This window comes from Pseudomonas sp. H3_D04 (assembly GCF_054669175.1).
Genome location: NZ_CP162801.1, coordinates 4967791 through 5025461, shown reverse-complemented (window position 1 = coordinate 5025461; position 57671 = coordinate 4967791). Strand labels below are relative to the sequence as shown.

47 protein-coding genes and 2 pseudogenes (2 of these 49 only partly in view) are annotated in these 57671 nt (G+C 60.2%); 32 read left to right on the top strand and 17 right to left on the bottom strand.

Annotation, left to right across the window (positions count from 1 at the left end):
* From recB to AB4N91_RS23260, 5 genes are all read left to right on the top strand, one after another.
* A protein-coding gene (recB, locus tag AB4N91_RS23280; RefSeq protein WP_154914026.1) for an exodeoxyribonuclease V subunit beta crosses the window boundary here: on the top strand, positions 1-2291 show its 3' portion. Its footprint begins 1399 nt before the window's first position; only the last 2291 of its 3690 coding nucleotides appear in the window; the start codon falls outside the window, past its left edge; its stop codon occupies positions 2289-2291.
* Complete coding sequence (gene recD, locus AB4N91_RS23275) at positions 2288-4399, top strand: exodeoxyribonuclease V subunit alpha (protein ID WP_154914024.1); 2112 nt, start codon at positions 2288-2290, stop codon at positions 4397-4399. The genes recB and recD overlap by 4 nt, the downstream gene beginning before the upstream one ends.
* A gap of 113 nt (positions 4400-4512) precedes the next feature.
* On the top strand, positions 4513-5088 hold the full coding sequence (locus AB4N91_RS23270) for a YfiR family protein (RefSeq protein WP_154502959.1): 576 nt from the start codon (positions 4513-4515) through the stop codon (positions 5086-5088).
* Complete coding sequence (locus AB4N91_RS23265) at positions 5085-6353, top strand: diguanylate cyclase domain-containing protein (protein WP_102595235.1); 1269 nt, start codon at positions 5085-5087, stop codon at positions 6351-6353. The genes AB4N91_RS23270 and AB4N91_RS23265 overlap by 4 nt, the downstream gene beginning before the upstream one ends.
* Before the next feature lie 6 nt (positions 6354-6359).
* Complete coding sequence (locus tag AB4N91_RS23260; RefSeq protein WP_010463740.1) at positions 6360-6863, top strand: OmpA family protein; 504 nt, start codon at positions 6360-6362, stop codon at positions 6861-6863.
* On the opposite strand, the gene AB4N91_RS23255 is transcribed toward AB4N91_RS23260, so the two are convergent.
* Positions 6860-7807, bottom strand: a complete 948-nt coding sequence (locus AB4N91_RS23255; protein WP_010463739.1) for a LysR family transcriptional regulator — start codon at positions 7805-7807, stop codon at positions 6860-6862. The genes AB4N91_RS23260 and AB4N91_RS23255 overlap by 4 nt on opposite strands.
* Positions 7808-7970: 163 nt before the next feature.
* Between AB4N91_RS23255 and AB4N91_RS23250 the strand changes: the two genes are divergently transcribed.
* Both AB4N91_RS23250 and mmsB read left to right on the top strand, forming a co-directional pair.
* Positions 7971-9497 carry a CoA-acylating methylmalonate-semialdehyde dehydrogenase gene (locus AB4N91_RS23250; RefSeq protein WP_010463738.1) on the top strand — a complete coding sequence of 509 codons (1527 nt, stop codon included), beginning with the start codon at positions 7971-7973 and terminating at the stop codon, positions 9495-9497.
* A 10-nt stretch (positions 9498-9507) separates the two neighbouring features.
* Positions 9508-10395: a 3-hydroxyisobutyrate dehydrogenase gene (mmsB, locus tag AB4N91_RS23245; protein ID WP_010463737.1), complete on the top strand. Its 888-nt coding sequence runs from the start codon at positions 9508-9510 to the stop codon at positions 10393-10395.
* Positions 10396-10613: 218 nt separating this feature from the next.
* Here the strand turns inward: mmsB and AB4N91_RS23240 are convergent, their stop codons facing one another.
* The gene (locus tag AB4N91_RS23240; RefSeq protein ID WP_007946320.1) at positions 10614-10958 is read right to left on the bottom strand and encodes a cupin domain-containing protein; all 345 of its coding nucleotides are present in this window, start codon (positions 10956-10958) and stop codon (positions 10614-10616) included.
* Positions 10959-11477: 519 nt separating this feature from the next.
* Here AB4N91_RS23240 and AB4N91_RS23235 point away from each other — a divergent pair.
* From AB4N91_RS23235 to AB4N91_RS23185, 11 genes are all read left to right on the top strand, one after another.
* On the top strand, positions 11478-12047 hold the full coding sequence (locus AB4N91_RS23235; RefSeq protein WP_010463734.1) for an acyl carrier protein: 570 nt from the start codon (positions 11478-11480) through the stop codon (positions 12045-12047).
* Positions 12048-12055: 8 nt separating this feature from the next.
* A complete protein-coding gene (locus tag AB4N91_RS23230) occupies positions 12056-13330 on the top strand; it encodes a beta-ketoacyl-[acyl-carrier-protein] synthase family protein (RefSeq protein ID WP_010463731.1) in 1275 nt (424 codons plus the stop codon).
* Position 13331: 1 nt separating this feature from the next.
* Complete coding sequence (locus tag AB4N91_RS23225) at positions 13332-14390, top strand: beta-ketoacyl-[acyl-carrier-protein] synthase family protein (protein WP_154914022.1); 1059 nt, start codon at positions 13332-13334, stop codon at positions 14388-14390.
* The gene (locus tag AB4N91_RS23220; protein WP_083375108.1) at positions 14387-15682 is read left to right on the top strand and encodes a beta-ketoacyl-[acyl-carrier-protein] synthase family protein; all 1296 of its coding nucleotides are present in this window, start codon (positions 14387-14389) and stop codon (positions 15680-15682) included. Before AB4N91_RS23225 ends, AB4N91_RS23220 begins: the two co-directional genes overlap by 4 nt.
* Positions 15679-16896: a beta-ketoacyl synthase N-terminal-like domain-containing protein gene (locus AB4N91_RS23215; protein ID WP_083375107.1), complete on the top strand. Its 1218-nt coding sequence runs from the start codon at positions 15679-15681 to the stop codon at positions 16894-16896. The genes AB4N91_RS23220 and AB4N91_RS23215 overlap by 4 nt, the downstream gene beginning before the upstream one ends.
* A 45-nt stretch (positions 16897-16941) precedes the next feature.
* Positions 16942-19812 (top strand): aminotransferase class III-fold pyridoxal phosphate-dependent enzyme, encoded by a 2871-nt coding sequence (locus tag AB4N91_RS23210; RefSeq protein WP_083375106.1) that lies wholly within the window; start codon positions 16942-16944, stop codon positions 19810-19812.
* Positions 19813-19821: 9 nt separating this feature from the next.
* Positions 19822-20559, top strand: a complete 738-nt coding sequence (locus tag AB4N91_RS23205) for a 3-oxoacyl-ACP reductase family protein (RefSeq protein ID WP_010463726.1) — start codon at positions 19822-19824, stop codon at positions 20557-20559.
* Positions 20556-21320 carry an SDR family NAD(P)-dependent oxidoreductase gene (locus tag AB4N91_RS23200; protein ID WP_010463725.1) on the top strand — a complete coding sequence of 255 codons (765 nt, stop codon included), beginning with the start codon at positions 20556-20558 and terminating at the stop codon, positions 21318-21320. Before AB4N91_RS23205 ends, AB4N91_RS23200 begins: the two co-directional genes overlap by 4 nt.
* Before the next feature lie 2 nt (positions 21321-21322).
* The gene (locus AB4N91_RS23195; protein ID WP_010463724.1) at positions 21323-22621 is read left to right on the top strand and encodes a DUF1302 domain-containing protein; all 1299 of its coding nucleotides are present in this window, start codon (positions 21323-21325) and stop codon (positions 22619-22621) included.
* A 69-nt stretch (positions 22622-22690) separates the two neighbouring features.
* Positions 22691-23527: an outer membrane lipoprotein-sorting protein gene (locus AB4N91_RS23190; protein ID WP_010463723.1), complete on the top strand. Its 837-nt coding sequence runs from the start codon at positions 22691-22693 to the stop codon at positions 23525-23527.
* A gap of 33 nt (positions 23528-23560) precedes the next feature.
* The gene (locus AB4N91_RS23185; RefSeq protein WP_411960406.1) at positions 23561-26176 is read left to right on the top strand and encodes an efflux RND transporter permease subunit; all 2616 of its coding nucleotides are present in this window, start codon (positions 23561-23563) and stop codon (positions 26174-26176) included.
* A gap of 64 nt (positions 26177-26240) precedes the next feature.
* On the opposite strand, the gene AB4N91_RS23180 is transcribed toward AB4N91_RS23185, so the two are convergent.
* The 3 genes from AB4N91_RS23180 to AB4N91_RS23170 form a co-directional block, all read right to left on the bottom strand.
* A complete protein-coding gene (locus tag AB4N91_RS23180; protein ID WP_154914016.1) occupies positions 26241-26651 on the bottom strand; it encodes a MerR family transcriptional regulator in 411 nt (136 codons plus the stop codon).
* Positions 26652-26850: 199 nt separating this feature from the next.
* Entirely contained in the window at positions 26851-27426 is a 576-nt protein-coding gene (locus AB4N91_RS23175) for an NAD(P)H-dependent oxidoreductase (RefSeq protein ID WP_154914014.1), read from the bottom strand.
* A 55-nt stretch (positions 27427-27481) separates the two neighbouring features.
* Positions 27482-28372 (bottom strand): LysR family transcriptional regulator, encoded by an 891-nt coding sequence (locus AB4N91_RS23170; protein ID WP_077747338.1) that lies wholly within the window; start codon positions 28370-28372, stop codon positions 27482-27484.
* 209 nt (positions 28373-28581) lie between these two features.
* Here AB4N91_RS23170 and AB4N91_RS23165 point away from each other — a divergent pair, with 209 nt between their 5' ends.
* On the top strand, positions 28582-29346 hold the full coding sequence (locus tag AB4N91_RS23165) for a sulfite exporter TauE/SafE family protein (protein ID WP_083375100.1): 765 nt from the start codon (positions 28582-28584) through the stop codon (positions 29344-29346).
* Here the strand turns inward: AB4N91_RS23165 and AB4N91_RS23160 are convergent.
* Positions 29336-29650, bottom strand: coding sequence for a putative quinol monooxygenase (locus AB4N91_RS23160; protein ID WP_077747340.1), 315 nt, complete (start codon positions 29648-29650; stop codon positions 29336-29338). The two genes, AB4N91_RS23165 and AB4N91_RS23160, sit on opposite strands and share 11 nt — an antisense overlap.
* A gap of 161 nt (positions 29651-29811) precedes the next feature.
* On the opposite strand from AB4N91_RS23160, the gene AB4N91_RS23155 reads away from it, so the two are divergent.
* The 8 genes from AB4N91_RS23155 (at position 29812) to AB4N91_RS23120 (ending at position 38454) form a co-directional block, all read left to right on the top strand.
* The gene (locus AB4N91_RS23155; RefSeq protein ID WP_102595223.1) at positions 29812-30402 is read left to right on the top strand and encodes an NADPH:quinone oxidoreductase MdaB; all 591 of its coding nucleotides are present in this window, start codon (positions 29812-29814) and stop codon (positions 30400-30402) included.
* A 136-nt stretch (positions 30403-30538) separates the two neighbouring features.
* Positions 30539-31450: a LysR family transcriptional regulator gene (locus AB4N91_RS23150; RefSeq protein WP_077747341.1), complete on the top strand. Its 912-nt coding sequence runs from the start codon at positions 30539-30541 to the stop codon at positions 31448-31450.
* 103 nt (positions 31451-31553) lie between these two features.
* Positions 31554-32447, top strand: a complete 894-nt coding sequence (locus AB4N91_RS23145) for an NAD-dependent epimerase/dehydratase family protein (protein WP_010463710.1) — start codon at positions 31554-31556, stop codon at positions 32445-32447.
* Positions 32448-32652: 205 nt separating this feature from the next.
* On the top strand, positions 32653-34098 hold the full coding sequence (locus AB4N91_RS23140; RefSeq protein ID WP_154914012.1) for a SulP family inorganic anion transporter: 1446 nt from the start codon (positions 32653-32655) through the stop codon (positions 34096-34098).
* Positions 34099-34280: 182 nt separating this feature from the next.
* Positions 34281-35630: a GntT/GntP/DsdX family permease gene (locus AB4N91_RS23135; RefSeq protein WP_154914010.1), complete on the top strand. Its 1350-nt coding sequence runs from the start codon at positions 34281-34283 to the stop codon at positions 35628-35630.
* Between the two features lie 15 nt (positions 35631-35645).
* Complete coding sequence (locus tag AB4N91_RS23130; RefSeq protein ID WP_077747344.1) at positions 35646-36506, top strand: MurR/RpiR family transcriptional regulator; 861 nt, start codon at positions 35646-35648, stop codon at positions 36504-36506.
* Position 36507: 1 nt separating this feature from the next.
* Complete coding sequence (locus AB4N91_RS23125) at positions 36508-37965, top strand: N-acyl-D-amino-acid deacylase family protein (protein ID WP_154914008.1); 1458 nt, start codon at positions 36508-36510, stop codon at positions 37963-37965.
* A 120-nt stretch (positions 37966-38085) separates the two neighbouring features.
* Entirely contained in the window at positions 38086-38454 is a 369-nt protein-coding gene (locus AB4N91_RS23120) for a glyoxalase superfamily protein (RefSeq protein WP_083375095.1), read from the top strand.
* A gap of 117 nt (positions 38455-38571) precedes the next feature.
* Here AB4N91_RS23120 and AB4N91_RS23115 read toward each other — a convergent pair whose 3' ends face one another.
* Both AB4N91_RS23115 and AB4N91_RS23110 read right to left on the bottom strand, forming a co-directional pair.
* Complete coding sequence (locus AB4N91_RS23115) at positions 38572-39276, bottom strand: methyl-accepting chemotaxis protein (RefSeq protein ID WP_420802916.1); 705 nt, start codon at positions 39274-39276, stop codon at positions 38572-38574.
* Positions 39277-39477: 201 nt separating this feature from the next.
* Positions 39478-40356, bottom strand: a pseudogene (locus tag AB4N91_RS23110) (methyl-accepting chemotaxis protein); the annotation flags it as partial.
* 398 nt (positions 40357-40754) lie between these two features.
* Between AB4N91_RS23110 and pmrG the strand changes: the two are divergent.
* Both pmrG and AB4N91_RS23100 read left to right on the top strand, forming a co-directional pair.
* On the top strand, positions 40755-41426 hold the full coding sequence (gene pmrG / locus AB4N91_RS23105; protein ID WP_042932398.1) for a lipopolysaccharide core heptose(II)-phosphate phosphatase PmrG: 672 nt from the start codon (positions 40755-40757) through the stop codon (positions 41424-41426).
* A 26-nt stretch (positions 41427-41452) separates the two neighbouring features.
* On the top strand, positions 41453-42316 hold the full coding sequence (locus tag AB4N91_RS23100) for a phosphatase PAP2 family protein (protein WP_154914004.1): 864 nt from the start codon (positions 41453-41455) through the stop codon (positions 42314-42316).
* Here the strand turns inward: AB4N91_RS23100 and AB4N91_RS23095 are convergent.
* From AB4N91_RS23095 to AB4N91_RS23055, 9 genes and pseudogenes are all read right to left on the bottom strand, one after another.
* Complete coding sequence (locus AB4N91_RS23095) at positions 42267-43706, bottom strand: ArnT family glycosyltransferase (RefSeq protein ID WP_460111805.1); 1440 nt, start codon at positions 43704-43706, stop codon at positions 42267-42269. The genes AB4N91_RS23100 and AB4N91_RS23095 overlap by 50 nt on opposite strands.
* A gap of 84 nt (positions 43707-43790) precedes the next feature.
* Positions 43791-44336, bottom strand: coding sequence for a GNAT family N-acetyltransferase (locus tag AB4N91_RS23090; protein ID WP_460112679.1), 546 nt, complete (start codon positions 44334-44336; stop codon positions 43791-43793).
* A pseudogene (locus tag AB4N91_RS23085) lies at positions 44230-44676 on the bottom strand (RAD55 family ATPase); the annotation flags it as partial. The gene AB4N91_RS23090 and the pseudogene AB4N91_RS23085, both read right to left, overlap by 107 nt.
* 276 nt (positions 44677-44952) lie before the next feature.
* Positions 44953-46359 carry a DUF2252 domain-containing protein gene (locus AB4N91_RS23080; RefSeq protein ID WP_154913998.1) on the bottom strand — a complete coding sequence of 469 codons (1407 nt, stop codon included), beginning with the start codon at positions 46357-46359 and terminating at the stop codon, positions 44953-44955.
* A 96-nt stretch (positions 46360-46455) separates the two neighbouring features.
* Entirely contained in the window at positions 46456-46863 is a 408-nt protein-coding gene (locus AB4N91_RS23075; protein WP_077747352.1) for a PIN-like domain-containing protein, read from the bottom strand.
* Entirely contained in the window at positions 46860-47552 is a 693-nt protein-coding gene (locus tag AB4N91_RS23070; RefSeq protein WP_154503004.1) for a DUF433 domain-containing protein, read from the bottom strand. The genes AB4N91_RS23075 and AB4N91_RS23070 overlap by 4 nt, the downstream gene beginning before the upstream one ends.
* A 308-nt stretch (positions 47553-47860) precedes the next feature.
* The gene (locus AB4N91_RS23065; protein ID WP_077747354.1) at positions 47861-48118 is read right to left on the bottom strand and encodes a hypothetical protein; all 258 of its coding nucleotides are present in this window, start codon (positions 48116-48118) and stop codon (positions 47861-47863) included.
* Between the two features lie 35 nt (positions 48119-48153).
* Positions 48154-48537: a DUF6124 family protein gene (locus AB4N91_RS23060; RefSeq protein ID WP_154503007.1), complete on the bottom strand. Its 384-nt coding sequence runs from the start codon at positions 48535-48537 to the stop codon at positions 48154-48156.
* A 588-nt stretch (positions 48538-49125) separates the two neighbouring features.
* Positions 49126-50049, bottom strand: coding sequence for a hypothetical protein (locus AB4N91_RS23055; RefSeq protein WP_154911910.1), 924 nt, complete (start codon positions 50047-50049; stop codon positions 49126-49128).
* Between the two features lie 417 nt (positions 50050-50466).
* On the opposite strand from AB4N91_RS23055, the gene AB4N91_RS23050 reads away from it, so the two are divergent.
* From AB4N91_RS23050 to AB4N91_RS23040, 3 genes are all read left to right on the top strand, one after another.
* Entirely contained in the window at positions 50467-51399 is a 933-nt protein-coding gene (locus AB4N91_RS23050) for an NAD-dependent epimerase/dehydratase family protein (RefSeq protein WP_010463668.1), read from the top strand.
* Positions 51400-51461: 62 nt separating this feature from the next.
* Complete coding sequence (locus AB4N91_RS23045; RefSeq protein ID WP_460111804.1) at positions 51462-54275, top strand: endo alpha-1,4 polygalactosaminidase; 2814 nt, start codon at positions 51462-51464, stop codon at positions 54273-54275.
* Positions 54253-57671: the 5' portion of a tetratricopeptide repeat protein gene (locus AB4N91_RS23040; RefSeq protein ID WP_460111803.1), read on the top strand. It continues 175 nt past the right edge of the window; the window shows 3419 of its 3594 coding nt (coding positions 1-3419); the start codon lies at positions 54253-54255; its stop codon lies beyond the right edge, outside the window. Before AB4N91_RS23045 ends, AB4N91_RS23040 begins: the two co-directional genes overlap by 23 nt.

Below are 57671 nucleotides of genomic sequence, written 5' to 3'. Positions count from 1 at the left end.
CGGTGAACCATGTGTTCGAGCGCGCGGAGTCTCGTGAGCTGGGGCGCGGCGCGTTTCTGTTTCGTGAAAAGAACGGTGAGAACCCGGTACCGTTCCTGCCCGTCGAGTCCCAAGGGCGCAAAGAAGTTCTGCACATCGATGGCCAGCTCGTGCCGGCTCTGAACATCTGGCACCTGTCCGCCGATCAGCCGCTGTCCGGCGTGGAATACCGACAAAAACTCGCCGCCGCGTGCGCCAGTGAAATCACCGCGTTACTTAATGGTGGCCAGGAAGGTCGTGCAGGTTTCATTGAGAAGGACATGGACTTCCGGAGCCTGCTACCCGCAGACATCGCGATTCTGGTTCGCGACGGCAAAGAGGCCCAGGCCGTGCGGGGCGAACTGTCTGCACGCGGGGTGCGCAGCGTTTATCTGTCGGACAAGGATTCGGTGTTCGCCGCTCAAGAAGCCCACGACCTGCTGACCTGGCTCAAAGCCTGTGCCGAGCCGGATGTCGAGCGACCGCTGCGAGCCGCATTGGCCAGCATCACGCTGAACCTTTCCCTGGCGGAACTGGAGCGGCTGAATCAGGACGAACTGGCCTGGGAAGCGCGGGTCATGCAGTTCCGCGGTTATCGCGAGCTGTGGCGCAAGCAAGGCGTGCTGCCCATGTTGCGGCGCTTGCTGCATGACTTCCAGTTGCCTCGATCGTTGATCGCCCGCAGCGACGGTGAACGGGTACTGACTAACTTGCTGCACCTGTCCGAGTTGTTGCAACAAGCCGCTGCGGAGCTTGATGGCGAGCAAGCGCTGATTCGTCATTTGTCCGAGCATCTGGCGTTGTCCGGTCAGGCCGGCGAAGAACAGATCCTGCGTCTGGAAAGCGACGAGCAACTGGTTAAAGTCGTGACCATTCACAAGTCCAAGGGCCTTGAGTATCCCTTGGTGTTTCTGCCGTTCATTTGCTCGGCAAAACCGGTGGATGGCAGCCGTTTGCCGCTGCATTACCACGATTCAAACGGCAAGGCGCAGGTGACTTTAAAACCGACTGCGGAGTTGATCGCCCTGGCCGATGATGAACGTCTGGCGGAGGATCTGCGTTTGCTCTATGTCGCCCTGACCCGGGCGCAACATGCCTGCTGGCTGGGTGTGACCGATCTCAAGCGCGGCAATAACAACAGCTCGGTGCTGCACCTTTCTGCATTGGGTTACTTGCTCGGCGGTGGTGCCCCTCTGGCCGAGTCCGCAGGTTTGAAACGCTGGCTCGAAGACCTCCAGCAGGACTGCCCGGCGCTTCTGTACGGTGATATGCCGCCAGCGACGGCCGAGCATTATTATCCGCCACGCAATGACGCGACGTTGCTTGCGCCGCTGATACCCAAGCGCAAGGCCAGTGAAAACTGGTGGATTGCTTCGTACAGCGCTTTGCGTATCGGCGACAGTCTGAGCGTGGGCAGTGACGAGGCCCCGGAGAATCCGCAGGCGCAAAAGCTCTTTGACGATGAACGTCTCGATCCGCAGGCGCCACGAGAAGTGGCCGTCGGTGGTGCCGATATCCATCGGTTCCCCCGCGGCCCCAACCCCGGCACCTTTCTCCATGGTTTGCTGGAGTGGGCCGGTGATGAAGGTTTTTCTGCTGCACCACAAGTCGTGGAAGATGCCATTGCCCGCCGCTGCAACCGCCGAGGCTGGGAAGGCTGGATCACCACGCTGAGTGATTGGTTGCAGCACTTGCTCAAGTCTTCGTTGCACCTCGGCGGGGGGCAGCCTCCGGTCGTGTTCGAGCAGCTCACTCAATACCGCGTCGAGATGGAATTCTGGTTCGCCAGCCATAAAGTCGACGTGCTCAAGCTCGATGAACTGGTGCGCCAATACACCCACAACGGCGTCGCCCGGGTCGCCGCTGAACCGGTCTCGCTCAACGGCATGTTCAAGGGTTTCATCGACTTGACGTTCGAACACGACGGCCGATATTACGTTGCCGACTACAAATCCAACTGGCTGGGCCCTGATGACGCGGCGTACACCGAGCAGGCCATGGAGCAGTCGATTCTCGACAATCGTTACGACCTGCAATACGTGTTGTACCTGCTGGCCCTGCATCGCCAGCTCAAGGCGCGGCTTGCCGACTACGATTACGACCGGCATGTCGGTGGCGCTCTGTATTTGTTCTTGCGCGGCACACGGGCATCCACCCAGGGCGTCTATTTCTCCCGTCCGCCCAGAGAGCTGATCGAGCGTCTGGATCGACTCTTCCAGGGCAAGCCAGAACCCAAGGCCGAACCCGCCTGGGAACAGGGAGTATTGTTATGAGCCGCACCTTCGCCGATTTGCTGCCCACGTCATTGGCAGCCGAAACCATGGCGGATCTGGCACCCCTGAGTCGTGCCGATGACTTGTTGCTTTTACTCTCGCGCTGGGTCGAACGCGGCTGGCTGCGGGCGCTGGACAAAGCCTTCGTGGCCTTCCTCCACGAGCTTGCCCCCGACGACGATCCGTTGGTGTTGCTTGCCGCCGCATTGACCAGCCACCAACTGGGTCACGGCCATGTCTGCCTGGACCTGTTCGAGACGCTCAAAGAGCCGGATTTTGCCCTGTCGCTGCCACCCGAAGGCGATCTGCAAAGTGGTGCGATGCTGTTGCCGTCGCAACTGCTTGAGGCGCTGGATGGCGCCCATTGGTGCAAGGTCCTGGCGTCCAGCCGTCTGGTGGCTCTGGCGGTCGATGGTCGTGATGCTGCGCAATCACGGCCCTTGGTGTTGTCGGGCAAGCGCCTGTACCTGCGTCGCTACTGGGTTTACGAAAGACGCATCGACAACGCCCTTCGCCTGCGCCTGGCTGAACACGAAACAACGCCGAATGACTTGCCCCAGCGACTCACTGGTTTATTCGGTCCAGCCAGGCCCGGCGAAGTGATCGATTGGCAGAAACTCGCCTGTGCCCTGGCTACCCGCAGTGCGTTCAGTATCGTCACCGGCGGCCCGGGGACCGGTAAAACCACCACGGTCGTGCGGTTGCTGGCATTGCTCCAGGCGCCAGCGGTGGAGGCCGGCAAACCGTTGCGAATCCGCCTTGCCGCACCCACCGGTAAAGCGGCGGCACGGCTGACAGAATCCATCAGCCAGCAAGTCCGGACGCTGGAAGTCGATGAAAACGTAAGAAACAAGATCCCCTCTGACGTGACTACCGTGCACCGCCTGCTTGGCAGTCGCCCCGGTACCCGGCACTTCCGTCACCATGCCGGTAATCGCTTGCCGCTGGATGTGCTGGTGGTGGACGAAGCCTCGATGATTGACCTGGAGATGATGGCGAACTTGCTCGACGCGATGCCGGCCCATGCCCGGCTGGTGTTGCTCGGTGACAAGGACCAACTGGCATCGGTGGAGGCCGGCGCCGTGCTCGGTGATTTGTGCCGCGACGCCGAGGCCGGTTGGTACAGCCCGCAGACGCGCCAGTGGCTGGAGACGGTCAGTGGTGAAAGCCTGCTGGCCAGCGGTTTGCAGGAAGACACTGACGCGACTCACCCCCTGGCCCAGCAAGTGGTGATGCTGCGTCACTCGCGCCGCTTCGGTGAAGGCAGCGGCATTGGCCAGTTGGCGCGATGGGTCAATCAGCAGCAACCGGAGGAAGCCCGCACGTTGCTGGCTGCTCGAAGTCACGCCGACGTGTTTTCCCTGCCCCTCAAAGGTGAGCACGACCGGGCGCTGGAACACTTGCTGCTCGAAGGCCATGGCGACGGACCGCAAGGTTATCGCCACTACCTGAGTGTGCTTCGCAGCCAGCGGCCACCGCTCGACAGCCTGCTCGAAGACTCCCGCTGGACCGATTGGGCGCGTCAGGTATTGCAAGCTTTCGACGCCTTCCAGTTGTTGTGCGCGGTACGCAAAGGGCCATGGGGCGTGGAGGGATTGAATCAACGTGTAACCGCCGCGCTGCTCAAGGCTCGAGTGATCGACAGCGACCAGCAGTGGTACGAAGGTCGACCGGTATTGATGACGCGTAATGACTATGGCCTGGGGTTGATGAACGGTGATATCGGTATTGCCCTCAAACTGCCGGAACGTGATGGGCCTGAGGCTGGCAAGCACGTACTGCGTGTGGCGTTCCCGCGCAATGATGGCCAGGGTGGCGTGCGATTTGTTCTACCGAGTCGACTCAACGATGTCGAGACGGTTTATGCCATGACCGTACACAAATCCCAGGGCTCGGAGTTTGCCCATACGGCGTTGATTCTGCCGGATGCGCTGAACCCTGTACTGACCAAGGAGTTGATCTACACCGGGATCACCCGGGCCAAGAACTGGTTCACCTTGATCGAGCCACGGGCCGGAGTGTTTGAGGAGGCCGTGCGGCGCAAGGTCAAGCGCTTGAGCGGGTTGATGCTGGAGTTGGACGATGGGGTTGAGCCGAGCCATCGATAGGCTGGCGTGTACGCCGGAAACTGTCCGAAGTGCCGTAGTGCACCGCCTCGCTGGGGGGTAAACGCTATGCTATCGTTGCGACATTATTTCGTAACATCGAAGAGAATCCCCGCATGAAGGTGGCTGTCTGGACGACAGGGCGCGTCGTTAGCCGCAAGCAAGTGCTGCTCGCGGGGCTCCTCTGCTTGCTGACCGGTGTCGTGTTCGCTCAATCGGAAACCCCGGTGAGCATGGCCGACCAACGTGCCAGATCGGTCACTCAGGTTGTCCTCGGGATTCTCAGTTATGCGCGCTGGCCTGTTGAGCCTGCGCAACTGCGGCTGTGCGTGGTCGGCCCCACCGAATACACCGACGACCTGGTCAAGGGCACAACCCAAGCCACCGGCCGGCCCGTCAATGTGCGCCGGCTGTTGGCCGACAATCCGTCGATCGTCGGTGAGTGCGATGCGGTGTACATCGGCAAATTGACCGACGACGAGCGCCGCCAACTCTTTGCTTCGCTGACAGGACGCCCGGTGTTGAGCATCAGCGAGAGCGATGATCAATGCACCGTCGGCAGTCTGTTTTGCCTCAGGGTCACTGATGATCAGGTATCTTTCGAGGTCAACCTCGATTCCGTCGCCCGTAGCGGCGTGCGCATTCACCCCAGTGTGCTGCAATTGTCCCGCCGCAAGCCGGCGGCGCCATGAGTCTATTCAAACCGGGTAGTCGTCCAACGTTGCGCTCGGTCATTGGCCGGGGACATTTGATCGTCGCCCTGGTCGCCGTGGCCATGGCCAGCGTCTCGCTGACACTGCTGGGTGTATTGGCGTTGCGGGTGTATGCCGACCACAACCTGCACCTGATCGCACGCTCGATCAATTACACCGTGGAAGCCGCGGTGGTGTTCAACGACAAAGCCGCTGCCACTGAGGCCCTGGCATTGATCGCCTCCACTGAAGAAGTCGCTGACGCCAGGGTGCTGGATGAAAAAGGCCGGTTACTGGCCCGTTGGCAGCGACCGGAAAGCGGCTTGCTCTCTGATCTGGAATTGCAGATCGCCAAAGCCTTTCTGGAAAAACCCATCGACATGCCGATCGTTCATCAAGGTCGGGAAATCGGCAGCATTCAGCTCACCGGTCACGGTGGCAGCTTGATGCGTTTTCTGCTCAGCGGCCTGATGGGCATTATTCTGTGTACGGCCATCAGCGCCTGGGTCGCACTCTATCTGGCACGCCGACAACTTCGCGGAATCACGGGGCCTCTGCGAAGCCTGGCCGCCGTAGCCCACGCCGCCCGCAGCGATCGAGCCTTCGACCGGCGCGTGCCACCCGCCGATATCGCTGAACTCGACAACCTGGGCAACGACTTCAATGCCTTGCTTGATGAACTCGAGTCCTGGCAGACCCACCTGCAAAGCGAAAACGAAACCCTGGCGCACCAAGCCAGCCACGACAGCCTCACCGGATTGCCAAACCGGGCGTTTTTCGAAGGCCGTCTGATGCGTGCACTGCGCAATGCTCACAAGCTCAATGAGCGCGTGGCCGTGCTGTTTCTCGACAGTGATCGATTCAAGGAAATCAATGACAGCTTCGGTCATGCCGCCGGCGACGCCGTGCTGGTTGCCGTCGCCAACAGGGTTCGGGCGCAGTTGCGTGAAGAGGATCTGGTGGCGCGGCTGGGCGGTGACGAATTTGCGGTGTTGCTGACGCCGCTGCATAAAACCGAAGACGCCGAGCGGATCGCTGACAAGATCCTTGCCAGCATGGAAGAGCCCATCCCGTTACCGGGTCATACCCAGGTTCTGACTTCACTCAGTATCGGTATCGCCGTGTACCCGGATCATGGTGCCACCCCGGGCGCATTGCTCAATGCCGCCGATGCGGCGATGTACCAGGCCAAGCGCCTTTCCCGAGGTGCGCAGCACACGTCCGGGGCGGAGCACCCGGTCGCCCACGTACACACCAGGAGCTAAATTGCCGTGTTCTCAATTACCCAGCGTTCCCCGCGATTTTTCGCAATCACCTTGTTCATGGCCGTCCTGGCATTGACCGGGTGCCAGACCGCACCGCAAAAGGGGCTGACCCCGGCGCAAATCACTGTACTCAAACAGCAAGGCTTCGAGCTGACCGATGAGGGCTGGGCGTTCGGTCTATCCGGCAAAGTGCTGTTTGGCAGTGACGATGACAGCCTGAACGCCGCCAGTACCGGGATCGTCCAACAGATCGGCAAGGCCTTGCTGGGTGTCGGCATCGAGCGAGTGCGGGTCGACGGTCACACGGATGCCTCGGGCAAAGAGTCCTACAACGAACAACTTTCCCTGCGTCGCGCGAAAAGCGTCGGCAAAGTGCTGACCACGGTGGGCATGAAAGAAGAAAACATCCAACTGCGCGGTCTTGGCAGCAGTCAGCCGGTGACGTCGAACGACACCGCCTCTGGCCGCACCGAAAACCGCCGGGTATCGATCGTGGTGAGCGCCGATTAGTCAGCGAACAACATCTCCCGGCTTTCGCCCATCAACAGACTCTGATTCTGCTCGGTGACCGAACGGATGTAATCCCACAACAGGGTGATCCGCTTGAGCTTCCTCAGATCCTCCCGGCAGTACATCCAGAACTGCCGCGTGATGTTGATCTCTTCCGGCAACACCGGAAGCAAGCGCGAGTCCTGCGCCGCGAGGAAGCACGGCAGAATCGCCAATGACCGTCCTTGCTGCGCCGCCACGAATTGTGCGATCACGCTGGTGCTGCGCAAGTTGGCGCTGGCGCCGGGCAACACATTCGCCAGGTACAACAGCTCCGAGCTAAACGCCAGATCGTCGACATAACTGATGAATGAATGCTTGCCCAAATCTGCCGGGCGGCGGATCGGCGGGTGCTTGTCCAGATAATCCTGCGTCGCATAAAGCTGCAGTTTGTAGTCGCAGAGTTTGCAGCAGACGTAAGGGCCATGTTCCGGGCGCTCCAGGGCGATGACGATGTCCGCCTCGCGCTTGGACAGGCTGATGAAGTGCGGCAGCGGCAGGATGTCCACCGAGATCGCCGGGTAGGCGTCGACAAAATGGCTCAGCTGCGGGGTGATGAAAAAACTGCCGAAGCCTTCGGTGCAACCCATGCGCACATGCCCGGACAGCGCCACGCCGGAGCCTGAAACCTGTTCGCAGGCCATGTGCAGCGTGCTTTCAATCGATTCCGCGTAACCGAGCAATCTCTGACCTTCGGTGGTCAGGACAAAACCGCTGGTCCGGGACTTCTCGAACAGCAATGTACCCAATGCCGCTTCCAATGAACTGATGCGCCGCGACACGGTGGTGTAGTCCACCGCCAGGCGCTTGGCCGCCGTGCTGGCCTTGCGGGTGCGGGCGACTTCGAGGAAAAACTTGAGGTCATCCCAGTTCAATGAGCCTAACGACGTGATGTTTTTTTGCATGATGGACCGGCTTTTATGTGCGTTCTTATTAGAAGTTTGCACATCTATACTCCAAAAACAGTCCGACAACCAATTCGCGACACACGCCTCATCTCAAGGCTGCTATCTCGCCTTGGCTCTCAAGATAGTTCTCTAGATAACAACAACGTCCCGGAGACCCAACATGAACGCATCGCTCACGCCAAACGAAACCACTGTGCAAACGGTCAAGCTGTTGATCGACGGCGAGTGGGTCGAGTCCCAGACCACCGAGTGGCACGACATCGTCAACCCGGCCACCCAGCAAGTGCTGGCCAAGGTTCCGTTCGCCACCGCGCAGGAAGTGGACGCCGCGATCAGTGCTGCCCATCGCGCCTTCCAGACCTGGAAGCTGACGCCGATCGGCGCGCGGATGCGCATCATGCTCAAGCTCCAGGCGTTGATTCGCGAACACTCCAAGCGCATCGCCGTGGTGCTCAGCAACGAGCAGGGCAAAACCATCGCCGACGCTGAGGGCGACATCTTCCGCGGTCTGGAAGTGGTCGAACACGCTTGCTCCATCGGCACCCTGCAAATGGGTGAGTTCGCCGAAAACGTCGCCGGCGGCGTCGATACTTACACCCTGCGTCAGCCCATCGGCGTTTGCGCCGGCATCACCCCGTTCAACTTCCCCGCGATGATTCCGCTGTGGATGTTCCCGATGGCCATCGCCTGCGGCAACACCTTCGTGCTCAAGCCGTCCGAACAGGACCCGATGTCGACCATGCTGCTGGTGGAACTGGCGATCGAGGCCGGTGTTCCGGCGGGTGTGCTCAACGTGGTGCATGGCGGCAAGGACGTGGTGGACGCGCTCTGCACCCACAAAGACATCAAGGCTGTTTCCTTCGTCGGTTCGACTGCGGTCGGTACTCACGTCTACGACCTGGCCGGTAAACACGGCAAGCGTGTGCAATCGATGATGGGCGCGAAAAACCACGCCGTGGTTCTGCCGGATGCCAATCGCGTACAAGCACTGAATGCGCTGGTCGGCGCCGGTTTCGGCGCAGCGGGCCAACGTTGCATGGCCACGTCCGTGGTGGTGCTGGTGGGCGCGGCCAAACAATGGTTGCCGGACCTGAAAGCGCTGGCGCAAAAACTCACCGTGAATGCCGGCAGCGAGCCGGGCACTGACGTTGGCCCGGTGATCTCGAAAAAAGCCAAACAGCGGATTCTCGACCTGATCGAGAGCGGCATCAAGGAAGGCGCCAAGCTGGAGCTGGATGGTCGCGACGTCACCGTTCCAGGCTTCGAGAAGGGCAACTTTGTCGGCCCGACCCTGTTCTCCGGCGTGACCCCCGAGATGCAAATCTACACCCAGGAAATCTTCGGCCCGGTGCTGGTGGTCCTGGAAGTCGATACCCTCGATGAGGCCATCGCACTGGTCAACGCCAACCCGTTCGGCAACGGCACCGGCCTGTTCACCCAAAGCGGTGCGGCCGCGCGCAAATTCCAGACCGAAATCGACGTTGGCCAGGTCGGCATCAACATCCCGATTCCAGTGCCGGTCCCGTTCTTCAGCTTCACCGGTTCGCGCGGCTCCAAACTGGGCGACCTCGGTCCGTATGGCAAGCAAGTGGTGCAGTTCTACACTCAGACCAAGACGGTCACCAGTCGCTGGTTCGATGACGACAGCGTCAACGACGGTGTGAACACCACCATCAACTTGCGTTAAGGAGCGGGACATGAAAATCGCTTTTATCGGTCTCGGCAACATGGGCGCGCCGATGGCGCGCAACCTGATCAAGGCCGGCCACGCACTGAGCCTGGTGGACCTGAACAAAACCGTTCTGGCGGAGCTGGAACAACTGGGCGGCAGCATCAGCGCTTCGGCCCGTGAAGCGGCACAAGGCGCGGAACTGGTGATCACCATGCTGCCCGCCGCTGTGCATGTACGCAGTGTCTGGCTGGGTGAGGACGGCGTGCTCGCCGGTATCGGCAAAGGCGTGCCAGCCGTGGATTGCAGCACCATCGATCCGCAGACTGCGCGCGATGTGGCAGCCGCTGCGGCCAAGCATGGCGTGGCCATGGCCGATGCGCCAGTCTCTGGCGGTACGGGCGGTGCGGCGGCCGGGACGCTGACTTTCATGGTCGGCGCCACGCCTGAACTGTTTGCGACCCTGCAACCGGTGCTGGCGCAGATGGGCCGCAACATCGTTCATTGCGGTGAAGTCGGCACCGGGCAAATCGCCAAGATCTGCAACAACCTGCTGCTGGCGATTTCCATGGTCGGCGTCAGTGAAGCCATGGCGCTGGGCGATGCCCTCGGCATCGACACCACCGTGCTGGCGGGAATCATCAACAGTTCCACCGGGCGTTGCTGGAGTTCGGAGATGTACAACCCGTGGCCCGGCATCGTCGAAACGGCACCGGCCTCGCGCGGTTATACCGGTGGTTTCGGTGCCGAACTGATGCTCAAGGATCTGGGGCTGGCCACTGAGGCGGCACGTCAGGCGCACCAACCGGTGGTGCTCGGCGCGGTGGCCCAGCAGTTGTATCAGGCGATGAGCCAGCGTGGGGAGGGTGGCAAGGACTTCTCGGCGATCATCAACAGCTATCGCAAACCCCAGTAAGAAGTTTTCCGGGGAGTGTGATTAAAGGCTTTTGTGGCGAGGGAGCGTGCTCCCGCTGGTTCGCGAAGCAGACCTGATGCCCGTGAACGAGGTGCGTTAGATAAAACGCAGTTGCTGATTTTACGGCTGCTTTGCAACCGAGCGGGAGCAAGCTCCCTCGCCACAAGGAATGCGTATTTACCGGGAGACCACGTCGGGTGGTCTCCCGGTTTTTTGTATCAGGCAAACACGAAATACTTGCGCACGGTTTCAACCACTTCCCACGTGCCTTTCATCCCCGGCTCAATGACGAAAATATCACCAGCACGCAGATGGATCGGCTCTTTGCCTTCCGGGGTGATGATGCAATACCCCTCGCGGAAATCGCAGTATTCCCACTTCACGTATTCCACATACCACTTGCCCGGCGTGCAGATCCAGGTGCCCATGATCTTGCTGCCGTCTTCGCTGGTGTAGGCGTTGAGGTTGACGGTGTGCGGGTCGCCTTCGAGTTTTTCCCATTTGCAGGCGTCGAGCACCGGCAGCGGATGAGTATCGCGAAGAACGGTAATAGGTGCGGTCATGTGGACTCCGGGGCAGTGGATTAGAGAACTGAAGCCGCACCCTATAGCGCCCCGCACTCGGTCAGTTGTCTGTGCTCGACACTCAGTTACCCAGAAGCGCTGTGCCGATTTGCCTGGTCGGCTTCTAAATCCTCAATACGCATATCTAAGGGCTAGGTTGAAAGTTATGAAGTTATAACTGTTTTCTTATCCGGTTTTTATTATTGGTACGTCTGTGCTGTCAGCCAGAAGTTAATACTTTCGAGCCCCTCTCTATTTAGCCGGCGATACAGTGTGCACCCCACCATACGCAGCCTTTGTTAAGTAAATAAGTCGACAGGCATGGGGCTTCGCACCAATCGAGTGCGGTGCGCAGGCCTGTTAGGACGTCTGTCTCAAGTGGTTAAAAAACTTTGAATAGTTCGTTGACTCTCCCCTTAAGGGCAGAGTTTAGATTTCCGCCGCGTCAGAAGTTGCTGTGGGAAAAGTTACTTCTCACATACGGAATTCATGAAGCAATCACGATATAGGGAGATAGAGATGAACAATCCATTGGAGTTGGAAAACGTCATTGTCAGCACCCGCGAGATCCTCGCGCAACTGTTGGTGATGAGCGTCGATGATATCGATGAGAACAGCAGTATCGTCGAGGATCTCAGCGCCGATTCGCTGGACATCGTCGACCTGAGCTTTCAACTGGGCCGTCAGTATGGCTGCACCTTGCCCAAAACCAGCGTGCTCGATCACGCCGTCGCTGTCTGCGGCGACGCCGGCGAGTTCCTGGCCAGCGGTCGCATCACTGAAAACGGCAAGGCCTTGCTTGAACAGAGCCTCAGCGCCTACTCCCCGGATCAACTCCAGTCCGGCATGCAACCGGCGCAGGTATTTGCCGCCACCACCGTGCGCAACTGGGCGCAACAGTGCCGCAACCTCTTCAACTATCTGCCGCAGAACTGCCCCGATTGCGGCGCTCAAAAAGCCGTGCTGAACGAACGTCAGCAAGTGGTCTGTGACGCGTGCAGTGCGCGGCTGGTGCCGGCCGACGGCGACGAGGTTTCACGCCAACTGGTGGAGCAATTTGTGGCCACTCACGTCAAAGAGACGGTGTAGGAGTTCTCATGCGGGCACGAGAAGTCTATGTGACCGGATTCGGTCTGGTGGCGCCCATGGCACTGGACGCCGCCACGTTGTTCGAGCGGATCTGCCAGAAGCAGTCCTGTGTTCGCGAACATCCACGGTTCAAGGCGCTGGGCTTCAACAACAGCGCTGCCGGGTTTATCGATGACGGCCAGTGGCAGCAGATCGCCGCGGGTTTCGGCGGCAATGCTGCGCTGCATCCACGGCAAAGTGTGCTGGCCGAGTTCGTCGCTCGACAAGCCATTCAGCATGCCGGTCTGACCCCGACAGCCTTTGCTCACACCCGCAGCGGATTGTTCCTGGGGGCCAACAAGTACTGCGCGGACAGTCACGATCTGCACCGGGCCAGTCGCTGCATGGATGAGTCCGGGCGTGTCGATCTGGATCAACTGCTGGATAACCCGGCGGCGTCGAGCGCGGTCTTCGGGCGCCGGGTCGATCAGCAGACCCAGCACCTGGCCGAGATGCTCGGTATCCGCGATCACATTTCGACCCACTCCGATGCCTGCGCCGCCGGCACCATGGCGATCGGCAGCGCCTACCGCGCGATCGAGCGCGGTGAAATCGACCTGGCCATTTGCGGTGCCGTCGAACTGATGGCCAACGAGTTGCCGTACTACATGTTCAACAGCCTGGGCGCGCTGTGTCAGGCCGACCTGCCGGCAAGCGAGCAGAGTCGACCGTTCATGCCGGACCGCTGTGGCTTCGTGATCAGCGAGGGCGCGGCCATGATCATTCTCGAATCCGCCGAGCATGCGCAACGTCGCAAAGCCGCGCCGTTGGGGCGCGTGCTGGGTTACGCGAATATGTGCGAGGCACAAAAAATGACCTCCAGCAGCCGGGACGGCAGCAAATACGAGGAATGCATGGAAGCTGCAATCGAAGACGCCGGGCTGCTCAGCAGCGCCGTGCAACACGTCAACACCCATGGCACGTCTACCCAGGCCAACGACAGCTGCGAGGCTTTGGCCTTGCAGCGGGTGTTCGGCGAGTGCCAGGAACATGTGACGTTCACTGCCAACAAATCGGCCATCGGTCATTCCCTGGCGGGCAGCGGCGCGATTGAAGCGGTGCTGTCATTGATCAGCCTGCGGGACGGCGTGCTGTTGCCGACCTTGAACTACGATCACGACCGCGCCGAATACCCCTCTCTGAAGTTTCTCAGCGAGCCGGTGCGTCAGTCGATCAATGTGGTGATGTCCAATTCGTTCGGGTTCGGCGGTGTTAACAGCTCGCTGGTTCTGGGGAGGGCATGACATGAGCATTGCCGTTTTCATCCATTCTGCCGCCGTGCTGAACGCCGCCGGCAGCGAATGTGCCGACCTGCTCGGAACGCCACCTTCGCCGCAACCGCTGGCATTTGACGCGACGCGACGGGCATACCCGCTGCCGACACCGCGTCTGGCCAGCGATCTGTTCGACCGCAAAATCCAGCGTAGCGTCGAACCTCAAGGCCTGCGGCTTTTGCATTGCACGGCGCGCCTGGCGCCCGCGCTGGCGGCCCTGCAACTGCCTCCGGCACGGATTGCCCTGACGGCGGCCATTCCAGAAGTCGACGCGCCAAGCCCTTGCTGGGACGCGGTGCAAGCGATCGGCGAGCAACCGCAAAAGCCACTGGCGCAACTGTTGGCCAATACACCGCCGCTGCATGCCCTGACGCTGCTCAACAGCAGCGTGATGGCCTACGTGGCCGAAGCGTTGCAATGCCACGGGCCGATGGGTGGGTTCTGTTCCCAGGAAAACGCCGGGCTCGATGCCTTGATCGAAGCCTGCCAGCAAATTGTCGAGCAACGTGCCGAAGCGGCGCTGGTGGTCAGCAGCAGTCCGAACCTGACGCCCGCCCTGTATCTGCGTGAACCCTATCAGGCAGACGAGCCGACTTATGGCGAAGGCGCCGCGGCACTGCTGCTCGGCTCGACGCCTTCGCGCACCAACCCGAAGGCCTTGCGCATTGCCGGGTTCGCCCGGGGTTACAGCGCTGATCCGCAACGGGGCGTAGCGGTTGCCCGGCGGGTGATCGACCAGGCACTGAGCCTGGAAAAACTGTGCCTCGGTGACGTCCAGCAAATCGTCGCCAACCCCGAGGATGCGCAACTGATGAGCCTGTTCGCCGACCGACCGCAGGACGTTCGCAGCACTCATGCCATGACCGGCGATCTTGGCGCCAGCGCCTTGCTGACCGAAATCGCGCTGGCCTTGCACCTTACCCACAACGCTTCGGCGACACCGGGCTATACGCTTTTGGTCAGCCATAGCCGCGCCGGTCATTGGGGAGCCTTGCTGCTGGCCAGTGAAACCATGGAGAAGCACACATGAGTGCGACACGGATTGTGATTACCGGCATGGGCGCCGTGACCGGGTTCGGTTTCGAATGGCAGACCCTCTGGGAAAAAATGCTTGGCGCCGAACATTGCGTGCGTCCATGGCAGCCCGACGGGGTGGAAGACGGCACGTTCCCGGTGCGCTACGCCGCGGCCGTGGATATGAGCCTGTTGCCTGAGGCCCTGCAGGACCACCCGGCCTGGACCGTTGCATTGGAAAAACGCAGCCGTTTTGGCTGGGTGGCCGCCACCCAAGCGGTGAAAGACAGCGGACTTGCTCCTGAACAGCTACGTGAAGCCGCCGTGCTCTGCGCTTCGGGCGCGCCCCAACACATGCTGGCCGACATGCTGTTGACCCAGGCACCGGATGGCTGCACCCCGGGCTGGCAACACCTGATGCCCCGCGCCGGGCAGGTCAGTACCGAGGGCTCGCTGCGTCAGAGCAATGATCGACTGGCTCGGGTGATTGCCGACGGTTTGGGTTGCGAAGGCCCGGTGATCAATATCAGTAGCGCCTGCGCCGGAGCCTCCCAGGCCATCGGCAATGCTTTTCAGATGATTCGTCGCGGTGAAGTGAACGTGGCGATTGCCGGCGGCGCCGATTCGGTGCTGAACCTCGACACCATGGCCGCGCTGTACCTGCTCGGCGCGGCATCGAGCGAACAGCGCTGGGGTGTCGATTTGTGCCGGCCATTCGACCGTGATCGCAGTGGCCTGATTGCCGGCGAGGGCGGTGGTTTCTTGGTACTGGAAAGCCTTGAGCATGCGTTGGCACGAGGAGCGACGCCGTATGCCGAAGTGCTCGGTTTCGGCAGCAGCCTGGACGCCTACAAAGTCACCGCCCCGCAACCCGAAGGTCGGGGCGCGGCGCTGGCGATGCAAGCCGCGCTGGACGACGCTGGCCTGCGTGCGCAACAGATCGATCTGATCAACGCCCACGGCACCTCGACGCCGCTCAATGACGTCGCCGAAACCCTGGCGATCAAAAGTGTGTTCGCCGAGCACAAGCACTACCGGTCACTGGCCATCAGCGCCAACAAGTCGCAGTTCGGGCATTTGATTGCCGCTGCTGGCGCACCCGAATGCATGGTCACCGCGCTGGCGTGCCTGAACGATCTGGTCACGCCGACAGTGAACCTGCATGAGGTCGATGAGCAATGCGACCTGGACTATTGCGCCGGACAAGCGGTCAGCCGCCGGGTGGATTTTGCCTTGAGCAACTCCTTCGGTTTTGGCGGCCTCAACACTTCGCTGGCCTTGGGCAAATATCGGGAGCACGGACAATGACGGGCGCTACTGTGCGCGTTGCCATCGCCGGCAGCGGTTGCGTATTACCCAGCGGCTGGGGCGTGCAACGCTTTTGGTCAGCGGCCAGTGAAGCCCGCAGCGGTATCGCTTTGCTGCAGTCGAAACTGTTCCACAGTGAGCGCGTGACGGCGTTCGGGCATGTCAGTGATGAAGACCATCAAACCAGTCGCCAGGACGTGGCCCAGAACCTCCAGCGTTACTGCCCGCCGGCCGTGATCTGGGGCGTCAGCGCGGTGCGTCAGGCGTTGGTCGAAGCCGGGCTTGAACCAGGCAATGACGAGCTGCGCTACGGCCTCTATTGCTGCCAGGGCGGTTATACCCATCCGTCGTTGGCGGCCTATGGCGAGTTGCTCCACGAGTGCCGCGATGAGTCCGGTGCCGACATGCGGCGCCTTGCTCAACGGGTGTTGCGGGAGCGCGCGCTCGACCCGTTCCTGGTGCTCAAGAGCCTGAGCAACGGCTTGCTCGGGGTTGTCAGTCTGGCGCTGAAACTGGAGTGCGAATGCAACGCCTACATGCAAGGCGTGGCCGGCAATCTGGCGGCGTTGCGCGAGGCATGCGCGGCGTTGCAAAGCGGTCGTATCGATGCGGCGATTGTGGTCGGTGCCGGCAGTGAACTCGATCCGTTGGCGCTGGCCGCACTGGCCGAGGCTGGCGTGATCAGCACCGACGGTTCGCAAACCTTGCGTGCATTCGATCGCCAAGGCACGGGTGGGATTGCCGGTGAAGGCGCGGCGGCATTGATTTTGCGCCGGGCCGACGATCTACCGGATGGGCCGCAGACCTGCCTGTCGGGACTCACCGCCCATCCACGACTGGGGGCGTTGAACCTGCCGGACAAACAGGTCGATCTGCTGGTCAGCAGCGCCAGTGGCGATCCGCACAAGGACACCGACCTGGCACGGACGCTGGCCCGCGCCGGTGCCTCGCATATCACCAGTAGCGTGCCGGTGACCGGCATTCTCAGCGGCGCGCCGAGCCTGGTCGACCTGATTCTGTCCCGTCATGCACTGCAGGCCCAGCGTGTGCCGCCGATCATCGGGTTGCAGCAACCGGTGGAACCGCAGCTGCCGTTTGTGCTCGGTGAGGGCCGGGACGCGGTGCTGCGCGACTGCCTGATCATCAACCGTGACGACAACGGTTTCAGCGCCTGTTACCAGCTCGACTATCAGGCGGCCGGTCAGCCGTTTTGAACGTAATGAATCGCTTCTATTTTCTGATCAAGGGATATGACTTTTATGGATTACCGCGATTACGTACGACCTAAATTCGTTGAATTGATGCAGGCCCTGGGCCTGGAATGCCAGTTCCACCGGGCGCTGGGCAGCAAGCTGTTTTACCTCGACAAACAAGGCGCAGAGGTGACCGTCACCGACTTTCTGGGCGGTTATGGTGCGGCGTTGTTTGGCCACAATGATCCGCAGTTCGTCGACCAACTCTGCGGCCTGTTGCGCGCCGATGTGCCGTTCAATGCGCAGATGTCCGTGCGTGGCGCCGCCGGTATGCTGGGCCGCGAACTCAGCGAGGCGTTCAATCGGGAGTTGAACAACAACGAGCGCTACATTTCGACCTTCTCCAACAGTGGCGCCGAGTCGGTGGAAATCGCCGTCAAGCATGCCGAATACCGCCGTCAGAAAACCTTGCAGAAGCAGTTCGACGAACGGGATTTCGCCCTGGCCAACCTGACCGCCAGCGACAAGGCCTATGTCGAACTGGACGTTGATGACCTCGACCTGCCCGTCGGATTGCTGCCGGAAAATCTGTCTTACGTGACCGTGCGCCAAGTGGTGGAAGCGGTGCGTCAACACAACCTCGCGCAGTTGCATGTCGAGCCGGTATTCGTCGCCCTTCGCGGCAGCTTTCACGGCAAACTGGTGAACACCGTCCAGCTGACGTACGGCAAACAGTACCGTCAGCCGTTCGCCCGTTTTGGCCTTAACGTCGAGTTCATCGATCCGCAGCAACCCCAGCAGCTCTTGGATTTGCCGGCCCGCCACACGCGGCATTGGCTCAGCCTTGAGTGGAGCGGCGAGACCTTGCAGGTACGTCGTGACGCTTTCAGCGCGATCACGGCGGTGTTGCTCGAACCGATCCAGGGCGAGGGCGGCATCAACGAGTTCGCCAACGAGTTCTACCTGGGCCTGCGTCGCCTGTGCAACGAGCAGCAATGCCCGCTGATCATCGACGAAGTGCAATCGGGTTTCGGCCGCACCGGCACTTTGCTCGGCGCCAGCCATTTCAACTTGCAGGGCGATTACTACTGCCTGTCCAAAGCGTTGGGCGGTGGCCTGATGAAAATTGCCGCGACGGTCATCCGTGCCAGCCACTACGAAAACGATTTCAGCTACATCCACAGCTCGACCTTCGCCGAAGACGATGCCTCGTGCCATATCGCCCTGTCGGCATTGCGCCGCTTGTTTGCCAACGACAGCGCGATGCTCAAGGAGGTGAACAGGAAAGGCGAATACCTCAAGTCGTCATTGCTCGAACTCAAAGCCGCGTACCCGGACGTGATTGCCGACGTGCGTGGTCGAGGGTTGCTGCTGGGGTTCGAATTGCACGACCTGACCGGCACCAGTTCGCTGGTGCAGGCGTCGGCGCAGTACAACGATGCGCTGGGTTACATCATTGCCGGCTACCTGCTGCAATTCGAATCGCTGCGGGTCGCGCCGTCGGGCAGCAACGCCAACGTGATTCGCCTGGAGCCGCCGGTGTGCATCACCTTCGAGGAAATCGACGGCTTGATCGGCTCGTTGCAAAAGGTCTGCGACATGCTGCGTCGACGCGATGCCTTCCCGCTGGCGGCCGGGGTGTGTGCCGACAGCATCCCCGAAGTACCGGCCCGCGAGGTGAGCTTCAAGGAACCTGAAAACCTCCCAAAGCCTGACGAGAACGTTCGCGTGGTGGCGCGCGTGGCGTTCATCAATCACCTGATCGATTCCGACATGCTCAGTGATGTTGACCCGTCGCTGTCGACCCTCAGCGCCGAACAGAAGCGCGAGTTCATCAAGCGTATGGCCCCGGAGCGGCGTGCTGCGCCAATCGGCCCGGTGCTGATTCGTTCGAAACTCGGCACCGCCGTGGAATTCACCCTGTACCCGTTGTGCATGGACTCCGATGCCATGGCTGCGTACATCGCCAGTGGCGACCTGGACACCATCCGCGACGAAGTCAGTAATCGCATCCGTGATGCCCGGGCGGATGGCTACAGTGTGGCCGGTCTGGGCATGTACACCTCGATCGTCACCAACAACTGTCAGGCGCTGAAAATCCCCGACATGGCGCTGACTTCCGGCAATGCGCTGACCATCGGCATGGGCCTGGAAGCGATCGAGCAAGGTTGCAAGCAGCAAGGCCTGGAACTGAGCCAACAGACGGCGGCGGTGGTCGGTGCGGCGGGCAACATTGCTTCGACTTACGCATCGTTGCTGTCCACCAGTGTCGAACACCTGATCCTCATCGGCAGCGGTCGCGACGGCTCACTGCGGCGCCTGGAGAAGACCGCCCAGCTGATTTACGCCGAGGCCGCCCGCGCGATTCTCAAAGGTGTCGCCGAGCACGACCGCCTCGCCAGCCGCTTGCAGAAACTCGACGGCATCGACGCGTTGTTACAGGCCCACGGTGCTGGCGCCGACCTCGGTTTGCGAGTGCAGCGTCTGGTCGAAGAGCACCTGGGTGCGAATGCGTTCATCACGGTCAGCAATGACCTTGAGGTGCTGAAGCAGGCGCGCATCGTGCTCTGTGCGGCGAATGCCCCTCAACCGTTTCTCGGTGCCGATCACTTCGCCGAAAACAGCGTGATCTGCGACATCGCGGTGCCGCTGAACGTCGATCAGAACCTCTCCGGGCAACGGGCCGACGTGTTGTACATGCACGGCGGGATTGTCCAGACACCGTTGGGCGATGGCCTGATTCGTAACGTGCGCGCCTACCTCAAGGAAGGCCAGTTGTATGCCTGCATGGCGGAGTCGGTGTTGATGGGGTTGTCCGGGATGAAACAGCACTACTCCTACGGCGATATCAGCCGCGAGCAAGTGCAGCAGATTCGTGCCCTGGCCGCGACCCACGGCTTCAGCCTCGCGCAGTTCAAGACTGACAACTCACTCTAAGGAACGGTCATGCCGAATAAAGTAGCAGTGGTGACCGGTGGCAGTCGTGGTATCGGCCGGGCGATTGTCCTGGCCCTGGCCGGCGCGGGCTATCAGATCGCATTCAGTTATGTACGCGACGAAGTGGCCGCCATGTCCTTGCGTGACGAGGTTCAGGCACTGGGCCTCGAGTGCCTGGCGCTGCAATGCGATGTCAGCAGCGGCGACAGCATCAAAGGCTTTTTCGAACGGGTCGACGAGCATTTCCAGCGCGTCGATCTGCTGGTCAACAACGCTGGCATCACCCGTGACGGGTTGCTGGCGACGATGCCGAGCCGCGACATCGTCGAGGTGATCCAGACCAACCTGATCGGCACCTTGCTCTGCTGTCAGCAAGTGGTGCCGGGCATGATGCGCCAGCGCAGCGGTTGCATCGTCAACATCAGCTCGGTGGCAGCGCAGAAACCCGGCAAGGGGCAAAGCAACTATGCCGCGGCCAAGGGCGGTGTCGAAGCGCTGACCCGTGCCCTGGCAGTGGAACTGGCGCCGCGCAACATTCGGGTGAATGCGGTGGCGCCGGGCATCGTCAACACCGAAATGAGCACGGCGCTGATCGGCAGTCAGGAACAGGAAATCCAGTCACGGTTGCTGATCAAGCGTTACGCCGAACCTCATGAGATAGCCGAGGCGGTGCTGTACATCGCCGATCGCGGTTTGTACCTGACGGGTGAGGTCCTGCCGGTCAACGGCGGGTTGAAGATGCCATGAGCCGGACCATTCTGATTACCGGTGCCGCCAAAGGCATCGGCCGGGCGGTGGCAGAGAATTTTGCCGCCGACGCCGGGCACCGCTTGATCCTGCTGGATCTGGATTTACCGGAACTGCAACGCTGGGTCGACGAGCAACACGGGCAGATCAAGGCCCGTGTCGAAACCCATTCGGCGAACATTGCCGACCTGGAGGGCATGGAAGCCTTCTTCAAAATGCTCGCCAAACAGGTGGACTACGTCGATGTGCTGGTCAACAGCGCCGGTATCTGCAACGAGAACGAACCGGAAGATTTGCACAACTGGCACAAGGTGATTTCGGTCAACCTCAACGGTACGTTCTACGTCACTTCTTTGTGCCTGCCGTTGATGCCGGACCGCGGGCGGATCATCAACATGTCGTCGATCCTCGGCCGCGCCGGCAAGGTCCGCAACACCGCGTACTGCGCTTCCAAGCACGGCATCGTCGGCATGACCAAAGCCCTGGCGCTGGACCTGGCACCACGGTTGATCACCGTCAACGCGATTCTGCCCGCATGGATCGATACGCCCATGCTGCAAGGTGAACTGGCGGCGCAAGCGGCCATTGCCGGGCTGACCCAGGAACAGATCCTGCGCAACGCCAAGAAAAAACTGCCGATGCGCCGCTTCATTCAAAGCGAAGAAGTCGCGGCGATGGTGCGTTACCTGGCCAGCCCCGAAGCGGGCGGGGTGACTGCGCAGAGCCTGGTGATCGACGGCGGTGTCGGGTTGGGAATGTAACCATGCCGGGATCACACATTAACCGTGCCGCGTGGGCGGTATTGGCCTGCATGGTCGCGCCGCCGGCGCTGGCTGAATTGACGGTCGACGACCTCAAGCCGGATTACGCCGACGCCGAGGTCGGCGTCGCCACCGCGTTGCGCCTGCACGGTGACGACCAGATCACCCAGAAGGCCATGTATTTCAAGGCCAACCTGGAAGACAACTGGGACGGTGGTTACTACAAGGCCAAGGGCCGGGTGCGTTACGACGCCCGCTACGACGGCAACAATCCGTACAGCGAACGGGCGCGGGACAAATACCGCTTCGACGCCGACTGGCGGCATTTGTACTGGGGCCAGTCGGTGGGTGACGGCGAGGTGACTGTCGGCTGGCAGCAAGTGGTCTGGGGCCGTGCCGATGAGTTGCGGGTGCTCGACCAGATCAACCCGGTGGACTATCGCGATGGCCTGACTCCGCTACTGGAAGACAGCCGGATCGCGGTGCCCATGGTGCGGTTTGCGCAACCGGTGGGCGAGTGGGAACTGGAGGCGCTGTGGGTCACCGACTTTGTGAAAAACCAGCCGCCGGTGGCAGGCAGCGAGTTCGACGCGCCGCTGTTTGCCGCGCCGGATCCTCAGTATTTCCTGCTCGATTCCAAGCCCGGCTACGACGGTGACAAGGGCTTTTCGTATGGCCTGAGCGCCAACGGCCGCATCGGTTCGGTGGACACCAGTTTCGTCGCACTGAACGCGCGCCAGCAGGACCCGGTGTACGCCGTCGAAGGCCTGGCCGATGACGGCCGCACGCGACTGGAACGCCAGTTTCCCCGTTACACCATGGGCGGCGCGGGGCTGGCGATCGACGCCGGTCACAGCATCGTGGTGCGCAGCGAAATTGCCTGGTTCGACAACTGGCGGGTGACCAATCCGACCCGCGCTTACGGCGCCGACAGCACCTCGATGGTCAAGTCGTTGCTGGGCGTCGACTACTTGCTGCGTGACTGGCTGATTTCCGTGCAGTGGCAGCAACAGCAATTGCTCGACTGGCAGGACGGCATGCTGCAAGACAAGCGCGAGCACCTGTTCACCTTATCCGCCGAGGGCACCCATTGGCAGGACCGACTCAAGAGCCGGCTGGTGGTCGCCGCCTCGCCACCGTTTAACGACGATGCGCTGTTGCAAGGCATCTTCACTTACAAACCGGTGGACTGGATCAAGCTCGGGCTGGAAGTGGATGTGTTCTTCGGCAAGCCCGACAAGCCCTTCGGCGAGTACGACAACCGCGACCAAGTGCGGCTGTCCGCCGGTTACCTGTTTTAACCCTGTGACGCCTGCGTGCCCCTGGCGCATGGGCTCGACCATATTCATCTGACGAAAAGGGAAGTTCCCATGTTGCCGCTATTCAAAAGTCTGACCGCCGCCGCATTGATCCTGAGCGGCGCTTGCGCTACCGCCGCGGACGGCAAGAATGCCGATGAAATCATCCGCCAGGTGCGGGATCGAAACGACGGCAAAAGCTTCATGTCCCAAGTGTCGCTGATCCTCCACGACAAAAAGGGCAATACCCGGGTTCGCGAGTTCACTTACCTGCAAAAGGATTACCCGGACAGCGACAAATTCAGCATGTATTTCTCCGCCCCCACTGACGTGCGCGACGTGGCTTTTCATATCGAAAACCCCCATGAAACCCTGGGCCAGGAAGACAGCCAGTGGATGTACTTGCCGGTCAGCCGCCAGACGCGGCGGATCTCCACCACCGACAAGCGCGGCTCGTTCATGGGCAGCGAGTACTCCTACGCCGACCTGGACAAGATCCGGGTCAAGGATTACACCCAGACGCTGGTCGGCGAAGAGCAGGTCAAGGGCCGCGACTGCTACGTGATCGAGCGTGAACCGGCGTCGCCCGAGGTGCTGGCCAAGACTGGCTACAACAAGCTGAAAGTGTGGATCGACAAGCAGAATTTCCTGGTCATGCGTCAGGATTTCTTCGACGTCAAAGGCGTGCTGGTCAAGCAGATGCGCACGCAAAAGGTCGACACCATCGACTCGATCGACAGCATCGTGTTGAGCGAAACCGAACACTTCATCGACGGCACGCGTTCAGAGATGCGCTTCAACCACCTGCAATACAACGTGCAACTGGAAGACCGTTTGTTCACCCAGACCGCCATCAAGCGCGGGCTGAAAACCGGCGACGTGCCGGACTTTGCCGTGTCTGCCCGCTAAGCACCGATCCCGACGACCCTGGAACGCATGATCATGGAAAGATACCTGAACTTCGTCGAGCGCTATGCGCGGGCGATCGTTTTCCTGCTGGTGGCGGTCACGGCGTATTTCACCTATACGCTGGGCTCGCTGATCTCCGACACCAACCCTTACTTGCTCAAGGAAAGCCATCCGGCGCGCAAGACCATCATCGACTTGCAAAGCGAATTCACCGGCACGTTTGACTCGGTGATGGTGGCAATCAACAACCCGCAGACGGTGTTCAACAAGCCGACCCTCAACGCACTGTTTTCGATGTCGCAATCGGTGCGCAAGATGATCCTGGCCAACGACGCCGACAAGGAACAGTTGACGCAAATCGTTGCGAAGCACCCAGACGACAGTCGTGCACAGTTGCTGGCGCGGGACATTCTGGAGAACGGTTTTTCCCAGAACGACTACGCCCAGGCCAAGGCCCTGCGTGATTACGCCCAGAGCCAGAACTGGGATGCCCATGATCAGCTGTTCCTGACTTTTCTCGCCGAGCGAATCAACCCGATCCGTGAAATGGCGTCGATGGGCGACCTGGAAAACATCGTGCTGACCGGCGATGGCGAGTTGCTGATCCACAAGACCCTCAACGCCTACGACATGGACCCGGCGCTGGTCGAGTCGCAGATCATGGGCAACGAGCTGATGGTCGACGGGGTCGTCTCCAAGGACAAGAAAGTCGCGATGCTGGTGGCCGAGCTGGGCACCAAGCAAGACGACGCCCAGGCGCAACTGCGCGCCTACCAGATCGTGCGCGGCATTGTGGCGGACTATCAGGCAGCGCACCCGGAGTTCAAGGATGAGATCTTCATTGCCGGCATGCCGATCTTCATCGCGGCCCAGCAGGAGATCATCGACCATGACCTGGCGGTGCTGTTTCCGATTGTCTTTTTGCTGATCACCCTGCTGTTGATTTTCTTCTTCCGCAAACCGCTGGGCGTGCTGTTGCCGCTGTTCAATATTCTGTTCTGCACCATCTGGACACTGGGCCTGATGGCTTTGTTGCGGGTGCCGTTCGACTTGCTGACCAGTGTCCTGCCGGTGTTTCTGTTCACCATTTGCTGCTCGGATGCGATCCATGTGATGGCCGAGTATTACGAGCAGAAAAACGCCGGTAAAAGTAACCGTGAAGCCAATCGCGAGACGCAACGGCTGATGGTGGTGCCGGTGGTGTTGACGACGGTGACCACCATCGCCACCTTCATGATTTCCACGACCAACAACATCGTCAGCATCCGCAATTTCGGCGTATTCATGTCCATCGGCCTGACGGCGGCGCTGATTATTTCACTGTTGCTGATTCCGGCCTGGATTTCGATCTGGGGCAAGGACCAGACTCCGAAAACACTCGCTGCCGTGCACAAGGAATCGATCATTTCGCGTTATCTGGTGGCGTTCTGCGCGCGGTTGATCCAGTGGCGCAAACCGATCTTGATCGTGACGCTGCCCTTGCTGATCTTGATGACGGTGTTCACCTTTCGCGTCGATATCGAAGACTCGGGCATCGCCTACTTCAAGCCCGAGAGTCATATTCGCGTTTCGGACGAGTTCATCAACCAAGCCGGGGTCGCGGGCACGGCACCGGGCTGGATCGCCATCGACAGCAAAGAGCCGCGCGGCGTGCTGACCACTGAAGTGGTGCAGTTCATCGACAAGCTCGACCACTTCATCAAGCAGCAACCGCACGTCAGTTACGGCTATTCCCTGGCGACTTACGTCAAGCGTATGAACCTGGTGCTCAACGACATGAACCCCGACTACTTGCGCGTGCCCCAGGCGCTGGAGCAGGTGACGTCGGTCAATGATGAGGGGCAGGTCGAGCGGTTCGAGGTGCCGGGCAATTCACTGATCGAGCAACACGTAATGCTGTTCGAGAACGGCGGCGGCTCGGACCTCAATAACGTGCTCAACGCCGACTATTCCAAGGCGTTGACGCTGTACACCATGACGTCGTCGGTGGCCAGCGACTACCAGGCCATGCTGGATCAGCTCGATGCCTGGTTGCTGGTGAACAAACCGGCCAATCTCGAAGTGACGCACGCCGGCACGCCGTTGATCTGGACCGGCGTGTTGCAGGAAATCACCCAGGGCCAGGTCTTGAGTTTTTCCCTGGCGTTGCTGGTGGTCACGCTGATGATGATGTATTGGCTCAAGTCGGTACGGTTGGGCGTACTCGGCATGCTGACCCTGTTGACCACCTCGGTGACAGTCTATGGCTTCATGTTCCTGTTCGGCATCGAGCTGAACATCGGTACGACGCTGGTGACCTTCCTGGTGGTGGGTGTGGTCGATTACGCGGTGCACCTGCTGTCACGGATCAAACTGTTGGTGCAGCAAGGCATTCATATCGACGCGGCCATTTTGCAGGCGATGCACAGCGTCGGCCGTTCGACCGTGGTCAACGTGGTGATTTTCTCCGTGGGATTCATGGCGCTGCTGTTTTCCGACTTCAAGCCGATTGTCGATTTGGGCGCACTGGTAGCGATGGCGCTGTTTTCCAGCGGTGTCATGACCATTCTGCTGGTGACGCTGGTGGCGCCGTGGTTCTTCGCCGCGATTGTTCCGGTGGCGCCGCTGCCGGAAAAAGATCGAGCCGCAGGGAAACCCGCCTTGATCTGACCTGATGACCGGCAGCGCAGGCGCGCCAGTGACATGCGAGTGATCATCCTGCGCAGCAGGGTAGTCAGTTCAGCGTATTGCCCGGGTTTTTTTCGCCATAGCGGGCGATACGCTCGAACTGACATTCATCTCGGGCATCGTTGAGGTTGTTTTCGAATTCTTCGAGGCCGTTGTGCAGTTGCTGTAGAGCGCCGATCTGGGAGACCAGCTCGGCCTTTTTTTCGGCGATCGCTTTTTGCGCCATGTCCCACGGGAATTCGTCACCTTGGTAGTTGTTCAACATCAACCGCAGCTCTTTGAGCTTGAAACCCAGTTGCTGGGCGCACTTGATGAACGTCAACACCTCGACACTCTGCTGGCTGTAGATACGGTATTTGCCTTCACGCTTGGGCTCGGGCAATAGGCCGATTTCTTCGTAATGGCGAATGCTTTTGACTGTGGTGCCCGACAGCTGGGCGGCTTTGCCGATATACATAAAGATCCGTCTCGATGATCAAACAGGGCGTAGCGCGACCAGACCTCATGCCTGATCGGAGCGAATAATATAGTGAATAACATTCAATGGTTGCAGCGGCGTGTAAATGACGCGCACAGCCGACGAACGACCGCTTGAGAGGGAACGTGAGGACGGACTGACGGCGAGGGTGCGCCGTCAGCAGGCAGCGAAGGGTGCGTCAGCTACCGGCGGTAACCCGGGCCTGTTCGAGCCAGGCGTCACGCTGGGTCGACTTCGAACCCAGGATCGGCCCGAAAGTCAGGGTCTTCAACGGCTTGATGCCGCAGAACTCCAGGGTCGTCTTGCGCATCTGGTGCAGACCGGGCATGCGATAGACCCATTTGTAATACCAGGGCGGCGTGTCCATGGTCACCAGCAGATGCGCGGTCCGGCCCTTGAGCAGTTTGTCGGGGAAGGCCTTGCCCTCACGGTATTTGAAAGCAAAACCGGGCAGGAAAATGCGGTCGAGAAAGCCCTTCATCAACGCCGGTATGCCGCCCCACCAGATCGGATAAACGAACGTCAGGTGTTCGGCCCAGGTGATATCGGCCTGGGCTTGCAACAGGTCCGGCTCCAGCGGCTGGATAGTGTTGTAGCCGTGGTGCAAGACCGGATCAAAGTCCAGCGCATCCAGACGCAGCAGGCGCACGTCATGTCCGGCATCCTTGGCGGCCTGGACGTAAGTTTCGCTCAGCGCCCCGCAGAAACTGTCGGTGGAGGGGTGGCCCAGAATCACGAGCATTCGTTTGCTCATCGCGTGTACTCCTGAAATGAAGCCCGCAGCATAGAGTCTGCCCCTTACGGTAGAGTCAAGGCGTTCCCGGCGTCAGTGCCTCCAGCAAGGCCCGGGCGTAACCGGGCAGGCTGTCGACGTCACGGGCACAGATTTTCAGGGTGCGGTTGGCCCAGTCTTCGGGAAGAGCGCGGGTCGTGACCCCTTGTACCTGTGGCCAGCGCTCGATGGCCACCCGCGGCACGATGGCCAGTCCTGCGCCGCGTGCAACCATGCGAATGACCCCGTCGAAGCCGTCGGCACGAATGCGGATCGGCATGCGCTGGCCAATGTGCAGGGCCTGTTCTTCCACGTGGATGGCCAAGGCACTGCTGGCGCCCAGGGCCACATAGTCGTGGTTCAAGGTGTCGGCGAAGGTCAATGATGGCTGGTCGGCCAAGGGATGATCAGGAGGCAGAATCAACACCAGCGGGTCATCGCGAAACGGCCGGGTGTGCAGGTCATCGGTGTCCACCGCGTCGGACACGATGCCGAGGTCTGCCGCCCCTTGGCGCAACGCATGGGTGATGCGGGCGCTGGGCAATTCTTGAAGGTCGATGTCGAGGTTCGGATGCTCGCGCAGAAAGTCGGCGAGCAACTCCGGCAGGTATTCGGTGATCGCGGTGGTGTTGCACAGCAATCGCACCTGACCTTTGACGCCCTTGGCGTATTCGGCCAGATCCTGTTGCAGGCGCTCGGCTTGTTGCAGCAGGGCACGGGCGTGTTTCGCCAGGGCTTTGCCGGCCGGGGTGGGTGTGACACCGCGCCGGCCACGCTCCAGGAAGTCGATGCCGAGGGAGGATTCCATGGCCCGGATTCGGGCGCTGGCCGCTGCCAGGGATAAGTGGCTGCGGGCGGCACCGGCGGTGATGTTGCCAGTGTCGAGGATGTTCAGGTAGAGGCGCAGGTCGGTCAGGTCGAAGTGCATGGCAGCAACCTCTAAATATGTGTTGCCTGGAAGGGCGCTTTCGCGAGCCGGCTCGCTCCGACATTGGGAAATGCGTTTTAACTGTGGGGGCGAGCCTGCTCGCGAAGGCGTCAGTCGTAACGACGCAGTTGTCAGCCTCTTGTCAGGCAAGAGGCTGCCTCAGTATATGGCAGATTTTCAACCCGCCAATCCAGGCTCACCATGGCCCCATGAATACTCTCTCTGCGTTCTATCAAAACCTCGGTCTGACCCTTTCCTTGCTGGTGATCGCCACATTCCTGCTGGCCGGCATGATCAAAGGCGTGATCGGCCTCGGATTACCCACCATCGCCATGGGCCTGCTCGGTCTGGCTATGGCCCCGTCACAGGCTGCCGCGCTGCTGATCATCCCGGCAACCCTCACCAATGTCTGGCAACTGGCATTCGGTGGGCATTTGCTCGGTTTGATCAAACGGTTGTGGCCGATGCTCCTGGCGATCTTCATCGGCACTGGGGCCGGCACGGTGTGGATCGGCATGGCCGGTGGTCAGTGGGTGGTGCGGGCGTTGGGCGGGGCGCTGATGCTCTATGCACTGAGCGGTCTATTCCTGCCGGCCTTGCGCGTGGGGGGGCAGAGCGAACGCTGGCTTGGTCCGCTGTGTGGAGTTGTGACGGGCGTCATCACCTCGGCCACCGGCGTCTTCGTGATTCCGGCGGTGCCGTATCTGCAAGCACTGGGTTTGAGCAAGGATGAACTGGTGCAAGCCCTGGGCCTGTCGTTCACCGTCTCGACCCTCGCCCTGGCCGCCGGCCTGTTATGGCGCGGCGCCCTTGGCGGTGGTGAACTGAGTGCGTCGTTGCTGGCGTTGATCCCGGCAGTGCTCGGCATGTTGCTCGGCCAATGGCTGCGTCAGCGGATCAGCGCCGTGCTGTTCAAGCGCGTGTTCTTCATCGGCCTCGGTGTGCTCGGCGGCCATTTGCTAATCAACGGGTAGCGGAGGACGGGCTAAGCATCTCGATGGCGCGGATATCAAAATCCCGTTCCAGGTATTCCATGCGCATGTCGCGGAACTGCTGCATGTGCGGCAGGTTCGAGTGCACGTCGAGGTGCGCCTGGGACTGCCAGATCTCGTAGAAGATAAACAGGGTCGGGTCCTGTTTGTCGCGCAGCATGTGGTACTCGATGCAGCCGGGCTCGGCGCGACTTGCTTCTACATAGCCGCTGAAAAACGCTTCGAAGGCGTCGGATTTTTCCGGGCGGGTCTTGGCGTGCAGGATGAAGCCTTGCAGTTCACTCATCAGAAATCTCCTCAAGTTCAGAATCGGCGCAAGTTTATGGCAATAATCCCCTGTCTATTCGTGCGTATTGGTCAAATGTATTTTGCGAATTCAGCGCTTATTCCGCGCGAGGCAGCTCGTTACTCTGCTGCCATCGAATTCCTGACCTTCCGAGATTTCTCATGAAAAAAGTCCTGTTGCTCAATGGCGGCAAAAAGTTCGCCCACTCCGATGGCCGCTACAACACCACCCTGCATGAAGCCGCGTTGAGCGTGCTGGATCGCGGCGGCATCGATGTAAAAGCCACCTTCATCGACGAGGGCTACGACGTTGCTGAAGAAGTCGCCAAATTTCTCTGGGCCGACGTGATCATTTATCAAATGCCCGGTTGGTGGATGGGCGCACCGTGGACGGTGAAGAAGTACATCGACGAAGTCTTCACTGAAGGCCATGGCAGCCTCTACGCCAGCGACGGCCGCACCCGTTCCGACGCCTCGCAAAAATACGGCAGCGGCGGTTTGGTGCACGGCAAGCAATACATGTTGTCGCTGACCTGGAACGCACCGCAGCAAGCCTTTGACGACCCGACCGACTTCTTCGAAGGCAAAGGCGTGGACGCGGTGTACTTCCCGTTTCACAAGGCCAACGAATTTCTCGGCATGAGCGGTTTGCCGACGTTCCTGGCGGTCGATGTGATGAAGCGTCCGAATATCGAGGCTGATGTGGCGCGCTATGAACAGCACCTGACCGAGGTGTTCGGCCTCAAGGCGTGAGCTCGGTTACTATCGATACCTGAAGCCAGAACCTGTAGGAGCCAGGCTTGCCGGCGAAGGCGTTTTAGCGGACGCCTTCGCCGGCAAGCCAGGCTCCTACAGAGGCCGGCGCTGAATTGATCGATGAGGGGCGTCCGTGAAAGCCAGATCCGATGAGTTGCAGATTTTCGTCTGCGTGATTGAGTGCGGGTCGATTTCCGCGGCGGCCGAACAGGTTGGGCAGACGCCTTCGGCGGTCAGCCGCACGCTGTCGCGGCTGGAGGCCAAGCTCGATACCACGCTGATCAACCGCACCACGCGGCGCATGGACCTGACGGAGGAGGGCAAGTATTTCTTCGAGCACGCCAAGCTGATTCTCGATCAGATGGACGAGCTCGAAGAACGCCTGACCTCACGCCAGCAAACCCCGTCCGGGCGTCTGCGGATCAACGCCGCCTCGCCGTTCATGCTGCACGCCATCGTGCCGTACATCGACGAGTTCCGCCGCCTCTACCCCGACATTCAGCTCGAACTCAACAGCAACGACCTGATCATCGACTTGCTCGAACAAAGCACTGATATCGCCATCCGCATCGGCGCACTGGCCGATTCAACCCTGCACGCACGCTCACTGGGTTGCAGCCCGCTGCACATCCTCGCCAGCCCGGCGTACCTTGAGCAACACGGCACGCCAACGGCGGTTGCAGACCTGGCCGGGCATGCGTTGCTGGGCTTTACCCAGAACGAGGGCCTCAACCAGTGGCCGCTACGGTACGTGCACGGTGATCGCTGGCCGATTCAGGCATCGATCAGCGCCTCCAGCGGCGAGACGATCCGGCACCTGGCGCTGGAAGGCCAGGGCATTGCCTGTCTGTCGCACTTCATGACGATCGACGACATTCGTGCCGGTCGCTTGCAGGTGCTGCTGGCGGACTTCAACAGCGGCTATCGCCAGCCGATCAACGCGGTGTACTACCGCAACTCGCAACTGGCCCTGCGCATTCAATGCTTCCTGGACTTCATTCAGGGCAAGTTGGCGGCTTATGCGAATGCGAACTTCACAGGCTGATTCGTGATCCCTGCGCAAGAGTGATTTGGGTCAGCGGGTCTGTTTCACCACGGGACGGTCCTCGATACTCAATGCATCACTTATTCACGCAGGGAGTTTCTCCATGAACGTATTCGTTACCGGCGCTGCTGGTTTCATCGGCGGCTCCATTGCCACCGGTCTTGTCCGTGCGGGCCATAAAGTCACCGGCCTGGTTCGCAACGCCGACCAAGCCACTGAATTGAGCGCAATCGGTATCATCCCGGTGATCGGCACTCTTGACGACAGCGCACTACTGGCTGAACAGGCCCGCGCCGCCGATGCCGTGATCAACGCTGCCAGCAGCGACCATCGTGGCGCGGTGGAAGCCTTGCTCAATGCGTTGCGCGGCTCCCACAAAGTGTTCCTGCACACCAGCGGTTCGAGCATCGTCGGCGATGCCTCCGGCGGTAAAGCCAGTGACGTCATCTACTTCGAAGACAACCTGCCGGAACCGACCGTCGACAAGGCTGCCCGCGTGGCCATCGACAACCTGATCCTCGCCGCGGCGAAAGACGGCGTGAACTCGGCCGTGATCTGCAACACCCTGATTTACGGCCACAGCCTGGGCGTCAATCGCGACAGCGTGCAATTGCCGCGCTTGCTCAAACAGGCGCGTAAAAGCGGTGTGGTCCGACATGTCGGTACGGGTCAGAACATCTGGTCCAACGTACACATCGAAGACGTGGTGTCCCTGTATCTGCTGGCACTGACCAAAAACGTCCCGGGCACGTTCTACTTCGTCGAAAGCGGTGAAGCGTCCTTCATCGACATGACCACGGCGATGGCTGAAGCGCTGAAACTGGGCGAGGCGCAAGACTGGCCGTTGAAGGACGCCGAAGCCGAATGGGGTTATGAAATGGCCAACTATGGCCTGGGCTCCAACAGCCGGGTGCGCGGCAAGCATGCGCGTGAATTGCTGGGCTGGGAGCCGAAACGGACGTCGGTGGTTGAATGGATTCGGGACGAGATGGTTTGAGTTCGCTTTAGACCGCGTCGCTGCAATCGCGAGCAGGCTCGCTCCCACAGTTTGATCTTCATTGGACACAGATTTTGTGTGTAACGGACATCCACTGTGGGAGCGAGCCTGCTCGCGATTGCGTTTTCAGCAACCCGACAACTGGCCGGGTCGCCCCCGATTCCGTAACATCCGCACCCTCTCTCCCTGTCGTGTTCGATCCTCCATGAAACCAAAACGTCTGCGCGCCGATGTCCTGGCCGGACTCACCACTTCTTTCGCCCTGCTCCCCGAATGCATTGCCTTCGCGTTGGTGGCCCACCTCAATCCGCTGATGGGGCTTTACGGCGCGTTCATCATTTGCACCCTGACCGCGCTTTTCGGCGGGCGGCCGGGGATGGTGTCCGGTGCGGCGGGTTCGATGGCGGTGGTGATCGTCGCGCTGGTGGTGCAACACGGCGTGCAGTATCTGCTCGCGACCGTGTTGCTCGGTGGCCTGATCATGCTGGCGTTTGGGCTGCTGAGGCTTGGCAAACTGGTGCGCATGGTGCCGCACCCGGTGATGCTTGGGTTCGTCAACGGCTTGGCGATCATCATTGCGCTGGCGCAACTCGAACACTTCAAGGATGGCGAAACCTGGCTCAGTGGCACGCCGTTGTACCTGATGACCGGGTTGGTGGTGTTGACGATGGCGATCGTTTACCTGCTGCCGCGCCTGACGCGTGCCGTGCCGCCGGCGCTGGTGGCGATCCTGAGTGTCGGGCTGGCGGTGTATCTGCTCGGCCTGCCGACGCGCACCTTGGGCGACATGGCGCACATCGCCGGCGGCTTGCCGACGTTCGCGCTGCCAGACATTCCCTGGAGCCTGGACACCCTGCGCATCATCGCCCCCTACGCGATCTTGATGGCGCTGGTCGGCCTGCTGGAAACCCTGCTGACCCTGAACCTCACCGATGAGATCACCGAAAGCCGTGGCTTCCCTGATCGCGAGTGCGTGGCGTTGGGCGCGGCCAATATGGTCTCGGGTTTTTTTGGCGGCATGGGTGGCTGCGCGATGATCGGTCAGACCGTCATCAACCTCAGTTCCGGTGGTCGTGGCCGGCTGTCCGGGGTGGTGGCCGGGGTGCTGATTCTGCTGTTCATTCTGTTTCTGTCGCCGCTGATCGAGCGCATCCCGTTGGCCGCGCTGGTCGGCGTGATGTTTGTTGTGTCGCAGCAAACGTTCGCCTGGGCGTCGTTGCGGGTGGTGAACAAGGTGCCGCTGAACGATGTGTTGGTGATTGTGGCGGTCACGGTCATCACCGTGTTCACCGACCTGGCCACTGCCGTGTTGTGCGGGATCATCATCGCGGCGCTCAACTTTGCCTGGCAGCAGGCGCGCGAGCTGTATGCCGATGCTCATCTCGAGAGCGATGGCAGCAAGTTGTACCACCTGCATGGCACGTTGTTCTTCGCCTCGACTACGCCGTTTCTCACTCAGTTCGACCCCGCCAACGATCCGCCTGTCGTGACCATCGACTGCCGCCACCTGAGTTTTGTCGACTATTCGGCCATCGCCGCGCTGAAGACTTTGCGTGAACGCTACGCCAAGGCCGGCAAGCATCTGCGGGTGCTGCATTTGTCCGAGCGCTGCAAGAAGCTGCTCAAACGTGCCCGCGTGAATCACGACTGAAATCAACGCAGGCGCGATGTAAATCCGCCTGCCTGATTTTCATATCCACCGACCTGGCATACCTCTGCGCGACATCCCTTACCTCTGCACGAAAATAACTTTCACCTCGTTTGAATGTCACGCCTCGAAATGATTTAAGAGTTTCACAATCCATTCGACGTGACCCTTTCGAGGAGTACCGCATGACCCTGTCCTTCGGCTATTGGCTGCTGGTGTATGCCGCCATCGCCATCATTGCCCTGATCGTTCTGATCGCCCGCTACCGACTCAATCCGTTCATCGTCATCACCTTGGTCTCCATCGGCCTCGCGCTGATGGCCGGCATGCCGCCGTCCGGGGTGGTCGGCGCTTACGAGGCCGGGGTCGGCAAGACCCTGGGGCACATTGCACTGGTGGTGGCGCTGGGCACGATGCTCGGCAAGATGATGGCCGAGTCGGGCGGCGCGGAGCAGGTGGCGCGGACCTTGATCGACCGTTTTGGCGAAAAGAACGCGCACTGGGCGATGGTTTGCATCGCCTTTCTGGTAGGGCTGCCGCTGTTCTTCGAGGTCGGTTTTGTATTGCTGGTGCCGATCGCTTTTACCGTGGCGCGGCGCGTGGGCGTTTCAATTCTGATGGTCGGTTTGCCGATGGTCGCTGGCTTGTCGGTGGTGCATGCGCTGGTGCCGCCGCACCCGGCCGCGATGCTGGCGGTGCAGGTGTATGGGGCGTCGGTCGGACAGACCTTGATGTACGCGATTCTGATCGGCATTCCGACCGCAATCATCGCCGGTCCCTTGTACGCCAAGTTCATCGTGCCGCGCATTCAACTGCCGGCGGAGAACCCGCTGGAACGCCAGTTCCTCGACCGTGAACCGCGCGACAGCCTGCCGGGGTTCGGCATCACCATGGCGACCATTCTGTTGCCGGTGGTGCTGATGCTGATCGGTGGCTGGGCCAACCTGATTTCCACGCCGGGCAGCGGTTTCAACCAGTTCCTGCTGTTCATCGGCAACTCGGTGATCGCGCTGCTGCTGGCGACGTTGCTGAGTTTCTGGACCCTCGGCATTGCCCAGGGCTTCAGCCGCGAATCGATCCTCAAGTTCACCAACGAATGCCTGGCGCCAACCGCCAGCATCACTTTGCTGGTCGGCGCCGGCGGTGGCTTGAACCGGATCCTGGTGGACGCCGGAGTCACCGATCAGATCGTCAGCCTGGCCGACGAATTTCACCTGTCGCCGCTGATCATGGGCTGGCTGTTTGCGGCGTTGATGAGGATCGCCACCGGTTCCGCCACGGTGGCGATGACCACTGCGTCAGGCATCGTCGCACCGGTGGCCATCGGTCTGGGGTATCCGCACCCCGAGTTGCTGGTGCTGGCGACCGGCGCCGGGTCGGTGATTTTTTCCCACGTCAACGACGGCGGCTTCTGGTTGATCAAGGAATACTTCAACATGACCGTTGCCCAGACCTTCAAGACCTGGACGGTGCTTGAAACCATTATTTCGGTGGTGGCTTTCGCGCTGACCGTGGGTCTTTCTTACCTGATCTAACCGGAGCCGCCTGCCATGGACATCCTCTACCAGATCCGCGCCCGCCAGGATTCCTTCAGCGCCGGTGAAGGACGCATCGCGCGGCTGATGCTCAACGACGTCGGCTTTGCCTCGGCCGCCAGCCTCGATGAGCTGGCGCAGAGGGCGGAGGTCAGCACCGCCACGCTGTCGCGGTTTGCCCGCACGGTGGGCTGTCGCGACCTGCGTGATCTGCGCCTGCAACTGGCCCAGGCCAGCGGCGTCGGCAGCCGCTTCCTTGACCCGGCGGGGACGCCGGATCAGTCGGCGTTCTATGGGCAGATCGTCGGCGATATCGAGTCGACCCTGCGTCAGCATCTGTCGGCGTTCGACGAGTCGCGGTTCGCCGATGCCGTGAAACTGCTGGGCAAGGCGCGGATGATTCATGCATTCGGCCTGGGCGGTTGTTCAACCTTGTGCAGCGATGAGCTGCAAGTGCGGCTGGTGCGATTTGGCTACCCGATTGCGGCGTGCCACGACCCGGTGATGATGCGCGTCACCGCCGCCAGCCTTGATGCCGAACGCGCGGTCATTGCCTGCTCGCTGACCGGCATCACCCCCGAACTCATCGACGCGGTCGAACTGGCCCGCAACTACGGTGCACGGATTATCGCCATCACCCGGGCCGACTCACCGCTGGCGCAATTGGCCGATGTGCTGCTGCCGCTGCAAGGCGTCGAAACCTCGTTTATCTACAAACCGACGGCGGCGCGCTACGGCATGCTGCTGGCCATCGACGTGCTTGCCACCGAGCTCGCGCTGGCCAACCCTGAAGACAATCAAGAACGTCTGCGGCGGATCAAACTCGCCCTGGACGATTACCGCGGCGGCGACGATCGTTTGCCGCTGGGAGACTGACATGATGTACGACACGCTGATCCGCAACGCCTTGGTCATCGATGGCAGCAACAGCCCCGGTTACCCCGCCGATGTGGCGATTCAGAACGGCCGCATCGCGCGCATCGGCGACTTGCATGAGGCGACCGCCCGCGAGGAAATCGACGCTGCCGGCCGCGTGCTGGCGCCGGGTTTTATCGACGTGCACACCCATGACGACACGGTGGTGATCCGCCAGCCGCAGATGCTGCCCAAGCTCAGCCAAGGCGTGACCACGGTGATTGTCGGCAACTGCGGGATCAGCGCGTCACCGGTGAGCCTGCGTGGCGATCCGCCCGATCCGATGAACCTGCTCGGCACCTCGGCATCCTTCGTTTATCCGACGTTCAGCGCTTACCGCGCAGCGGTCGAAGCGGCGAACACCACGCTGAACGTCGCCGCATTGGTGGGCCACACCGCGTTGCGCAGCAACCATCTCGACGACCTGTTTCGCACCGCCACGCCTGATGAAATCAGCGCGATGCGCGAGCAGTTGCGTGAAAGTCTTGAGGCGGGCGCCTTGGGGTTATCCACCGGTCTGGCCTACGCCAGCGCGTTCTCGGCGTCCACCGACGAAGTGATGCAACTGACTGAAGAGCTGACGGCGTTCGGCGCCGTGTACACCACCCATTTGCGCAGTGAATTCGAACCGGTGCTGGAGGCGATGGACGAGGCGTTCCAGATCGGCCGGCATGCGAAATCCCCGGTGATCATTTCCCACCTCAAATGCGCGGGGGCCGGTAACTGGGGGCGCAGTCCGCAATTGCTGGCCTCGCTTGAGGAAGCGGCGAAAACTCACCCGGTGGGCTGCGATTGTTATCCCTACGCGGCGAGTTCTTCGACCCTGGACCTCAAGCAAGTCACCGACGCCCATCGCATCACCATCACCTGGTCCACGCCGCACCCGGAATTGGGCGGCCGCGACTTGATGGACATCGCCGCCGAATGGAACGTGCCGTTGCTTGACGCTGCACGCCGTCTGCAACCGGCCGGCGCGGTGTACTACGGCATGGACGAGGCCGATGTGCGAAGAATCCTCGCCCATCCCTTGTCGATGGTGGGGTCCGACGGATTGCCGGAAGATCCGTTCCCGCATCCGCGCTTGTGGGGCGCTTTCCCACGTGTGCTTGGACATTTCAGTCGCGACGTCGGCCTGTTTCCGCTGCATACCGCCGTACACAAAATGACCGGATTGTCGGCGGCACGTTTTGGCTTGAAACAAAGGGGTGAGATTCGTGAAGGGCATTGGGCGGACCTGGTGTTGTTCGATCCGCTGAGCATTCGCGACGTGGCGGACTTCAGTGACCCGCAACAGGCGGCCGAGGGGATTGAAGGTGTATGGGTCAACGGCGTGTTGAGTTACAGCGATGGCCAAGCGAACGGGAAACGGGAAGGGCGGTTTCTGGCGCGGGAAGGGGATTTGCGTGACGGGTTTCAGTAGTGATTCCGAGAAATACGTCACAGTGATGGCACATTGCGATTAAAGAATGTCAGCGCCAAGCCGAAGCGCTGACATCCAGCCCAACTTCAACGGGTGTCTTTTCAGTCAGGGAGCAACCCAATGAGCTTCGGCAAAACCACCCCGATCCTGCGGATTTTCGACGAGGCCAAGGCATTGGAATTCTACGTCGACTTTCTGGGGTTCACGGTCGACTGGCAGCATCGCTTCGAGCCGAATTCCCCGCTGTACCTGCAAGTCTCCCGTGGCGAATGCGTGCTGCACCTGTCCGAGCACCATGGCGACGGCACGCCGGGTTCGGCCCTGCGCATCGAGACCGATGAGCTCGAGGCCTTCCAGCAGCAACTGCTGGCGAAGGCGTATCCGTTTTCGCACCCGCAGATCCAGGCCATGCCCTGGGGAAGCCAGGACATGACCATCAGTGATCCGTTCGGCAACCGGTTGGTGTTTACCAACGCGATCTGCCTGTAAAAAGCTTCATCAGTTCCTCCAAATCAGCCGTGAGCGTTACGGACGGATAAATGCTCCGTAAAAATGACGAAGCCCTTTATTTAAAGGGCTTCTGCGGGGCTGGAGAGCGGCGGTGCTTTAAACCCTGAAGTGACTGACCATCATCTGCAACTGATTCCCCAACCGCGCCAGCTCAACACTGGACTTGGCCGTTTCATCGCTGGCGGCGGCGGTTTGCTCCGACACGTCGCGCACGTTGATGATGCTGCGGCTGATTTCTTCGGCCACGGCGCTTTGTTGCTCGGCGGCGGCAGCGATCTGCTGGTTCATCGACTGGATGTTGGACACCGTGCGGGTGATGTTTTCCAGCGACGTGCCAGCCTTGCGGGTCAAGGCCACGCTGCTGTCGGTCAGGGCGCGGCTGTTGTTCATCACGGTCGACACTTGTTGGGTGCCATTCTGCAGACCGGCCACCAGGCCTTCGATTTCTTCGGTGGACTTCTGTGTGCGCTGGGCCAGGCCACGGACTTCGTCGGCCACCACCGCAAAACCACGACCGGCTTCACCGGCGCGCGCGGCTTCAATGGCGGCGTTGAGGGCCAGCAGGTTGGTCTGTTCGGCGACGGCCTTGATCACGTCCATGACGCTGCCGATCTTGTCGCTTTCCTGTTGCAGCACACTCATGGCTTCGGTGGAACGCGCCACTTCAGTGGCCAGGCGTTCGATCTGGGCGATGGCTTCGTTGACCACTTTATCGCCTTCGCGGGCTTCACCATCAGCGGCGGCTGCGGCCAGGGAGGCTTCTTCGGCGTTGCGCGCGACTTCCTGCACGGTGGCCGTCATCTCGTGCATGGCGGTGGCCACTTGATCGGTTTCGATCTTCTGGCTGTTGACGCCGGCACTGGTTTGCTCGGTGACGGCGGACAGTTCCTCGGCAGCGCTGGCGATCTGGGTGACACCGTCGCGGATGCCGCTGATCAAGTCACGCAGGGTCACGCCCATGCGTGCGATGCCTTGCTGCAACACGCCGAGTTCATCGCGGCGCGTCACTTTGACGTCCTGGGACAGGTCGCCGCTGGCGATGCGTTCGACCACGGCCAGGGTGTCGCGTAGCGGGCCGGTGATCTGACGGGTGATGATCACGGCTGCAATGATGCCCACCAGCAATGCCAGCAATGTGCTGATCAACTGCAGTGTGCGCGCCTGGGCGCTTTCGGCGTCGCGACGGTCGAGCTGGATCTGATACAGCTGCTCGCTCAGGGTCACGATGGCGGCGCCCTGGTCGGTCATTTCCTTGCGCGCCTGCACGGCATCGCTGTTGGCGGCTTTATAGGCGATCAACGCGCTGCGGTAATTGCCCAGTGCGGTTTCCAGCTGACGCAGGGCATCTTGCTGGGTCTCGGCGAAATGCACGTTCAGCGGCTTCAGGCTGGCAATTGCTGAATCCAGTTGGGCGACGGCTTTTTGCTCGGTCTCGGCATTGGTGGTGGCGGTGTAGCCGCGCACTTCGTAGCGGGCCAGGATGAACGCTTCCTTGGCGGTGGTGACGGCCTGGAATTGTTCGAAACGCTGGTCACTCAGGGGCATTTGCTGCACGCGGGTGCTGATGGCGTCGATTAGTGTGCTGGCTGTTTCAGCATTGGCGGCCATGGTGTCGCGAGCGCTGTTGCCGGTGCGGTAGGCGCTGCGCATCTTGTTCAGCGACGTCTTGTAGGCGTCGATGTAAGTGCCTTGCTCTTTGAGCAGCTTGAGGTTTTCCGGGCTCTTGAACTTCGACAACAGCGATTGTTGCTGAGCGGAAAAGGCGTCAAGGGTGGTCTGTACGTTCTGAGCGGCGGTTTCGTCGCCGTTGGTCAGCATGTATTGCAGGCGAACCACACGAAGCTTGGTCAAGCCGGAGTTGAGCTGGGTGATGTCGCTCATCCAGTTGCTGCGGTCAATCAAGCCGCCCAGGCTCGTCCACCCGGTCAGGGCCAGTACGCAGGTCAGTGCCAGGACCAGGCCGAACCCCAGGCCCAGTTTCATGTTCACGCTAATGTTGCCGAACCAGCTATTCATCAAATTCCTCCAGGAACGTTGCGCTTTCGATCGTCAGTTGGCTGGAAGATTGTTGTTTTTTTAGGTGCCAGCAAGGGTGTGTAGCAGGCCTGTATCGGCAGCAATCGCGAGAGCTGAAAGGTTTTTGTCGGACTGATTCTGTAACAAGGTTTTTGTGAGCGGCTTAAGCTTTTTTTCACATGGGTTTCACCGGCTGCCGACGCGCGCCTCTCTACCCTCGCGGCTTCGAATAACAATGGTGCATGCCGGCGAGGCGGCTTGATGTGGAATTGAGACTGAGTCTGTTCGGGATAAAACGCTCAATTAACCTGAGCTGTTTGACCCGCCATCGAAACACCGTAGTGGTGCTGGCCTCGGCGCTGCTGGTCATTCCATTGATCGTATGGCTGTTGCAGCCGGCCGCTGTGCCTGACCTGGCCCATGGCAATGTGGCGGGCGCACGAACGTTGGCCACCGAATGGGCCAAAGGCGACGTCATCGTGCTGGTCCGCCATGTCGAGCGCTGCGATCACTCGAAAGCCGCGTGCCTGAGTGGCAACGATGGCATTACCGATCGCTCGCGCAGCGTCGCGGTCAGTGTCGGTGCGCGGTTCGAACAGTTGGGGTTGGACAAGACCGATATCTACAACAGTCCGATGATGCGCACGTCACAGACGGCCGGCTACATGTTCAACAAGGTCGGTGTGGGCGAGGACTGGCTGGTGAGCTGCAAGGGCACGATGCTGCGCGATGCCCTGGCGCACAAAGTGGCGGGTCGCAATTTGATCCTGGTGACCCACAGCGAATGCATGGCGCAACTTGAAAAAGACCTCAAGGTGTCGACCTCCACGCTCGGTTATGGCGCTTCATTGTTTATTTCCGCCAGAAAACCTCTGACACCGAAAATGCTCGGCTTCATTGAAGCCTCTGACTGGCGTTCGGTGACCACCGAATGAATTTTTCCTCTGTATCAGGACAGACGATGCTGACTTCTTCCCGCAACCGCTTTTACTGGGCGAACTTCGGTATCCCGTTGGCCTGCGCGGCCTTGGTTTTCCTGATGTTCGACATGACCCGGATCGACATCGCCTTCAGTAATCTTCTGTTTGATCCGGTCGCTCAGATCTTCCCGCTCGACAAGGTTCACTTCTTCGAAAAGCTCACCCACAAGTGGGCGCGCATCATTCCGAACTGGACCGCCGAGATTGCCTTGATCGGTGCGATGCTGTCGTTTGTCTGGCCGCTGATCAACACTTCAAAGCATCCTCGCCTTGGTGGTTTTCTGGAACGGAGCAAGGCTGCACCGGTGTTGCGATTTGCCAACGAACATCGTCGGGATTTTCTGTTCGTCGTCTTCGCATTTGCCATCTGCACCGGCGTGATCCATTTCCTCAAGGCGCACACCAGCGTGTACTGCCCGATCGAAACAACCCTCTACGGTGGGAAATTGCCCCACGTGGAGTGGTACAACAACTTCCAGCTGTTCAGGGAGGCCGGTGATGGCCGTTGCTGGCCGGGTGGCCATGCTTCCGGCGGTTTTACCATGCTCGCGCTGTATTTCGTGGCTCGCCGCTACCGCTGGCGCTACTCCAAGGCGCTGATGTACGGAGCGTTGCTGCTCGGTTTTGTCTATGGCACGACACGTGTCCTGCAAGGCTGGCACTACATGTCCCACACCTTTTGGGCCGGGATCTTCGTGTGGCTGGCCTGTTTGCTGACGGCGTTGCCATTTTACGGACGAGCGCGGCTGGAGATGCCGGTGCTGCAAAAGGCTGAAGCGCCAACCGCCGAGCCGCTTATTGGTTCACAAAGTAGTAAGCCTGACGCCCCACCTTCATGCTCTTGAGCACTTTCAACGGCGCGGCCGGTTCGATTTCACCAGACATGACCGCCACGTTGCTGGGTGAGGCCGCAAGAAACTCATGCAGTTGCGCCTCGGTGTCCAGGCCCTTGAGCACTTGTCGGGTGTAGAACACGCTGGCACCGCCCACCCGTTCGTTGGCCTGGAACAGGGCGATGTGTTGCCCGTTGGCCTGCATCGTCTGGATCTGTGCAGTCAACGGCAGGAAGGACAGTTTGCGGTCCGCATGGGGCAGCGCCCATTGAGCGGCGGCCAGGTAGCTGCCGATCACCAACGCGATCACGCCAATGGCTGCGCCGCGTCGATGCCGTGCGATGTGCCCCAAAAGGTTCGAGGCCCCTTCGCGCATCTTCAGCCGCTCGAACAGAACGCTCGCATACTCCGCCGCAATCACCGCCGCCGCAGGCGTCATCGACATGAGATACACCGTGCGCTTGCTCGACGCCAATGTCAGCATCACAAACTGCGCCACGATCCACAGGGTGAAAAACAGCAAATAACGATTGGCCATCAGGATTTTGCGAAAATGCCACAGCCCCAGGTACACCAGGATATTCCACGGCAGAAACGCCTGGGGCAGCTTGGCCAGGTAGTAGTAGTACGGTTCGTAATGCCCGGCCTCGACGAAGGATCCACTGAAGCGCCCGACACTGTTGGTCAGCAGCACTTCCCCCACGGCCTGCGCGCCACCACGCTGGTACAGCACGGCGAGCCAAATCATCAGCGGGATCAATCCAGCCAGTGTCAGTAAACCGGGACGCAACCAGTCGTGGATTTTCAGGCGCCTGTCCATCAAGGTCTCGGCCAGCAGATAGGCGAAAATCACCACGCCCGGCATCGCCAGGCCGAGGACGCCTTTGCTCAGTGTGGCGATAGCGATTCCCGAGGCGAACAGCAGCGCGTTGCCGGGCGTCGATTGACGTTGCCCCTGAAAGAACGCCAGCAACGCCAGGGTCACGCCGAGGGCGAGTAACGCGTCTTCACCGACGCCGCGCACGTTGCTCCAATAACTGGCCATGGTTGCCAGAAAGATTCCCGCCGTCCAGGCAATCGCCTTGGGCCGGCCGAACCGCCGCAGCATCGCGTACAACAGCATCACGCTGAACAGCCCGGCGAACGCCGAGGCCAGTCGCACCGCCCACGGCGTGCCGCCAAATGCACGGATGGCGCCGGCATCGAGCCACAAGCTCAAAGGTGGTTTTTCCAGAAACGGTTCGCCGAACAAACGGGGCGTTACCCAGTCGTTGTCCAGGTGCATCTGCATGGCGATTCCGGCCACCCGGGCCTCGGTGGACCCTTGCAGTTGATGATTGCCCAAGGCAAAGAAAAACAGCAGGGCAGCCAGCAGGAACAGTGAAGTGGCGGGACGCGACATAGGCTTCTGGCTACCGAGCAGGTGGACCGGGAAGCCCGAGCATACGGTGCGAATGCTTAATGAATTGTGAACGACCGCGAAATATTACGAGAGGCGCCTGGACCAGCGCTGTTCCGGGGTTTCAAAGCGATCATTGATCAACGCGGTCAACACGTGATCCTGCCAGCGCCCGGCGATACTCAGGTAGGCCTTGGCGTAGCCTTCACGTTCAAATCCCAGACGCTCCAGCAGCCGCGCGCTGCGTTCGTTGCCGGGGATGTAATTGGCCATGATCCGGTGCAGTTTCTGCTCATCGAACATGTAGCCGATGCCTGCTTCCAGTGCTTCCTGCATCAAGCCCTGGCCCTGACGGGATTCGTCGATGTGGTAACCGAGATAACACGCCTGAAACGCTCCGCGAGTGATACCGCTGAAATTGCAGGCGCCGATCATCTGGCCGTTGCCCGGGTCCAGCAGCGCGAAATGCACCGCCAGGCCGGCCTCGAACGCACTGGCTTGCACCTCAAGGCGCGGACGAATGTTTTCAGCGCTGTGGTAGTCGGAGGGGCGAATCGGCGACCACCGGGCAAGGTGCCTTTGGTTGCGCCGGTAGAAATCGCTTTCCAGCGCCGCCTGTTCGGGGGCGAGCACCGCCAGCGTCAAGCGTTTGCAGGGCAGGGACAACAACGGCATAGGGCGCTCCGGTTCGGGGGGATCGTCGCGCAAGCATTACGCGACCAACGGAAAAACTCTGCAGGCCGTTATCATCGATGCTGTACAGGCGCAATTCATCGGAATGGGCGCTGACTTGAACCTTGACCACCGCCATGATGCGCAACAAGCGGCTCTGCACTTCGATGTAGCGCTGGACAATGATTGCATCGGTGAGAAACGCCGTGCCGTAAGGGCTGAAACGCAGGTCGGTGCAGCGGTCTTCCAGTTCCGAGGTCAGCAACACACTGACACCGATGCTCGTCAGTGCGGTGACGAAAACTCCGGCAAACCTCCGCCCAGCACCACGTCCAGTCCTGGCACGCCGGTGGCAGACATCGAGGGTACACCCAATAAGGTGGTTGGGCGTGATTGGCGACAGTTCCAGAGGAGACACGGGGTGACACCGACCGCCGCTGGTCGATCAAAAGGCAAAAAAAAGCCCGCGGGAGGGCGGGCAAACCGTAGTTTCTTGAATGAGCGGGAGCACTGTACCGGTTGGGGGTAGGTGGTGGGGTGAAGAAAAGTTCATGTGTGGATGGACCGCGTTACCCGCTCAGGGCAAATGATCTGCCGCAAAGTCTGCCTCGGAGCGAGCCTGTAACCGGCCCTTGCGGCAGGCCTGCTGGAATCGCTCAAAGTCTTGCTCATTCTGCGTTGCATAACTTTTCGCATACTTGAACAGCGCGTCGGCCAGCGCATCGCTCTTGCCGATGTAACCGCTGATCTGCGCGGCCTGCCCGGACGATTTGGCATGCGCGCGAGCGAGGGCGCGACCACAGACGCGACCATACGCGGCGAAGGTGTCCGCATCGAACGTCTCGAGTTCGGCCGAGATTTTCATGTCGCGCAATTGCCGCACGTAGAAGTGTCGACCGCTGGGGCCGGTGGTCCAACCGAGAAACAGGTCACTGGCCGATTGCATCAATCGTTGACCCTCAACCACCCGCTGACCGTTATGCCGCACTGTTGATTTTGTCTTCACGTAATCGGCCAGTACCGAGCGCCGTGCTTCCTTGAATTGCAGGAACAGCGGGAATTCCTGATCGTCGGTCAGCAAGACCACCAGACAACGGGTGCCAACACTGCCGACACCCACCACTTTGAACGCCATGTCCTGGGCGTGAAAACGTGAATACAACGCCCGTCGGTCAGCCTGCAGCGTGCCGGGATACTCACGCATGAAGGCGTCGTAGATTGGCCGCCAATCCGAGTGGCGTAGCCAGTCATCATCGGCATCCAGCAATGTGGTGTTTTTGTGCAAGTGGAAAATTTCCGGCAGGTCATCGCGAATGATCAGTCGACCATCGGCGTCACGTTCGCTGATTTTCGGCAGTAGCTCGGCGTGGGATCGGCCCTCGGCCTTTTCGATGGCACGCTCGATATGCTCCAGCGTTTTTTTGTTCGCCTGCTTGCGCAAGTCGTCGTAACGGATGGACTCGTACCAGGTTTCCAGCGAGCTTTGTTCGGCGCACTCGAGCATGGTTTCCTGATAAGCGCTGACCACTCCGCGGCAGACCGTCTCTTCGATCGTTTCGCCATGACGCAGATCGCGGGCGGCCACTACGATACTCGCCACCAGCCGTTTAACGTCCCACTCCCAAGGGCCGGGATGGACCTCGTCGAAGTCGTGGACGCCGAACAACAGATTGCGTTCGGGCGTGGCAAACCCGCCGAAATTCATCAGGTGGCAATCGCCGCAGATCGGTGAGGTCAGTCCCATGTTCGGCGTGGAAGACAGGTCGTGAGCCTGCAAAAGCGCGGTGCCGCGATAAAAGCTGAAGGGGGAGACGAGCATGCGGCCGTAGCGGAGTTCGATCAGGGACTTGATTCGGCCTTCGCTTGAGGCTTTGATCAGTGGGAGCGGGTCGCGGTTGGTTTTTCCCGTGGACGCATGGGAATTGCGGGGGCAATTCTTGCGGGCGTCCTTGCCTTGCTTCAAGCGGTCTTTGAGGGTGGTCATGGGGGCTCGCTGTAGGCGGTGTGCGGATTGAGTGTAGAAGGCCATACAGAGCGCGAAATATTCGATGAAATAAAAAGCCCGATTATTAGTCGGGCTCTAAATTTTTATCTGATCAAATTTCCCGTGTGAAGGAAATTTCCACGGGACGCGGAATGCTGCGCCGCCTCTGATCAAGTTTGCTTGAGTTGTAATGGCGGGCCACCAACGCACCAAATTATGGGCCTTGTTCCAATAGGATTCGTTTCCCCAGTGTTTAGCCAAGCAAAACACGGGTAGGCCACATTCGCGAAACGCTCGTTTTTCAATATCGCCTTTTGTAAATTTATCTTGAGAGATAACGGCCCAGCCGCCTTCGTCGCTCAGTACTGAAATCCAATCAACGTCCGTGGTGTTCTGCGGAAATTTATCCTTCAGTGGCAATACCGAATGCCCGTCTGCTTTGGTCAGCTCATTTAATGCGCGGGCAAGGGCGGGGGGAAGATTGTTGTCCAGTAAGAAATTCAAGCAGCATTCCTTTGCTCAAAATTGACCGCCGCTTCAACTGCTGCAGCAGGAATCTCATAGAGAAGTGCCACACGTTTGGTGTTTTCCCCTTCTGTCTTGTAGGCGCTAAAAATTGCCGCCGTATCGATTCCCGTGTTTGCAAGAACTGGTTTCCCAAAGTTCCGGGAGGGATCCAGAACGATCGCTTTACTGCGTTTTACCGGATACCAGCGCTGAGCGGCTTCTGATCCCGTGTAATCAATGCCTTCATACAACGAAGGTTTGATGACCTGCTCAAACGCGTACTGTCGTTTGATCAGGTCGAGAAGGGATTCATCCCCTGTTTCGCTCATGACCGTGGCGAAAATACGCCGACCATCGGTTTGAAAACGTTTGCAGGTAAATGGATAGGCTTGATTGAACATCTCTTTTGCTTGCTGCGAGGCATTGCGGATGGCTTGCAGGCTTACACCGTGCTGGCGGAAGGCATGGACGAAACGAATTTCCAGGAGGTCATGAAAGCCTAGTACGCACTCTTCCAGGTCGGCCAGTTCCGAGCTCCAAAGCCCCGAATGCTGAACACCATGCGCGGTATATCCGAAAAGCCAACGGCGGATATCGGCAGCTGGAATCCCCGTGTAAAGGGAGGCTTCCGCCGGTGTGTATAAGCCAATACCGACAAGGCGGCTAGGCAGTTTGATGTTTTGCATGTTGGCCTCCTTGTCATCAGGTGATTCGGCGAGGGGATTCTGGTCGTAAGGATGAACTCAAGCAACCAGTCGGGGACGAACAGCCGTTTTGTTTGTTCAGCGTAGATTTAAAGCGTGATCATCACAATCAGCTCAGAGCCGATATGGCTTGCAGGAAATTTCCGAAGAACTTGTCCTGCAATTCGCTCTTGCGACGGATCGAGGGGCCGGGAGTCAATTGAGTCGACAGAAAGTTACAGTTTATGAAACCTTCTGTTGAGTCAAAGCCCAAAAAAGGCACCTGCGATTCTCGTCAGGTGCCTTTTTTGTTACATCGACGAAACCTGCGCCTGCAATCTTCGCCCAACGACATCCATCAAATCGCAGCCATCGCGCAGCGAAGTCACCAACACCCGCGCCAGTTCACTGTGAACCCCCTCGTTCACAGCAAAACTCTCCAGCAATTGAGTTGCCGTGCGAATTCGGTAAGCCGCAGTTTCGTGCAATACGTCCAGCGGTGCTTCGGTGTCGATCAGCAGTGACGCGATGGTGCAGTCGATGCCGGTGACAGGCATGTATCGATCCATGACAAAACCTCCATTTGGTAAAAGAGCGCGACCACTCAGTGGTGGCGGGCGGACGGAATTTCGGACACGCCATCGGGCGGGTCGAGGTTGTCCAGCGCTCGGTTTACCAACAGTTCGCCCAGCACCGCCAACTGCTGAATCGCCAGTGCCACGTTACGGCGCGAGCCTTCGAGGTCGCAGGCCAGGTCGGTGGTCATGACGTTGAGTGAGGCGAGGGTTTCGCAGGCGTGAGCGAGCAGGGTTGGCGTGTCGACGGCGGGGAGGAGGGTAAAGACGTGACTGATGGGATCGGGGTGGTTCGGGTTGCGCAGGCGTGCGCTGATGATGCGTTCTGTGGTTTCGGAGAGTTGGCTTAAATCGGGTGCGTCTGCTTCTGAAAGTGCGGCAGATTCGGGCGGATTTGGGGTGATCTTTTTCATGATGGAGCTCCTTGCGTTGGTGGGAGCTGCCAGTCCCCTGCTGTCAAACAGGATTGGGTGGCGGCTGTACGCGGGTTGACAGACCGGAAACGCAAGCATCCAGTGCACCCGAAGATGCCCCACGCACAGCCACCAGAACGGAACTGCACACGTGAAAGGATGCCGTTTTATCCGGAGGAGTGAAAGCTTGCGGTTCTTCAGCCTGTCAAAGCCGATCGCCGATTTGCAGCGACACCTGAAGGCTATCGATGCAGAACCGCTTCCGCCAGTTCATGAAAGCCGATACGAGTTGCGGGAAGTTTCCTAGGACGAGGACTACGTTCTTACAATAAAAGTCATTGATCAGATTTTACTGAAGCTAACGCTCCGAAATTCTCCTCTCATAGCCAACCTACGGCTGATAGAGGTAATTCCTACGCAATCTGGCGGTTGACGGTAAGGAAGGTGACGAGTCAAAGTTTGCCCATCAGCTCAGTACCGCGTGCAGTCAATTGTTAGATCTGCCCTGCAGTCCTGGGTTTTTTTTCGCCCAGAGAAAAGAGAAAAGGACGGATCTGTTTTCGGTGATCTACCCGAGCCTATTTTTTCTCAATACTCCGTAACCCCATCCCCCCGCAAAACCCACCCAGCCTCCCCAGCCATCAACCGATACCGAACCTCGCGCATCTTCCCCGTCCTCCCGGCCCCGGCGTCCGCACTCTCATAAACCGGAAAGCGCCGCACCAGCACATTTTCCACCACCGCAAACTCATCCTCGCCCTGATAGCCCTCGGCTGCCTCGACGTCCTCACTGACCGGCGGAAGATAAATCTCGCTGAGCGATTTTTTGCGATTCGCCGAGTAGGCGACGAGTTCACCCGGCAATCCGCGTCCCGGTGATCGGGCAAAGACGTAAAGCTCTGGCGAGCCATCCCGATCAAGGTCCGCCACCTCGGCCCGGACGACGTTTCCCGTCAATGGCCGTGTGAAGTCTGAATTATCGGTTTCCAGCCCTTGAGGTGAAATACGCAGCACACGGTGGTCATCGATCCCCTCCGTCGTCACATGAAACCGGATGCCCTGTAATTCAAGCGTCTGGTCAAACGGTCGAGTGCTGTCCGAGGCATCAGCGGGGCTGAGGTTCAATGAAAGGTTGTAGTTCGCCACCTCATTGCGCCGTGCGGCGTTGCGCATGAGGTACACCTGAACCGTGTACTCACCATCGGCGGGTAATGGCCCCATGAAATGATTGCCCATGATCGAGCCGTTAAACAGCGCGTAGTCCGCGCCTTTGGCGGTGATGTTGAAGTAGGCAGATGTATTGGAAGGCTTGAGGTCGACGGTCAGTATTTGACCCGCCTTTGCACTCACTCGGTATTGCGCGGTGAGCGGGCCCTGGATGGACTGGTTGAACTCGACAGCGTCGGCGCCTTTTTCGAAAGTGACTCGTTCGACTCGTGGCGTAACTTTAGTGGCCGCTTGTGCAGACAGGGAAACAATGGCCGCAAGCGCGGCGGCAAGCCAGATGTTCATGTTTGATTTCCTGCAAGCGCGACAGCGCTCAATAGCCCGACCCAAATTGATTACAGCTCATCTGATCATATCGTGTGCTTGAAATGATGCTCCCAAGGCTTCACGCCAGCGCGCCGGTCTGATTCGCGAAGCTGAGCTGAAGCGTCGATGATGAGGAGGGCTTGAAGCCTGGCGTGAGTTCCGGCGCAGACGGAGTTTGCGGGTCAGAAGTGGCAATTGTATGACGGCCAGTAACTGATAACTGCCGTCAAATAAATGACGATTTTAGGGGCGAATTACCGCTCGGCGATAAATTAGACAAAGTATTGACAGTGCCAATCTGATCTCCCATTATCGGCCGCGTTTTGATGGCCTTGCGCCACAAAGTTGGCGGACTTCAACCACTCGTATCCGCTCTAATGTTCAGGGAGAGATTTCATGTTTGTTGAGCGAATACTGGTGACTGGCGGTGCCGGTTTTATTGGGTCGCACCTCGTAGAAGCCTTGCTGGGCAAGGGCTACAAGGTTCGCGTGCTGGATAATTTGTCGACTGGAAAAGTCAGCAATCTGCCGATGGACAATGCCAATCTGAACCTGGTCATCGGTGATGTCGCGGACGGCGCCGTAGTGGCACAAGCCATGCGCGATTGCGGTGCTGTCGTTCACCTGGCCGCAGTGGCCTCGGTGCAAGCATCGGTGGATGATCCGGTCAGCACCCATCAAAGCAACTTCGTCGGCACCCTCAACGTGTGCGAAAGCATGGTGAAGGCCGGGATCAAGCGCGTGGTATTCGCGTCCAGCGCTGCTATCTACGGCAACAACGGCGAAGGCACGGCGATTCACGAAGACACGCCAAAATCCCCGCTCACGCCGTATGCCAGCGACAAACTGGCCAGCGAGCAATACCTCGATTTCTATCGCCGCGAACATGGTCTGGAGCCGATGATCTTTCGGTTCTTCAACATCTTTGGTCCACGCCAGGATCCGTCATCGCCGTACTCTGGCGTGATCAGCATCTTTACCAAGCTGGCCTTGGCCGAGCAGTCGGTGGCGATTTTCGGCGACGGTTCGCAGACCCGCGACTTCGTCTATGTCCAGGACCTGGTGAGCATTCTCGTGCAGTCCCTGGAAGTCAGTGAACCGAGCCCCGGCGCGGTGAACGTTGGCCTGAGTCGTTCCACCAGCCTCAACGATCTGATCGCCGAATTGGGCACCGTCACCGGCAGCCCGTTGAAGGTGATTCATCACGCGCCACGTCAAGGCGACATTCGCCATTCGCGCGCCAACAACAGTCGCCTGCTGGAGCGTTTCAAGCTCCCGGAACCGACCGCCATCGGCAAGGGGCTGTCGCAGCTTATTCGCAGCCTGTAACCCGGCCGGTTCCACTGTCCGACATCCAAGCAGTATCGGTTCAGTCCATTCAAGAGTGAGTTATGGAAATCGTTTTTCGCAGGACGCGTGTCCGCGCGGCCGCTAAACGGCTGCTCGCCGCTTTAGCGTTGTTCGTGAGTGGGCCCGCTGTTCAGGCCGCAGCATTGCCGCAACCCGCCAGCGTGGTTTTCTGGTACGCCGATCAACCACCCATTTCCGAGTTGGCTCAGTTCGACTGGTCAGTGGTCGAGCCGGGGCATCTGACCGCGGGCGACGTCAAAACCCTGCGCAAGTTGGGCAGCCAGCCGTTCGCCTACCTGTCGGTGGGCGAGTTCCATGGTGGGAAGGCCGAGCTCGAAAAGGCATCCCTCACGGGAGCGGTCAGCCCGGTGCGCAATGGCGCGTGGGACAGCCAGGTCATGGACCTCGCGGCACCTGCCTGGCGTGAACATTTGTTCGGCCGAGCCAAGGCGTTGCAGGCTGAAGGCTACGCCGGGTTGTTCCTCGATACCCTCGACAGCTTCCAGTTGCTGCCGGAGTCGGCACGAGAAACTCAGCGTGTGGCACTCGCCGGTTTCCTGCGGGAATTGCACCAGCGCCAACCGAACCTGAAGCTGTTTTTCAACCGTGGCTTCGAAGTGCTGCCCGACCTCGATGGCGTGGCCGCCGCCGTTGCGATCGAATCGATTCATGCCGGTTGGGATGCTTCCGCCAAGCGTTATCGCCCGGTACCGGAAGCCGACCGCGAATGGCTGGAAACCCAGATCCAGCCGTTGCGTGCCAAAGGTATTCCGCTGGTAGCGATTGACTATCTGCCGCCGGAGCGCCGCGATGAAGCGCGCAAACTGGCCAAGCGTCTGCGCGATGAGGGCTTCATTCCCTATATCGGCACGCCTGAGCTGGACTCGATGGGCATCAGCAGCATCGAAATCCAGCCGCGCCGAATCGCGCTGCTTTACGACCCGCGCGAAGGCGATCTGGTGCGCAACGCCGGGCACACCTTGCTCGGCGGTTTGCTCGAATACCTCGGCTACCGGGTCGATTACCTGCCGGTCGACGGCTCGCTGCCGGAGCACCGTTTCAGCGGTTTGTACGCCGGGATCGTGACCTGGATGACCAGCGGCCCGCCGCAGGACGCATCGGCTTTCAATAGCTGGATCGGCAAACGTCTGGACGAACAGGTGCCGGTGGTGTTCTTTTCCGGCCTGCCGATTCAAGACCCGCTGCTGCTCAAGCGCCTGGGCCTGAACCGCTCGGCGCCGATCGGTACTCAGGCCTTGACCATCAGCTATCAGGACAAGGCGCTGATCGGCGCTTTCGAAGCCCCGGTGCAGCCCCGGTCCCGTGACCTGACCGCAATCTCCCTGCTGCCCAAAGGCCCGAAAGCCGCGTTGCTGCTGACCGCTGCCGACGGCCAGACATTTGCCCCGGTGGCGACGGCCGAGTGGGGCGGTGTTGCCCTTGCGCCGTACATTCTCGAAACGAATAACGAGCGCAGCCGCTGGATTCTCGATCCGTTCGCTTTCCTCCAGGCCAGCTTGCGCCTGCCGGTTCAGCCACGCCCCGACACCACCACCGAAAACGGCCGCCGCATCGCCACCGTGCACATCGACGGCGATGGTTTTCCGTCGCGCGCTGAAGTGCGCGGCACGCCGTATGCCGGCAAGCAGGTGCTCGACGATTTCATCCGGCCCAACCCGTTCCTGACTTCGGTGTCGATCGTCGAAGGCGAGATTTCACCGCGCGGCATGTTCCCGTTCCTGGCGCGCGAACTGGAACCCATTGCCCGTGAGTTGTTTGCCAACCCGAAAGTCGAAGTCGCCACCCACACCTTCAGCCATCCGTTTTTCATGCAGCCGGAAGTGGCGCAGAAACGTGAGAACTTCAACCCGGAATACGGCTTGAAGATGGCCATTCCGGGCTACGACAAAATCGATTTCCGCCGCGAGATTTTTGGCTCGCGCGACTACATCAACCAGCAGCTCACCACCCCGGAAAAACCGGTGAAGCTGGTCTTCTGGCCGGGCGATGCCTTGCCCTCGGCAGCGACCTTGAAGCTGGCCTACGACGCGGGCCTGAAAAACGTCAACGGCGCCGAGACCATGCTGACCAAGGCGAACCCGTCGCTGACCGGCCTCAATCCTTTGCTGCGTCCCACCGAAGGCGGCCTGCAGTACTACGCGCCGATCATCAACGAGAACCTCTACACCAACCTGTGGAAGGGGCCGTATTACGGTTTCCGCGATGTGATCGACACCTTCGAACTCACCGACAGCCCACGGCGCTTGCGCGGCCTGCACCTGTATTACCACTTCTATTCGAGCACCAAGCAGGCCTCGATCAAGGCGATGAACGAGATCTACGGCTACATGAAGGACCAGCAACCGATGTCGCTGTGGATGAGCGACTACCTCGATCGTGTGCACGGTTTGTATCAGGCCAGTCTGGCGCGCACCGCCGAGGGTGACTGGCAGGTTCGCGGCATGGACGCGCTGCGCACCCTTCGACTCGACCCGCAAATGGGCTGGCCGGACCTGCTGCGTTCGCAAGGCGTTGCCGGTGTTCGTGACTTGCCGCAAGGCCGGTATGTGGCGTTGAGCAGCGACCAGGGGTTACTGGTGTTGCGTCCCGACCGGGATGAACGGCCGGCGCTGGAGGAGGCCAACCTGCCGTTGGTGGACTGGAAATATGTGGATGAAAAACACGTGAGCTTTTCGTTTGCCGGTCAAGTGGACCTGAGCTTCTCCGTGCGCTCGGCGAGCAGTTGCCGGGTGGAAGTGGACGGGCAAACTTTTGCAGGCAAGGCATCCGCCGGTCTGTGGACTTTTCAATTACCAATGAAGCAGGTGAGTCATGGTCAGCTCTACTGCATCTAACGCCTCAGCAACTAAAAGCCGGCGCCTGCTCAATCCCTGGGCATTGGCGGTGGTGGCGGTGGCCGTGGGCGGCCTGTTGTGGCTGACGTTCCAGCGCGAAGAAGTGTTCCAGCCGGACGGCCGTGAGCCCGATGCAGTCTCGGCCAACTACGCCGAATTGCTGCTGGCCGCGCACCCGGATGACGATCACCTGCGCTTGCAGCTGGTCGATCTGCTGATCCGTCTCGGCGACTACCCGAAAGCGCGCCTGCACCTTGAGAACTGGCCGAAACCGGTCGTTGAGTTGCAGGCCTATTACCGGCTGGAACTCGATGCATTGGAAGCGGCGAAAGCCGATGATCCGATCGCGCAGAAAGCCTTGATCGAACGCCTGCAAAGCTTCGATCACCGCCTGTTGCCGCTGCCGCAATTGCACAACCTGGCCAAGCTGGCGTTGACCTTACAGGCGCCAGCTTTCGCTGCCAGCGTCTACGAAGAAATCGCCGATCGCGACCCGGCCCAGCGCATCGCTTCGCTCAAGTCCGCCGCGCAGTGGTACCTGGCCGGTGAGCAACCTGGTCGCGCCGCCGACATTTATCTGCTGCTCAAACAGGACAGCCAACAAGCGTCCGAGCGTCGCGAATACGCGCAACTGGCGTTCAACAGTCTGTTGGCCGCCGGTCGCGGTGAACAGGCCGCGCGCGTACTGGCCGATGAACTGGATCAGCTCAAGGACCCGCAAACCGATTCGCCGTGGCTGGAGCAAGGCGTCGACGTTGCCGTTGGCAGCAAACGCTTTGATCTGGCGCAGCGCTTTCTGGATCAGTGGCGCGTGTTGCAGCCGGACAACCCACAAATCCTGCGCAAGGAATTCAGCATGCGCCTGGCCCTCGGCGATTTGGCCGGTGCGTGGGACAGTGGTCAGCAGCTGGTGGCTGAGCACCCGGATGACTTGGCATTGCTCGAGCAAATGGGGCATCTGGGCGAATGGCGTGGCGACAGTCAGGCCGCCCTCGGCTACTGGATTCGTCTGCTGAAACTGCACGAAGACCCGCAAACCCGTGAACACGCCTGGCGTCTGGCGAGTCAGCAGTTCGACTTTGACCATGCGATTCCCTTGCTCGCCGAGATCATGGAGCAACGTGCGCTGACCGACGTCGAACTCGACGCGTTGATCTACGCTCACGAATCCCGCGGCACACCGGCCCAGGCCGAAGCCTGGTTGCACGCCTACTTGCGCAAGTACCCGGCGCATCGCCTGGCCTGGACACGCCTGCTGCAGAACCTGGAAAACACCGGGCAGTTCGCACAGAAAACCGAGGTCTATCAGCGCTACTCGAAACGCTTCGCGCTGACGACGACCGAGCGCATCGACTGGGCCAATACCGACCTTAAGCTGTTTGATAATCAGGCGGCGTGGGAGGTATTGCAGGTTGATAACCGCAAGATCACCGATGAGGGTTACTGGCGCTTGCGTGCTGCGCTGGCGTGGGATCTGGAGCTCGATGACGAGCTGCAGTTTTCCCTGGAGAAACTCCTCGCGCTCAAGGGTTCGCTGAACAGTGGCGACGAGAGTCAGCTGATCACGATGTACCGCACCAGCGATCCGAAGCGGGCGCTGACCATGATGGTCGGCAGCTGGAAGCGCACCCGGGATCCGCAGCGTCTGGTTGAATCCTTGCAGCAAGCCCAGGAATTGCAGGACTGGCCGCAAGTGGTCGCGCTGCTCAAAGACGCCGAGCAATACCCGGAAGCCAACGAGCAAGCACAAGTGCTGGCGATTCGCGGTGCCTTGGCGGTGCAGCAGGGAAATATCGACGAGGCGCAGCGTTTGTACCTGTTGGGCCTGTCGCGTTTCCCGGATGACAACCTGTTCCGCGAGCGCCTGATGTGGCTGTACGTTGATCAAGGCAACACCGCCGCGCTCAAGCCTTTGCTGACGGAATGGAAACCCCAGGCGCGTCAGGACCGAATCCTCTGGCTGCCGTTCGCCAGTGCCAGCCAGATGCTCGGTCGCGATACCGAAGCGTTGGCCTGGTATCGGATGTACCTCAAGACCAGTCCGCAGGATTGGCTGGTGCGTGCGGCCTACGCCGACGCCCTGGAAAGCGCCGGTTATCAGGACGCGGCCCAACGGTTGCGCCTGAAGCTGCTGCGCAGCCCCGAAGGCGAAAACATTCAGCCATCGTCCCAGCGTTATGCGATCTGGTTGCGCTTGATGGCCAGCAGTTATTCGCCGGCCAAGGCACAGCAGGACGTGGCGAAGTGGAAAGACGGCTCGCCGGCCATGCTGCAATTGTGGTTCGAGCGGTTGCTGGCGCGTCTCGATGCGACGAACCAGGAATCGCAGAAAGACCAGTGGCTGGAGTGGGCGCGCAGCCAAGGCTTGAAGGTTCAGCGTTACGAAGAAATCCAGCAAGCCTTGCGCAGCCGCAACAAGGCGCAAGTCGAAACGCTGTTGGCCAGTAGCGACCTCAACCCGGCGCAACGCGCCCAGGCCTTGAGTCGTCTCGGCCGCTTCGACGAAGCTCTAGACCTGAGCCAGTCCGCGCTGGGTGACGATCAACCGGCTGCCGTGCGCGAGCAGTTGCGCCGTCAGGCTGCCGAGTTGCAGGAATTGACGCCGCAGGGCGTGCAGCTGTCCTGGCATCAACAGGATTTCGGTGGCCTGGAATTCAACACCCCGCGCCTGCAAATCGCGCACAACCTTGGCGCTCAGTGGTACGCCAATCTTGAGTTGGAGAATGGCACCTACAACAGCGATCAGCTGATCGAATCGCGCATGGGCGATGAGCGCAACGCTGCGCTGACCCTGCAACGTTCGGTGGAAGACGGCGGCTACAAACTGTTCGCCGACACCAGCCAGCGCAAGGACGACGACCGCACTGGCCTGGGCCTGTCCCGGACCTGGCAGTTGAGCGCCAGTGACCAGATCGAGACCGGTCTGGACTGGCATCGCAAAAGCGAAGACAGCGGCCTGATGCGCGCTTTCGGCCAGCACGACAGTGTGTGGGTCGGCGGTCGTCACGGGTTCTCGGCGCGGGATCAGATCAGCTGGGAAGTGGCGCAGAAATCGTTCTCGACTCGTGCGGGCGATTCCTTGGGCAACGGCCAGGCGCTGAAGATGGAATACAACCACACGCTGGAATTCGCCGGACCTAACTGGACCGTGCGCAGCGGTGTCGATTATCAGCACAACAACGTCAAGGACCGCACGCTGGAGTACCTGTCCAGCGCGAACGACGGTCCGGTGAAAAGCGTTGATGACTCGGACGATCCCGCGATCGTGACGGCCAACGATCTGCTGCAAAGCCGTTACGGCCAACTGTATGTCGGTAGCTCATGGCGTCGCGGCTTGCCGGGCGCCCTGGTGCGCACTCGCCCGCAATACACCTGGCTGGTGGATGTAACGGCGGG

Excerpts from the sequence above, each read along its gene's own strand:
- AB4N91_RS23170 (WP_077747338.1), bottom strand. The coding sequence starts at position 28,372 with ATGCACTTCGACCTGACCGACCTGCGCCTCTACCTGAACATCCTCGAC.
- AB4N91_RS23055 (WP_154911910.1), bottom strand. The coding sequence starts at position 50,049 with ATGAACATCTGGCTTGCCGCCGCGCTTGCGGCCATTGTTTCCCTGTCT.
- AB4N91_RS23180 (WP_154914016.1), bottom strand. The coding sequence starts at position 26,651 with ATGTATATCGGCAAAGCCGCCCAGCTGTCGGGCACCACAGTCAAAAGC.
- AB4N91_RS23230 (WP_010463731.1), top strand. The coding sequence starts at position 12,056 with ATGCGGGCACGAGAAGTCTATGTGACCGGATTCGGTCTGGTGGCGCCC.
- AB4N91_RS23115 (WP_420802916.1), bottom strand. The coding sequence starts at position 39,276 with ATGACGGCCACCGTGCAGGAAGTCGCGCGCAACGCCGAAGAAGCCTCC.
- AB4N91_RS23265 (WP_102595235.1), top strand. The coding sequence starts at position 5,085 with ATGAGTCTATTCAAACCGGGTAGTCGTCCAACGTTGCGCTCGGTCATT.
- mmsB (WP_010463737.1), top strand. The coding sequence starts at position 9,508 with ATGAAAATCGCTTTTATCGGTCTCGGCAACATGGGCGCGCCGATGGCG.
- AB4N91_RS23120 (WP_083375095.1), top strand. The coding sequence starts at position 38,086 with ATGAGCTTCGGCAAAACCACCCCGATCCTGCGGATTTTCGACGAGGCC.
- AB4N91_RS23045 (WP_460111804.1), top strand. The coding sequence starts at position 51,462 with ATGGAAATCGTTTTTCGCAGGACGCGTGTCCGCGCGGCCGCTAAACGG.
- AB4N91_RS23050 (WP_010463668.1), top strand. The coding sequence starts at position 50,467 with ATGTTTGTTGAGCGAATACTGGTGACTGGCGGTGCCGGTTTTATTGGG.
- AB4N91_RS23205 (WP_010463726.1), top strand. The coding sequence starts at position 19,822 with ATGCCGAATAAAGTAGCAGTGGTGACCGGTGGCAGTCGTGGTATCGGC.
- AB4N91_RS23190 (WP_010463723.1), top strand. The coding sequence starts at position 22,691 with ATGTTGCCGCTATTCAAAAGTCTGACCGCCGCCGCATTGATCCTGAGC.
- AB4N91_RS23125 (WP_154914008.1), top strand. The coding sequence starts at position 36,508 with ATGATGTACGACACGCTGATCCGCAACGCCTTGGTCATCGATGGCAGC.
- AB4N91_RS23130 (WP_077747344.1), top strand. The coding sequence starts at position 35,646 with ATGGACATCCTCTACCAGATCCGCGCCCGCCAGGATTCCTTCAGCGCC.
- AB4N91_RS23070 (WP_154503004.1), bottom strand. The coding sequence starts at position 47,552 with ATGCAAAACATCAAACTGCCTAGCCGCCTTGTCGGTATTGGCTTATAC.
- AB4N91_RS23165 (WP_083375100.1), top strand. The coding sequence starts at position 28,582 with ATGAATACTCTCTCTGCGTTCTATCAAAACCTCGGTCTGACCCTTTCC.
- AB4N91_RS23255 (WP_010463739.1), bottom strand. The coding sequence starts at position 7,807 with ATGCAAAAAAACATCACGTCGTTAGGCTCATTGAACTGGGATGACCTC.
- AB4N91_RS23060 (WP_154503007.1), bottom strand. The coding sequence starts at position 48,537 with ATGAAAAAGATCACCCCAAATCCGCCCGAATCTGCCGCACTTTCAGAA.
- AB4N91_RS23200 (WP_010463725.1), top strand. The coding sequence starts at position 20,556 with ATGAGCCGGACCATTCTGATTACCGGTGCCGCCAAAGGCATCGGCCGG.
- AB4N91_RS23100 (WP_154914004.1), top strand. The coding sequence starts at position 41,453 with ATGCTGACTTCTTCCCGCAACCGCTTTTACTGGGCGAACTTCGGTATC.
- AB4N91_RS23095 (WP_460111805.1), bottom strand. The coding sequence starts at position 43,706 with ATGTCGCGTCCCGCCACTTCACTGTTCCTGCTGGCTGCCCTGCTGTTT.
- AB4N91_RS23235 (WP_010463734.1), top strand. The coding sequence starts at position 11,478 with ATGAACAATCCATTGGAGTTGGAAAACGTCATTGTCAGCACCCGCGAG.
- AB4N91_RS23175 (WP_154914014.1), bottom strand. The coding sequence starts at position 27,426 with ATGAGCAAACGAATGCTCGTGATTCTGGGCCACCCCTCCACCGACAGT.
- AB4N91_RS23215 (WP_083375107.1), top strand. The coding sequence starts at position 15,679 with ATGACGGGCGCTACTGTGCGCGTTGCCATCGCCGGCAGCGGTTGCGTA.
- AB4N91_RS23240 (WP_007946320.1), bottom strand. The coding sequence starts at position 10,958 with ATGACCGCACCTATTACCGTTCTTCGCGATACTCATCCGCTGCCGGTG.
- recD (WP_154914024.1), top strand. The coding sequence starts at position 2,288 with ATGAGCCGCACCTTCGCCGATTTGCTGCCCACGTCATTGGCAGCCGAA.
- AB4N91_RS23135 (WP_154914010.1), top strand. The coding sequence starts at position 34,281 with ATGACCCTGTCCTTCGGCTATTGGCTGCTGGTGTATGCCGCCATCGCC.
- AB4N91_RS23225 (WP_154914022.1), top strand. The coding sequence starts at position 13,332 with ATGAGCATTGCCGTTTTCATCCATTCTGCCGCCGTGCTGAACGCCGCC.
- AB4N91_RS23195 (WP_010463724.1), top strand. The coding sequence starts at position 21,323 with ATGCCGGGATCACACATTAACCGTGCCGCGTGGGCGGTATTGGCCTGC.
- AB4N91_RS23250 (WP_010463738.1), top strand. The coding sequence starts at position 7,971 with ATGAACGCATCGCTCACGCCAAACGAAACCACTGTGCAAACGGTCAAG.
- AB4N91_RS23220 (WP_083375108.1), top strand. The coding sequence starts at position 14,387 with ATGAGTGCGACACGGATTGTGATTACCGGCATGGGCGCCGTGACCGGG.
- AB4N91_RS23210 (WP_083375106.1), top strand. The coding sequence starts at position 16,942 with ATGGATTACCGCGATTACGTACGACCTAAATTCGTTGAATTGATGCAG.
- AB4N91_RS23160 (WP_077747340.1), bottom strand. The coding sequence starts at position 29,650 with ATGAGTGAACTGCAAGGCTTCATCCTGCACGCCAAGACCCGCCCGGAA.
- AB4N91_RS23270 (WP_154502959.1), top strand. The coding sequence starts at position 4,513 with ATGAAGGTGGCTGTCTGGACGACAGGGCGCGTCGTTAGCCGCAAGCAA.
- AB4N91_RS23185 (WP_411960406.1), top strand. The coding sequence starts at position 23,561 with ATGGAAAGATACCTGAACTTCGTCGAGCGCTATGCGCGGGCGATCGTT.
- AB4N91_RS23080 (WP_154913998.1), bottom strand. The coding sequence starts at position 46,359 with ATGACCACCCTCAAAGACCGCTTGAAGCAAGGCAAGGACGCCCGCAAG.
- AB4N91_RS23065 (WP_077747354.1), bottom strand. The coding sequence starts at position 48,118 with ATGGATCGATACATGCCTGTCACCGGCATCGACTGCACCATCGCGTCA.
- AB4N91_RS23155 (WP_102595223.1), top strand. The coding sequence starts at position 29,812 with ATGAAAAAAGTCCTGTTGCTCAATGGCGGCAAAAAGTTCGCCCACTCC.
- AB4N91_RS23140 (WP_154914012.1), top strand. The coding sequence starts at position 32,653 with ATGAAACCAAAACGTCTGCGCGCCGATGTCCTGGCCGGACTCACCACT.
- AB4N91_RS23145 (WP_010463710.1), top strand. The coding sequence starts at position 31,554 with ATGAACGTATTCGTTACCGGCGCTGCTGGTTTCATCGGCGGCTCCATT.